At 54.1% G+C, this 55,565-nt stretch carries 60 protein-coding genes and 3 tRNA genes (2 of these 63 running past the window's edge); 24 read left to right on the top strand and 39 right to left on the bottom strand.

All coding sequences use genetic code 11. The annotated features are described in order from the left end of the window. The 4 genes from hydA to ygeW form a co-directional block, all read right to left on the bottom strand. Positions 1–186: the 5' portion of a dihydropyrimidinase gene (gene hydA / locus ABLV78_RS14075; RefSeq protein WP_047042757.1), read on the bottom strand. 1,221 nt of this gene lie to the left of the window's left edge; the window shows 186 of its 1,407 coding nt (coding positions 1–186); the start codon lies at positions 184–186; the stop codon falls past the left edge of the window. 51 nt (positions 187–237) lie between these two features. Further along, positions 238–1,449: a YgeY family selenium metabolism-linked hydrolase gene (locus ABLV78_RS14070; protein ID WP_015705213.1), complete on the bottom strand. Its 1,212-nt coding sequence runs from the start codon at positions 1,447–1,449 to the stop codon at positions 238–240. 63 nt (positions 1,450–1,512) lie between these two features. Further along, positions 1,513–2,712 (bottom strand): diaminopropionate ammonia-lyase, encoded by a 1,200-nt coding sequence (dpaL, locus tag ABLV78_RS14065; protein ID WP_045392528.1) that lies wholly within the window; start codon positions 2,710–2,712, stop codon positions 1,513–1,515. A gap of 59 nt (positions 2,713–2,771) precedes the next feature. Next, positions 2,772–3,959, bottom strand: coding sequence for a knotted carbamoyltransferase YgeW (ygeW, locus tag ABLV78_RS14060; RefSeq protein ID WP_015366901.1), 1,188 nt, complete (start codon positions 3,957–3,959; stop codon positions 2,772–2,774). A 485-nt stretch (positions 3,960–4,444) separates the two neighbouring features. Here ygeW and ABLV78_RS14055 point away from each other — a divergent pair, with 485 nt between their 5' ends. The 4 genes from ABLV78_RS14055 (at position 4,445) to ABLV78_RS14040 (ending at position 9,745) form a co-directional block, all read left to right on the top strand. Next, positions 4,445–6,223 carry a sigma-54 interaction domain-containing protein gene (locus tag ABLV78_RS14055; RefSeq protein ID WP_047042759.1) on the top strand — a complete coding sequence of 593 codons (1,779 nt, stop codon included), beginning with the start codon at positions 4,445–4,447 and terminating at the stop codon, positions 6,221–6,223. Positions 6,224–6,502: 279 nt separating this feature from the next. Continuing rightward, the gene (locus tag ABLV78_RS14050) at positions 6,503–8,152 is read left to right on the top strand and encodes an OFA family MFS transporter (RefSeq protein WP_047042761.1); all 1,650 of its coding nucleotides are present in this window, start codon (positions 6,503–6,505) and stop codon (positions 8,150–8,152) included. 148 nt (positions 8,153–8,300) lie between these two features. Next, positions 8,301–8,936 (top strand): carbonic anhydrase, encoded by a 636-nt coding sequence (locus tag ABLV78_RS14045; protein WP_015366898.1) that lies wholly within the window; start codon positions 8,301–8,303, stop codon positions 8,934–8,936. Between the two features lie 152 nt (positions 8,937–9,088). Continuing rightward, on the top strand, positions 9,089–9,745 hold the full coding sequence (locus tag ABLV78_RS14040) for a carboxymuconolactone decarboxylase family protein (protein ID WP_047042764.1): 657 nt from the start codon (positions 9,089–9,091) through the stop codon (positions 9,743–9,745). A 156-nt stretch (positions 9,746–9,901) separates the two neighbouring features. Here the strand turns inward: ABLV78_RS14040 and ABLV78_RS14035 are convergent, their stop codons facing one another. Next, the gene (locus ABLV78_RS14035; protein ID WP_015366896.1) at positions 9,902–10,111 is read right to left on the bottom strand and encodes a YdgH/BhsA/McbA-like domain containing protein; all 210 of its coding nucleotides are present in this window, start codon (positions 10,109–10,111) and stop codon (positions 9,902–9,904) included. A gap of 298 nt (positions 10,112–10,409) precedes the next feature. On the opposite strand from ABLV78_RS14035, the gene ABLV78_RS14030 reads away from it, so the two are divergent. Further along, positions 10,410–10,583 carry a hypothetical protein gene (locus tag ABLV78_RS14030; RefSeq protein ID WP_165430646.1) on the top strand — a complete coding sequence of 58 codons (174 nt, stop codon included), beginning with the start codon at positions 10,410–10,412 and terminating at the stop codon, positions 10,581–10,583. A 21-nt stretch (positions 10,584–10,604) separates the two neighbouring features. On the opposite strand, the gene ABLV78_RS14025 is transcribed toward ABLV78_RS14030, so the two are convergent. Together ABLV78_RS14025 and ABLV78_RS14020 are read right to left on the bottom strand one after the other, a co-directional pair. Next, entirely contained in the window at positions 10,605–10,958 is a 354-nt protein-coding gene (locus tag ABLV78_RS14025) for an antibiotic biosynthesis monooxygenase family protein (RefSeq protein ID WP_047042767.1), read from the bottom strand. Positions 10,959–10,979: 21 nt separating this feature from the next. Beyond that, positions 10,980–11,666 (bottom strand): B3/B4 domain-containing protein, encoded by a 687-nt coding sequence (locus tag ABLV78_RS14020; RefSeq protein ID WP_045392513.1) that lies wholly within the window; start codon positions 11,664–11,666, stop codon positions 10,980–10,982. 43 nt (positions 11,667–11,709) lie between these two features. Here ABLV78_RS14020 and ABLV78_RS14015 point away from each other — a divergent pair, with 43 nt between their 5' ends. Continuing rightward, positions 11,710–12,312 carry a cupin domain-containing protein gene (locus ABLV78_RS14015; RefSeq protein ID WP_047042770.1) on the top strand — a complete coding sequence of 201 codons (603 nt, stop codon included), beginning with the start codon at positions 11,710–11,712 and terminating at the stop codon, positions 12,310–12,312. Between the two features lie 101 nt (positions 12,313–12,413). Beyond that, complete coding sequence (locus ABLV78_RS14010; RefSeq protein ID WP_045392507.1) at positions 12,414–12,731, top strand: putative quinol monooxygenase; 318 nt, start codon at positions 12,414–12,416, stop codon at positions 12,729–12,731. 53 nt (positions 12,732–12,784) lie between these two features. Here ABLV78_RS14010 and ABLV78_RS14005 read toward each other — a convergent pair. From ABLV78_RS14005 to ABLV78_RS13995, 3 genes are all read right to left on the bottom strand, one after another. Further along, positions 12,785–12,861, bottom strand: a tRNA-Val gene (locus tag ABLV78_RS14005). Between the two features lie 3 nt (positions 12,862–12,864). Beyond that, positions 12,865–12,941 (bottom strand) — tRNA-Val (locus ABLV78_RS14000). 3 nt (positions 12,942–12,944) lie between these two features. Continuing rightward, positions 12,945–13,021: transfer RNA gene (locus ABLV78_RS13995), tRNA-Val, on the bottom strand. Between the two features lie 249 nt (positions 13,022–13,270). Here ABLV78_RS13995 and ABLV78_RS13990 point away from each other — a divergent pair. Beyond that, positions 13,271–13,840 carry an LOG family protein gene (locus ABLV78_RS13990; RefSeq protein ID WP_047042772.1) on the top strand — a complete coding sequence of 190 codons (570 nt, stop codon included), beginning with the start codon at positions 13,271–13,273 and terminating at the stop codon, positions 13,838–13,840. Positions 13,841–13,925: 85 nt separating this feature from the next. Here the strand turns inward: ABLV78_RS13990 and mdtK are convergent, their stop codons facing one another. Further along, a complete protein-coding gene (gene mdtK / locus ABLV78_RS13985; RefSeq protein WP_047042775.1) occupies positions 13,926–15,299 on the bottom strand; it encodes an MdtK family multidrug efflux MATE transporter in 1,374 nt (457 codons plus the stop codon). A gap of 230 nt (positions 15,300–15,529) precedes the next feature. Between mdtK and ABLV78_RS13980 the strand changes: the two genes are divergently transcribed. Beyond that, the gene (locus ABLV78_RS13980) at positions 15,530–16,165 is read left to right on the top strand and encodes a riboflavin synthase (RefSeq protein WP_015366888.1); all 636 of its coding nucleotides are present in this window, start codon (positions 15,530–15,532) and stop codon (positions 16,163–16,165) included. Between the two features lie 52 nt (positions 16,166–16,217). Here ABLV78_RS13980 and cfa read toward each other — a convergent pair whose 3' ends face one another. Both cfa and punC read right to left on the bottom strand, forming a co-directional pair. Continuing rightward, entirely contained in the window at positions 16,218–17,366 is a 1,149-nt protein-coding gene (gene cfa, locus ABLV78_RS13975; RefSeq protein WP_045392498.1) for a cyclopropane fatty acyl phospholipid synthase, read from the bottom strand. Positions 17,367–17,664: 298 nt separating this feature from the next. After that, the gene (gene punC, locus ABLV78_RS13970; protein WP_047042780.1) at positions 17,665–18,849 is read right to left on the bottom strand and encodes a purine nucleoside transporter PunC; all 1,185 of its coding nucleotides are present in this window, start codon (positions 18,847–18,849) and stop codon (positions 17,665–17,667) included. A 112-nt stretch (positions 18,850–18,961) separates the two neighbouring features. Between punC and punR the strand changes: the two genes are divergently transcribed. Further along, positions 18,962–19,873 carry a DNA-binding transcriptional activator PunR gene (punR, locus tag ABLV78_RS13965; RefSeq protein WP_047042783.1) on the top strand — a complete coding sequence of 304 codons (912 nt, stop codon included), beginning with the start codon at positions 18,962–18,964 and terminating at the stop codon, positions 19,871–19,873. A gap of 20 nt (positions 19,874–19,893) precedes the next feature. Here the strand turns inward: punR and purR are convergent, their stop codons facing one another. Next, on the bottom strand, positions 19,894–20,919 hold the full coding sequence (purR, locus tag ABLV78_RS13960) for an HTH-type transcriptional repressor PurR (protein ID WP_015366884.1): 1,026 nt from the start codon (positions 20,917–20,919) through the stop codon (positions 19,894–19,896). Between the two features lie 295 nt (positions 20,920–21,214). Between purR and cydH the strand changes: the two genes are divergently transcribed. Next, a complete protein-coding gene (gene cydH, locus ABLV78_RS13955; protein WP_032705726.1) occupies positions 21,215–21,304 on the top strand; it encodes a cytochrome bd-I oxidase subunit CydH in 90 nt (29 codons plus the stop codon). A gap of 159 nt (positions 21,305–21,463) precedes the next feature. Further along, positions 21,464–22,630, top strand: a complete 1,167-nt coding sequence (locus ABLV78_RS13950) for an MFS transporter (RefSeq protein WP_015366882.1) — start codon at positions 21,464–21,466, stop codon at positions 22,628–22,630. Positions 22,631–22,680: 50 nt separating this feature from the next. Here ABLV78_RS13950 and sodB read toward each other — a convergent pair whose 3' ends face one another. After that, positions 22,681–23,262, bottom strand: a complete 582-nt coding sequence (gene sodB / locus ABLV78_RS13945; protein WP_015366881.1) for a superoxide dismutase [Fe] — start codon at positions 23,260–23,262, stop codon at positions 22,681–22,683. Between the two features lie 477 nt (positions 23,263–23,739). Here sodB and ABLV78_RS13940 point away from each other — a divergent pair, with 477 nt between their 5' ends. After that, positions 23,740–24,195 (top strand): helix-turn-helix domain-containing protein, encoded by a 456-nt coding sequence (locus ABLV78_RS13940; protein WP_047042789.1) that lies wholly within the window; start codon positions 23,740–23,742, stop codon positions 24,193–24,195. On the opposite strand, the gene ABLV78_RS13935 is transcribed toward ABLV78_RS13940, so the two are convergent. Next, a complete protein-coding gene (locus tag ABLV78_RS13935; RefSeq protein ID WP_047042791.1) occupies positions 24,192–25,067 on the bottom strand; it encodes a C40 family peptidase in 876 nt (291 codons plus the stop codon). The genes ABLV78_RS13940 and ABLV78_RS13935 overlap by 4 nt on opposite strands. 339 nt (positions 25,068–25,406) lie before the next feature. On the opposite strand from ABLV78_RS13935, the gene ABLV78_RS13930 reads away from it, so the two are divergent. Continuing rightward, positions 25,407–25,754: a Grx4 family monothiol glutaredoxin gene (locus ABLV78_RS13930; RefSeq protein WP_045392486.1), complete on the top strand. Its 348-nt coding sequence runs from the start codon at positions 25,407–25,409 to the stop codon at positions 25,752–25,754. Between the two features lie 52 nt (positions 25,755–25,806). Here the strand turns inward: ABLV78_RS13930 and rnt are convergent, their stop codons facing one another. From rnt to ABLV78_RS13910, 4 genes are all read right to left on the bottom strand, one after another. After that, positions 25,807–26,451: a ribonuclease T gene (gene rnt, locus ABLV78_RS13925; protein ID WP_045392483.1), complete on the bottom strand. Its 645-nt coding sequence runs from the start codon at positions 26,449–26,451 to the stop codon at positions 25,807–25,809. Between the two features lie 266 nt (positions 26,452–26,717). Then, a complete protein-coding gene (gloA, locus tag ABLV78_RS13920) occupies positions 26,718–27,125 on the bottom strand; it encodes a lactoylglutathione lyase (protein ID WP_045373539.1) in 408 nt (135 codons plus the stop codon). Between the two features lie 79 nt (positions 27,126–27,204). Then, on the bottom strand, positions 27,205–28,302 hold the full coding sequence (locus tag ABLV78_RS13915) for an alkene reductase (protein WP_015366875.1): 1,098 nt from the start codon (positions 28,300–28,302) through the stop codon (positions 27,205–27,207). Positions 28,303–28,355: 53 nt separating this feature from the next. Further along, positions 28,356–28,955: a TetR/AcrR family transcriptional regulator gene (locus tag ABLV78_RS13910; RefSeq protein WP_045392477.1), complete on the bottom strand. Its 600-nt coding sequence runs from the start codon at positions 28,953–28,955 to the stop codon at positions 28,356–28,358. A 134-nt stretch (positions 28,956–29,089) separates the two neighbouring features. On the opposite strand from ABLV78_RS13910, the gene ABLV78_RS13905 reads away from it, so the two are divergent. From ABLV78_RS13905 to sodC, 3 genes are all read left to right on the top strand, one after another. Continuing rightward, on the top strand, positions 29,090–29,332 hold the full coding sequence (locus ABLV78_RS13905; RefSeq protein WP_161801910.1) for a DUF1289 domain-containing protein: 243 nt from the start codon (positions 29,090–29,092) through the stop codon (positions 29,330–29,332). Positions 29,333–29,380: 48 nt separating this feature from the next. Further along, positions 29,381–30,277, top strand: a complete 897-nt coding sequence (locus ABLV78_RS13900; protein WP_045392474.1) for an aldo/keto reductase — start codon at positions 29,381–29,383, stop codon at positions 30,275–30,277. Between the two features lie 70 nt (positions 30,278–30,347). Next, complete coding sequence (gene sodC / locus ABLV78_RS13895) at positions 30,348–30,869, top strand: superoxide dismutase [Cu-Zn] SodC (protein WP_015366871.1); 522 nt, start codon at positions 30,348–30,350, stop codon at positions 30,867–30,869. Here sodC and ABLV78_RS13890 read toward each other — a convergent pair. From ABLV78_RS13890 to ABLV78_RS13880, 3 genes are read right to left on the bottom strand one after another with little or no spacing between them, the layout of a single operon-like run. Beyond that, positions 30,862–32,886 (bottom strand): FUSC family protein, encoded by a 2,025-nt coding sequence (locus ABLV78_RS13890; RefSeq protein WP_015705224.1) that lies wholly within the window; start codon positions 32,884–32,886, stop codon positions 30,862–30,864. The genes sodC and ABLV78_RS13890 overlap by 8 nt on opposite strands. Further along, on the bottom strand, positions 32,886–33,782 hold the full coding sequence (locus ABLV78_RS13885; RefSeq protein ID WP_045392466.1) for an efflux RND transporter periplasmic adaptor subunit: 897 nt from the start codon (positions 33,780–33,782) through the stop codon (positions 32,886–32,888). The genes ABLV78_RS13890 and ABLV78_RS13885 overlap by 1 nt, the downstream gene beginning before the upstream one ends. 10 nt (positions 33,783–33,792) lie before the next feature. Further along, positions 33,793–34,029, bottom strand: coding sequence for a DUF1656 domain-containing protein (locus tag ABLV78_RS13880; protein ID WP_015366868.1), 237 nt, complete (start codon positions 34,027–34,029; stop codon positions 33,793–33,795). A 172-nt stretch (positions 34,030–34,201) separates the two neighbouring features. Here ABLV78_RS13880 and slyA point away from each other — a divergent pair, with 172 nt between their 5' ends. Continuing rightward, entirely contained in the window at positions 34,202–34,642 is a 441-nt protein-coding gene (gene slyA / locus ABLV78_RS13875; protein ID WP_020078997.1) for a transcriptional regulator SlyA, read from the top strand. Between the two features lie 37 nt (positions 34,643–34,679). On the opposite strand, the gene ABLV78_RS13870 is transcribed toward slyA, so the two are convergent. Together ABLV78_RS13870 and slyB are read right to left on the bottom strand one after the other, a co-directional pair. Then, positions 34,680–36,035, bottom strand: coding sequence for a sensor domain-containing diguanylate cyclase (locus tag ABLV78_RS13870; RefSeq protein WP_047042794.1), 1,356 nt, complete (start codon positions 36,033–36,035; stop codon positions 34,680–34,682). A gap of 222 nt (positions 36,036–36,257) precedes the next feature. Further along, on the bottom strand, positions 36,258–36,725 hold the full coding sequence (slyB, locus tag ABLV78_RS13865; RefSeq protein ID WP_045392464.1) for an outer membrane lipoprotein SlyB: 468 nt from the start codon (positions 36,723–36,725) through the stop codon (positions 36,258–36,260). A gap of 264 nt (positions 36,726–36,989) precedes the next feature. Between slyB and anmK the strand changes: the two genes are divergently transcribed. The 5 genes from anmK (at position 36,990) to pdxY (ending at position 41,565) form a co-directional block, all read left to right on the top strand. Further along, the gene (gene anmK, locus ABLV78_RS13860; protein WP_045392462.1) at positions 36,990–38,114 is read left to right on the top strand and encodes an anhydro-N-acetylmuramic acid kinase; all 1,125 of its coding nucleotides are present in this window, start codon (positions 36,990–36,992) and stop codon (positions 38,112–38,114) included. An 85-nt stretch (positions 38,115–38,199) separates the two neighbouring features. After that, complete coding sequence (mliC, locus tag ABLV78_RS13855; protein ID WP_161801899.1) at positions 38,200–38,529, top strand: C-type lysozyme inhibitor; 330 nt, start codon at positions 38,200–38,202, stop codon at positions 38,527–38,529. Between the two features lie 57 nt (positions 38,530–38,586). Beyond that, positions 38,587–39,243 (top strand): pyridoxamine 5'-phosphate oxidase, encoded by a 657-nt coding sequence (gene pdxH, locus ABLV78_RS13850; protein WP_045392565.1) that lies wholly within the window; start codon positions 38,587–38,589, stop codon positions 39,241–39,243. Between the two features lie 125 nt (positions 39,244–39,368). Further along, complete coding sequence (tyrS, locus tag ABLV78_RS13845) at positions 39,369–40,643, top strand: tyrosine--tRNA ligase (protein WP_045392458.1); 1,275 nt, start codon at positions 39,369–39,371, stop codon at positions 40,641–40,643. A gap of 61 nt (positions 40,644–40,704) precedes the next feature. Next, the gene (gene pdxY, locus ABLV78_RS13840; protein ID WP_015366860.1) at positions 40,705–41,565 is read left to right on the top strand and encodes a pyridoxal kinase PdxY; all 861 of its coding nucleotides are present in this window, start codon (positions 40,705–40,707) and stop codon (positions 41,563–41,565) included. Positions 41,566–41,602: 37 nt separating this feature from the next. Here the strand turns inward: pdxY and gstA are convergent, their stop codons facing one another. From gstA to blr, 13 genes are all read right to left on the bottom strand, one after another. Then, positions 41,603–42,208 (bottom strand): glutathione transferase GstA, encoded by a 606-nt coding sequence (gstA, locus tag ABLV78_RS13835; RefSeq protein ID WP_045392456.1) that lies wholly within the window; start codon positions 42,206–42,208, stop codon positions 41,603–41,605. Positions 42,209–42,316: 108 nt separating this feature from the next. Continuing rightward, positions 42,317–43,822: a dipeptide/tripeptide permease DtpA gene (dtpA, locus tag ABLV78_RS13830; RefSeq protein ID WP_015366858.1), complete on the bottom strand. Its 1,506-nt coding sequence runs from the start codon at positions 43,820–43,822 to the stop codon at positions 42,317–42,319. A 656-nt stretch (positions 43,823–44,478) separates the two neighbouring features. After that, positions 44,479–45,114, bottom strand: a complete 636-nt coding sequence (gene nth, locus ABLV78_RS13825; RefSeq protein WP_047042799.1) for an endonuclease III — start codon at positions 45,112–45,114, stop codon at positions 44,479–44,481. Position 45,115: 1 nt separating this feature from the next. Further along, the gene (locus ABLV78_RS13820) at positions 45,116–45,814 is read right to left on the bottom strand and encodes an electron transport complex subunit E (protein WP_015366856.1); all 699 of its coding nucleotides are present in this window, start codon (positions 45,812–45,814) and stop codon (positions 45,116–45,118) included. A gap of 3 nt (positions 45,815–45,817) precedes the next feature. Further along, positions 45,818–46,438: an electron transport complex subunit RsxG gene (gene rsxG / locus ABLV78_RS13815; protein ID WP_045392452.1), complete on the bottom strand. Its 621-nt coding sequence runs from the start codon at positions 46,436–46,438 to the stop codon at positions 45,818–45,820. Positions 46,439–46,447: 9 nt separating this feature from the next. After that, complete coding sequence (gene rsxD / locus ABLV78_RS13810; protein ID WP_047042802.1) at positions 46,448–47,500, bottom strand: electron transport complex subunit RsxD; 1,053 nt, start codon at positions 47,498–47,500, stop codon at positions 46,448–46,450. Beyond that, on the bottom strand, positions 47,501–49,723 hold the full coding sequence (rsxC, locus tag ABLV78_RS13805; RefSeq protein WP_059342074.1) for an electron transport complex subunit RsxC: 2,223 nt from the start codon (positions 49,721–49,723) through the stop codon (positions 47,501–47,503). Continuing rightward, on the bottom strand, positions 49,716–50,294 hold the full coding sequence (gene rsxB, locus ABLV78_RS13800; RefSeq protein WP_045392444.1) for an electron transport complex subunit RsxB: 579 nt from the start codon (positions 50,292–50,294) through the stop codon (positions 49,716–49,718). The genes rsxC and rsxB overlap by 8 nt, the downstream gene beginning before the upstream one ends. Beyond that, positions 50,294–50,875: an electron transport complex subunit RsxA gene (gene rsxA / locus ABLV78_RS13795; RefSeq protein WP_015366851.1), complete on the bottom strand. Its 582-nt coding sequence runs from the start codon at positions 50,873–50,875 to the stop codon at positions 50,294–50,296. The genes rsxB and rsxA overlap by 1 nt, the downstream gene beginning before the upstream one ends. Positions 50,876–50,953: 78 nt before the next feature. Next, entirely contained in the window at positions 50,954–51,394 is a 441-nt protein-coding gene (locus ABLV78_RS13790) for a DUF2569 domain-containing protein (protein ID WP_047042807.1), read from the bottom strand. Positions 51,395–51,472: 78 nt separating this feature from the next. Continuing rightward, positions 51,473–51,688 (bottom strand): transcription modulator YdgT, encoded by a 216-nt coding sequence (ydgT, locus tag ABLV78_RS13785; RefSeq protein WP_015366849.1) that lies wholly within the window; start codon positions 51,686–51,688, stop codon positions 51,473–51,475. 213 nt (positions 51,689–51,901) lie between these two features. Next, positions 51,902–53,272 (bottom strand): GH1 family beta-glucosidase, encoded by a 1,371-nt coding sequence (locus ABLV78_RS13780; RefSeq protein WP_047042808.1) that lies wholly within the window; start codon positions 53,270–53,272, stop codon positions 51,902–51,904. Positions 53,273–53,382: 110 nt separating this feature from the next. Next, positions 53,383–53,520: a division septum protein Blr gene (blr, locus tag ABLV78_RS13775; RefSeq protein ID WP_015366847.1), complete on the bottom strand. Its 138-nt coding sequence runs from the start codon at positions 53,518–53,520 to the stop codon at positions 53,383–53,385. A gap of 169 nt (positions 53,521–53,689) precedes the next feature. On the opposite strand from blr, the gene ABLV78_RS13770 reads away from it, so the two are divergent. Then, positions 53,690–54,730 (top strand): oxidoreductase, encoded by a 1,041-nt coding sequence (locus tag ABLV78_RS13770; protein ID WP_045392435.1) that lies wholly within the window; start codon positions 53,690–53,692, stop codon positions 54,728–54,730. A 33-nt stretch (positions 54,731–54,763) separates the two neighbouring features. Here the strand turns inward: ABLV78_RS13770 and add are convergent, their stop codons facing one another. Continuing rightward, positions 54,764–55,565 carry the 3' portion of an adenosine deaminase gene (gene add / locus ABLV78_RS13765; RefSeq protein WP_045392433.1) on the bottom strand. Its footprint extends 203 nt past the window's final position, so 802 of the gene's 1,005 nt are visible here — the last part of the coding sequence; its start codon lies off the right edge, out of view; the stop codon is at positions 54,764–54,766.

Raw genomic sequence — 55,565 nt, 5'->3', positions numbered from 1 at the left:
AAAGTGAGTATGAACGTCAATGCCGCCGGGCATGACGTAGCAACCCGCGGCATCGATAGTCTGGCAAGGTTCGGTCGGGGTTATCCGTTCGGCGAGCTGGCTGACCAGGCCGTTTTCAATCAGCAGATCCTGTTTTGCCTGGCCGTCGGCGTTGACCACGATGCCGTTTTTAATCAGTACGCGCATAAAAACTCCAGACTCCCGCCGACGCGCGGCGGGAGGAATAACCGTACGAACTTACTCCGTTGCCAGCCAGCTCAGCGGGATTGCGGCGTACATCGCGGCGCAGGTCACCAGATGCTGTTTCCAGGTTTTTTCATTTGGCGCATGGGCTTCCGGCTCTTTACCCGGACCGAAACCGATAACCGGGATGCCGTGACGGCCCATGATGGAAACGCCGTTGGTGGAGAAAGTCCACTTGTCGACCACCGGCGCTTTACCGAACAGCCCTTCATAGGCGTTGCTGAGCGCGCGTACGGTGAAATGATCCTCTTCAACTTTCCAGGTCGGGAAGTAGCATTCCGTTGGATAAACCAGTCCGGTCCATGACGGGCGTTCATAGTTGTACATTGAGACCACGGCGCCAGCCTTCTGCACGGCAGGCAGAGCGCGGATCTCATCCAACGCGCCTTCCCAGGTTTCGCCCCAGGTCAGACGGCGGTCGATAGAAACCGCGCAGCTGTCGGCAACCGCGCAGCGGCTTGGTGAGGTGAAGAAAATTTCTGAAACGGTGAGGGTGCCTTTACCCAGGAATTCATCGTTGCCCAGGTTATGGGACAGCTCTTGCAGCTCGTTAAGAATCGGCCCCATTTTGAAGATGGCATTATCGCCGCGCTCCGGCGCCGAGCCGTGGCAGCTTACCCCCTGAACATCGACGCGAATCTCCATACGCCCGCGCTGGCCGCGATAGATTTGGCAATCCGTCGGCTCGGTACTGACCACGAATTCCGGGCGAATGCCGGACTGTTCGATGATGTACTGCCAGCACAGACCGTCACAATCTTCCTCCTGAACGGTACCGGTCACCAGCAGGGTATATTCATCTTCCAGACCGAGGTCCTTGATGATTTTTCCAGCGTAGACCATCGACGCCATCCCGCCTTCCTGGTCGGACGCGCCGCGCCCGCCGATCAGCTCATCGGTTTCCATCCCCTGGTAGGGGTCGAAGGTCCAGTTCTTGATGTTACCGATGCCGACGGTATCGATATGCGCGTCCATGGCGACCAGTCGTGGGCCGTGGCCGATATAGCCCAGCACGTTGCCCATCGGGTCGATCTCGACTTTATCGAAGCCGACTTTTTCCATCTCTTCTTTAATACGATGCACGACGCGTTTTTCGTCACAGCTTTCGCTGGGGATGGCGATCATATCGCGCAGGAAGCGGGTCATATCCTGCTGGTAGTGGTTTGCTTTTTCGACAATCAGTTTGAATGGAATGTGCTTAGCCATGAATTAACTCTCCGGTCCTGATTTCCCGCTTCGCGGGATGAATATGTTGAATAAATTGAACGTTTATTGTGCTGCCGGCAGCTTGCCTTCCCAGACGACCTCGCGGTAATGCTGCACGTCGGTGTCGCCTTCGGTGCTGATGACCAGCACCACGGAGTGGTTATCAAGCCCCAGTTTGTTCATCAGCGCCTGGCGCTGCGGATGGAAGTGGACGGCGGCCAGCGTCCCGAGCCCGACGGCGCCGGATTCCCCGGAGATAACCCGGTGATCATTGCCGACGGGATTACCGAGTACGCGCATACCGAGGGCGGCAACGGCATCCTGGCAGGAGATAAATTGGGTGGCGCAATTGCGCAGGATTTCCCAGCCCAGCGGGTTAGGTTCGCCGCAGGCCAGTCCGGCCATGATGGTGGCCATGTCGCCGCCGACGTTGACGATGTCGCCTTTTACCCCGGAGCGATAGATGCAGTCCGCCAGTTCAGGTTCGACGATCACCGAGTGCAAATCGCGGGCGCCGAAGACGTCGACCAGATAGCCGAGCACGCCGCCTGCCATCGCGCCGACACCGGCCTGCAGGAAGACGTGGGTAGGGCGAGCAATGCCCATCGCCGCCATCTGTTCTACCGCTTCATCGGCGAGGGTGGCGTAACCTTGCATAATCCAGGTTGGGATTTTGGTGTAACCTTCCCATGCGGTGTCCTGTACCACTTCCCAGCCGTTTTTCTGCGCGGTTTGCATGGTAAAGCGCACGGTATCGTCGTAGTTCATATCGGTAACGATACATTCCGCGCCGAGGCGCAAAATGGCATCCACGCGTTCCTGCGCTGAACCTTTCGGCATGTATACCACCGCGTTTTGCCCTAGCTGCTGGGCGGCCCAGGCGACGCCGCGCCCGTGGTTGCCGTCGGTGGTAGTGGCGAAAGTCATCTTCTCTTTGATGGTGGATTTCAGGGTATCAAACGAGAAGGCGTTAATATCGAGACGGTATTTTTCACACAACAGCTGGGCGATGGCGTAGGCGCCGCCGAGCATTTTGAAGGCGTTGAGGCCAAAGCGCTGGGATTCATCTTTTACCAGGATGTTCTTTACGCCGAACAGCGCCGCCAGTTCCTTCAGGGCATACAGCGGCGTCGGTTGGTAACCGGCGATTTTTTGATGAAAATGACGCGCCTGTTGCGCCTGCTGACGGGAAAACAGCGGCGAGGTTTCACCGGTAAAGAAGCGGTTGTCGGCAATATCCATTTTCAGCGAAAAAGCAGACATATTCTGTCCTTATCCTTCTTTGGAGTCGGGGAAGCCGGCCCGCAGACCGGCTTGCGAGGTTATTTGATGCGTTTTTGCGCGTCCTGCAGCAGTTGCTCCAGCAACTGACCGGGTTTGGCATATTTGCGACAGAGGATCATGGCGGCGATGATGTACGGCTTCCAGCTGGCCTCTTTATAGGTGGCGATACGGTATTTTTCGAACACCGCTTCGGTGACTTCGCCTTCCTCGCAGGAGACGCCGGTAATATCCGCCGGCAGGCAGTGCATATACAGCGCGTCACCGTCTTTGGTGTGCTTCATCATCTCTTCGGTACAGTGCCAGTCTTTGTGATTGGCGTTCTGGGCGAGACAGGCTTTTTCCAGTGCTTTCAGCCCGTCATGGTCGTTGGCGCGCAGTAGCTCGGTGCGCTGTTCCATCACTTTGTATGGCGCCCAGGATTTCGGGTAAACGATATCGGCGTCTTTAAAGGCTTCCGCCATATCGGTGACCTGACGGAAGCTGCCGCCGGATGCCGCGGCGTTTTTCTTCGCCACTTCGATAACATCCGGGATCAGATCGTAGCCTTCCGGATGGGCGAGGGTGACGTCCATACCGAAGCGGGTCATCAGACCGATGATCCCCTGCGGAACGGAAAGCGGTTTGCCGTAGCTGGGCGAGTAGGCCCAGGTCATGGCAATTTTTTTACCTTTCAGATTTTCCAGCGAGCCGAAGTGTTCACGCAGCCAGGCCAGATCGGCCATCGCCTGCGTCGGATGGTCGATGTCGCACTGCAGGTTTATTAATGCCGGGCGCTGCGGCAGTACGCCCTGTTTGTGGCCGTCATCCAGCGCTTCGCCGACTTCACGCATATAAGCGTTGCCGGCGCCGAGATACATATCGTCGCGAATACCGATGGCGTCAGCGCAGAAGGAGATCATATTGGCGGTTTCACGTACCGTTTCACCGTGGGCGATCTGCGACTTGCCTTCGTCGAGGTCCTGCTGCGCCAGGCCGAGCAGGTTTAACGCCGAGGCATAAGAGAAGCGGGTGCGGGTCGAGTTATCGCGAAAGACCGAAATACCCAGCCCGCTGTTAAAAACTTTGGTAGCGATGTTTTCCGCCCGCAGCGTTTTCAACGCCGCGGCGACATCCAGCACCTGCTTCAGCTCGTCCGGCGATTGCTCCCACGTCAGCAGGAAGTCTTTTTCATGCAGGTTGGAGTTGAGCTTATTGATATCCTTGATCAGTTCGTTAACAGTTTTCATATTTCGATCCTGGTAGTGAATGACGGCTTATTGATTGCTGTGCAGTCGAAATGACATTGATGTAAGTGGCGACGGCCAGCGCTGTATTACCACTAACAATAAGCGTGCCAGTTGTAATTCAGTCGCGGTGCGCGAGCGAAAAAGTCGGGAATTATGCGAGGCAGGTCACGAAAAATGGCTTATAACGGTCAATTGATAGAAATGAAATTCATTCGCCAGTTGTCACGATAAATTTAATTTGATCCATCAGACGAGCGTGGATATCGTTCTGCGACGGTGATTTCGACACCAAAATGATAATTTTGGCCTGTGGATTATCATATTGAGAGGAAAATGTGATACCTCTTCCATATTTTCTTTAAGCCGTAAAAAAGCGCAGGGTTGGTACCTTTTTTCAAGTTGCGCAGCGGTAGTATGATAAACGCAGAATAAAAAGAGTCGATCTTCAGCATTCTCTTTCGGCTACTGATATTAAAAGGTCAATTATGATTCCCTCCAATTCTCTATCCGTTTTAATGCAGATTCAGCCAACGATTCAACGTTTTGCCCGCATGCTCTCCAGCGTGTTACAACTCGAGGTCGAGATTGTCGATAATACGCTGTGCCGCGTCGCCGGTACCGGCGCCTACGGTAAATTCCTGGGGCGAAAATTAAATACAGATTCGCGACTTTTACGTTACATAATAGAAACAAAAAAAGAAAAGGTCGTGACTCATTCGCGTTTTGACCCCTTGTGTAAGGGGTGTACCAATAAAGAGAACTGTAAAGAGAAGGCATTTCTGGGCACCCCGGTCATTTATCAGGAACAGTGTGTCGGGGTTATTAGCCTGGTCGCCCTAACTCGCGAGCAGCAGGAGCGAATTAATGACAACCTCCACGAGTTCTCAGATTATGTACGACACGTTTCTTCAATATTTGTCTCCCGCCTGTTAGAAGACCAGGGTGGGGGAGACAATATGCTAAAAATGTTTTCCACCATGATTGAAAACATGGATCAGGGCGTGCTGGTGGTTAGCCAGGATCAAAAAGTTAAATTTGCCAATCAGGCGGCAATGAAAATCCTTGGCGCGAATCACGGTAGTATGATTGGTAAAACTATTCATTTTCGTCCGCTGACTTTTGCGCAAAATTTTATTCGCGGCCACGTTCAGCACGTCATTTCTTTTGATGATAAGAAAGAGCTGATTATCGGCCAGCTGCACGCTATTCAGGATCAATGGCTGTTCTTAATGGCCTTCCATCAGTCGCATTCGTCGGCCGATCTGGCGCCGCCGCAGGATGGCCCGCAGATTGAACAGATGGTTGGCGAATGTCGGCCAATGCGTCAGCTGAAAAAACTGATTACCCGTGTGGCGCCAAGCCCGTCGAGCGTAATGATCGTCGGCGAAAGTGGAACCGGCAAAGAGGTGGTCGCTCGCGCGGTGCATAAGCTCAGCGACAGACAGGCAAAGCCTTTCATCGCCATCAACTGCGCGGCCATCCCCGAGCAGCTACTGGAGAGCGAGCTCTTTGGTTACGTCAAAGGCGCATTTACCGGGGCGTCGGCAAACGGCAAGACCGGGTTGATTCAGGCAGCTAATCACGGCACGCTGTTTCTCGATGAAATCGGCGACATGCCGTTAACCCTGCAGGCTAAGCTGCTGCGGGCGATTGAATCGCGCGAAATTCAGCCGGTGGGGGCGAGTCATCCGGTGCCGGTCGATATCCGCATTATTTCGGCCACTAACCAGAATCTTGAGCAGTTCATTGCCGAAGGCAAATTCCGCGAGGATTTGTTCTATCGGCTTAATGTCATCCCACTGCGCCTGCCGCCGTTGCGCGAGCGTCAGGATGATATCGAATTGCTGATTCACTATTTCCTGCACCTGCACACCCGGCGGCTGGAGCTGGTTTATCCCGGCGTGTCCCCGGAAGTTATCGCCTTACTGAAGAACTACCGTTGGCCGGGCAATATTCGCGAGCTGAGTAACCTGATGGAGTACCTGGTTAACGTGGTTCCCTCCGGTGAGGTGATCGATCTGTCGCTGTTGCCGCCAAATCTTATCAGCAGCGGCAAAGTCAACGAGCGTGAAAGCACCGGGGCGGCGCCAGCCAGCGTTGCGAAAGAAGAAGAGGGGGGAACGGCGCTGGAGGAGATGGAAAAGCAGATGATCCGCGATGCTTTGACGCGTTATAGCAATAAAAAGCAGGCCGCCGATGAACTCGGGATCGGCATTGCGACGCTATATCGTAAAATCAAAAAATATGAACTGGTCGGGGTTTGATAACCCGTATCACTCTGAGAGCAATGTTTATCAAAATCGCCGATCGTTATTGATCTGGCATGCATCACGCGCCGAATGCCCGGAAAAGAGAAAATCACTACCGATGATTTTCTCTTTTTTTACAGCTTTCAACTCCTCCCTCATGGCTTAACTGTTCTGCTTGCTCGCTTCAGTCACCATTTTCTGTTCGTTTTTTCAGCAGGTGGCATTGTTCTTGCCTTTACCGTTTGCCATCGGCTGCTGCGATAGCCGGCAAACAAACATGATAAGGACAGGAACATGGTGCAGATAAATGAGAATCTCGCGACTCCGCCCGTTTCATCGTTGAGTCGTTTTTTTGCTAAGCCCCGCATTATTGCTAAACCTGGATTTAACCGCTGGTTGGTCCCACCGGCGGCGCTGGCGGTGCATTTGTGCATTGGTATGGCCTACGGCTTTTCAGTCTACTGGCTGCCAATGTCGCAGCTGATCGGCGGCAGCGCGCCGCTGCAGTGTCCGGTCGATATGTCATTCTGGCAGCAACTGGTTACCCGCCAGTGCGACTGGAAAATTTCCCTGCTTGGCTGGACCTATACGCTGTTCTTCGTTTTTCTCGGCTGCTCCGCGGCGCTCTGGGGGAGCTGGCTGGAGAAGGTTGGCCCGCGTCTGGTGAGTTTCGTTGCAACCCTTTGCTGGTGTGGCGGCCTGCTGCTGGCGAGCGCGGCAATCTATTTTCATCAGCTGTGGCTACTGTGGTTGGGCGCCGGTGTGATTGGCGGCATTGGCCTGGGGCTTGGCTATATTTCGCCGGTCTCAACGCTGTTGCGCTGGTTTCCCGATAAGCGGGGGATGGCCGCGGGAATGGCGATCATGGGCTTCGGCGGCGGGGCGCTGGTGGGGGCGCCGCTGGCGAATTGGCTGATTAATTTTTTCGCCGATGGTCAGGAAACTGGGGTATGGCAAAGCATTCTGGCGCTGGCGGTGATTTATGCGCTGTTTATGCTCTGTGGGACATTCGGCTATCGCCTGCCACCGATGGGCTGGCATCCGCGCGGCGCGAAAGCGCAGCAAGTCATCGGCAAACAGCCAACCATTCAGGTTCACGTCAGCGTCGCGTGGCGCACTCCGCAGTTCTGGCTGCTGTGGCTGGTGCTGTGGCTTAACGTTACCGCCGGGATCGGCATTCTCGGCATGGCCTCGCCGATGCTGCAGGAGATTTTTGCCGGTAAGTTACTATCGCTGGATCTGGGCTGGCAGGAACTTAATACAGAACAGCTGAAGCGCATCGCGACGATGGCGGCGGGATTTACCGGCCTGCTCAGCCTGTTTAATATTCTGGGGCGCTTTTTCTGGGCTTCTGTTTCCGATATGTGCGGCAGGAAGGTCACCTTCGCGCTGATCTTCTTTCTGGGAACCCTACTTTACGGCACGCTGCCGCTCATTAACCACGGCGGCTACGTGGCGTTTTTTGTCTGTGCGCTCTGCGTGATTATCTCTATGTACGGCGGCGGGTTCGCGACCATCCCGGCGTATCTCGCCGATGTATTTGGCTCACAAATGGTTGGCGCGATCCATGGCCGTCTGCTGACTGCCTGGTCGGCGGCCGGGATCAGCGGCCCGGTGCTGGTCAACTATTTGCGTGAATACCAGCTGGCGCAAGGCGTGGAACCCGCGAGAATATATGACATCACGCTGCTGGCGTTGACCGGGTTGCTTATCATCGGCTTTATTTGTAATCAGCTGGTTCGGCCGATTTCGCAGAAATATGCCATGACCGCGGAGCAACAGCAGCAGGCGAGGGGCCTGTATACTATCAATAAAGACGCGCAGCTGAGCTGGGAACCGACGCCCGCGCCGCTGCTGCTGACGCTAAGCTGGCTGGCGGTCGGCATACCCTTGCTGTGGGGGATGGGGACCACCTTGCAACAAGCGGTGAAGTTCTTTATGTAGACCCACAGAGGTAAGCACCCAAAGGAGAGGTTGGGTGCTTATTGTGCAGCTATTACCAATAACGATTCCCATTCTGCGCTTCGGTGATACACTAACTAAATGTGATCTTTGTCATATCGTAATTACTACAGAGAAAAGAGACACTGCTATGCAACATATCATTGAGGGCTTCCTCAACTTCCAGAAAGAGATTTTCCCGCAACGCAAAGAGCTCTTCCGCAGCCTGGCGTCGAGCCAGAATCCTAAAGCGTTGTTCATCTCTTGTTCCGATAGCCGCCTGGTTCCGGAACTGGTTACCCAGCAGGAACCTGGGCAGCTGTTCGTTATTCGTAATGCCGGTAATATTGTGCCCTCATTTGGACCGGAGCCGGGCGGCGTGTCTGCCACCATTGAATATGCCGTTGTCGCCCTTGGCGTGACGGATATTGTTATCTGCGGTCACTCCAACTGCGGCGCGATGAAAGCCATCGCCACCTGCCAATGTCTGGAACCAATGCCTGCCGTTTCCCACTGGTTGCGCTACTCCGACGCGGCGAAAGCGGTGGTTGAGAAGAAAACCTGGGCCAGTGAAACCGATAAAGTGAACGGTATGGTGCAGGAAAACGTCATTGCCCAGTTGAACAACATTAAAACGCATCCATCGGTCGCGGTTGGCCTGCGTGACAAAACCCTGCGTCTGCACGGCTGGTTCTATGATATCGAAAGCGGCGATATTCGCGCGCTGGATAAAGACACCAAAACCTTCGTTTCATTGTCGGAAAACCCGGAAGTCTACTTCGAATAATATCCCCCAGGGCAAGGAAGCCCTGAGCATCGTAATAGATAATTCATGAGCCCATCTCATAGGTCTGTTCGTTAACACCTGGCTAATCAACGCCCTGCCAAGTTTCTATAATCCTCTTCTCCTGTCGATACTTTCCGTTTGGAGAACAAACGATGCAAAACCCATTGAACGCGCGCCAACAGGCGCTGATCCCGGTTGCCGCCCTGGCCGCTGAAGGCAATATCGCGGCATTGGCCCCGGCGCTGGATAACGCGCTGGATACCGGCCTGACGATAAATGAATTAAAAGAGACGCTGGTCCAGCTGTACGCCTACTGCGGCTTTCCGCGGAGCCTGAATGCGCTCTCCTGCCTGATGAGGGTGATAACCGAGCGCCAGGCGCGAGGCGTTATTGATAACGAGGGGGCGACAGCGACCCCGTTACCGGAGAACTGGGATAGCCTGCAGGCCGGTAGCCGTAATCAGACACAACTGGTAGGGCAAACGGTCAGCGGACCGCTATTTGATTTTGCGCCGGCCATTGACTGCTATCTGAAGGCACATCTGTTTGGCGATATTTTCCAGCGTGACGTTCTGGATTGGTCGACGCGCGAGCTGGCGACGATCTCAATGCTGGCAGCGCTATCCGGCGTGGAAAGCCAGCTGAAGAGCCATTACGCGATTAGCCTGCACAACGGCCTGACGGCGCAGCAGCTGCGCGGATTTATTAACGTGTTGGCGACAAAAGTCAGCGCCGGGATAGCGGATAAGGCCTCGGTGGTGCTGGAACAAGTGGTTATTGAGCAGCAGCAGGATGGAAAAGGCGTTTAATGGCTGCGGTCTCTTCCAGCCGGTTGAATCATTGGCGGAGAGTACATCTCATTAATGGTTGGAAGAGGTGAACGACGGAGGGGACAACAACATTGTCTTCGCTAAAAAGCAGCGCGGCGCGCCAGAGAGAATGTCTGACGCGCCATGCTCGCACTATTATTTGCTCAGTTCGGCAGTCATATAGACGCGGTTATTGAACTGGGCGCTGGTGATTTTATAAGACGCGCCTTGCTCTGCAGCCTGCGCGGCAATTTTCGCTTCCGCACGGTCGAGGGTCGAAGCGGTTGCCGTCACGCTCTGCGCGAAAGCACCGAATGACATCAGGGACAGAACGGTAACAGCAGCAAAAGTTTTGATGGATTTCATGGTCATATTCCTTAAATTTTTTGTTTGGGGAGGAGCACTGTTGCTCCGATGTGATAAGAATAGAACCAATGCCGGTTGTTTAAAATCGAAACAATTTGCGTATCTCATTCAAAATTTATGATCAATATTGGCGGCGAATGTTTATCTGAAACGGAGGCGGGGATGATAGGGCGGGCTGATAGGGTGGCGGCTTTACAAAGCCACACAAATGTTGAAGGAACTTGCCGTAAAGCGTGCTACTCTCTATCTGAAGTTGTTGAATTTACTACGGAATGGTTAACGCCTGAAGGAGAACGCTATGGTAATGACCACGCTATCCCCCTTAGTAGTGACGCGTTGGAGTGAAAGCCCGGCGGTGCAGGAACTACAAGATACCCAATTGCTGCGGCCTTGGGCAAAAGCCACCGCCTGCTGTCGTAGCAAGAAAGCCTGGAAGAGGCGTTATGTCACTCGCCAGAAACAGGCCGAATAAACCGAAACGGTATTTGCCGGTCTATTCCTGGTGTTGCGGTTGATAGCGTAGTGGATACTCCGCAAGTGGATGGGGCAGGTTCATATTATGGCTGCCCTCAATCTCGGCAACGATGGTTTGATAACCGGCAATCCAGCGTTGCCCCTGCGCTTTAGCCTGCTGGTGTTGCAGATGGTTCATCATCATTTCCATAGACTGTCGGTCACGCCAGTAGTAATTATTGATGATTCTGCCGCTGGCGGCATCATGATAGCTCTCCATCCCGATAAACCCTTCTAGCGACCGGGTGTAGCGTTCGATTACGCCGTCCAGTTGATAAAAGTCGTCGTCGTACTCTTTCTTCTCGAAGATAAAACTGGTTAAAAATAGTGACATCGCCTGCTCCTGCGCCTGCCTTTACAGACTGATTAACGTGGACTGGTGACTCAGGCCGGGCATCATCTGCTCCAGTCCCTCGGTAAGCATCCGCCCGGCCTCATGCAGCGCTTCGAGCGGCATTTCCGGCAGGCTTTCCAGAATAAACCACATCTGCGGGTCGCGAGCGCTCAGACGGGTGCGAACTCCCTGTCGCCAGTTCCAGCGGCGGCAGGTAACGCCGCGATCGTCACGCCAAATGACTTCTCCCGGTTCCGCTGATTCAACGGCGGCTAAGCCTTCCTTCATCGTATCAAAAAGCTCAGAACCGTCGGCGATAACCAGACGCGGCGCGCCGCAATAGGCGGCGATGTTCTCACCCCCGACCGGAACGGCATACCGCAGGCTAACGGCATTGTAGAGGTCAACGACCGGGTCAATTGCCGGCATGGCGCCCTCGCGCAGTACGCGTTTACGCAACGCCTCCGCGGAGCAGGGCGTGCGTTTTGGCTTAGCGCCAAACGCTTTGAATACCGTAGACCAGGCCGCGAGATGATCTTCCGCCCAGGCGGGCTGTCCGGCTAATACCGCCTGACAGGCTGTGGCCAGCGCGGCTTCACCGATAGAAGCATCACGTAGCGGCGCAGCGTTGACGGTAATACTCAGCGCCCGAAACCCCGGGGCGATTGCGGCTAACTGTGGGCTAATTGACGGTAATGGGTGAGACATTGCATAATCCTGTAACGACTGATTTAGAGCATAATATCGACCGATGAACGACAAAGTCAATATAACGACCGATAATAACAACGATCTAAGCCGCATTAATGAGGCGGTATCGCGGCGTATTAAGCAGTTTCGACGCGAAAAGAAGATCTCTCTCGACGAGCTTTCCCGTCGCGCAGGCGTCAGTAAAGGGATGCTGGTGGATATCGAAGGGTGTCGGGCGAATCCCAGTATCGCGATGTTGTGCAAAATCGCTGCGGCGATGGGGGTGTCGGTGGCGGAGTTTGTCAACGTCGCCAGTGAACCGATGGTCCATCTTATCGACCGGGACGCAATTCCGATATTATGGCGCGGCGAGCAGGGCGGCAGCGCCAGACTGCTGGCCGGCACCAGCGGACCGGATATGCTTGAGCTCTGGCAGTGGCGGATGCTGCCTGGCGAATCGTTCCGTTCGCCGGGGCACCCGGCCGACACCTACGAACTGCTATACGTGACCGAGGGGCAGCTCACCCTGACGGTGAATAATGACCAATATCAGGTGGCAGAGGGATGTTCTGCGGTAGCGCGTACTGATGCGCCGCATGAATATTGTAATGTTAGCCAGTTGCCCGTCGTCTTTACCATGACGGTGTATGAGAAAGGGCGCTGACGCGGACTCTGGCGTAATTCTGGCTTCACCACTACGCTCAATAATTCACTCCCTGGATAGAGATAGTATCCAGGGGAACGCGGTGAGCCAGAGGAAGCCTTATGAGTGAAGTCAAAATTGTTGCCACGCTGACCCCTTATCCTGAATATATCGATACCATCAGAAATGCGGCATTAGCCATGGTGCCGCCGACGCACAGAGAAGCAGGGTGCCTGCAATACGACCTGCACGAAAGCCGGGAGATCCCTGATGTCAGGCAGCTTTCCCAACAAGGAAAGATCTCATTTGTGTTTATTGAGCGTTGGCGTTCGGAAGACGATCTGAAACAGCACGTTGCGATGCCCTATCATGATGATTTTCTGGCGATACTGGACGGTAAACTGGAGAGTATTCAGGTACAGCGATTGATGGCGTTGTAGATAAAAGCAAGAGGAAAAAAGAGAAGTGCGCACCAAATCAATAATGATTGAAATGGTGCGTCCGAGTGGACTCGAACCACCGACCCCCACCATGTCAAGGTGGTGCTCTAACCAACTGAGCTACGGACGCAAATGGTGCGTTTAATTGGACTCGAACCAACGACCCCCACCATGTCAAGGTGGTGCTCTAACCAACTGAGCTATAAACGCAAATGGTGCGTTCAATTGGACTCGAACCAACGACCCCCACCATGTCAAGGTGGTGCTCTAACCAACTGAGCTATGAACGCAATGTTGTGGTGACAACGGGGACGCATATTAACGGCAGGGAGGCCATGTGGCAAGAGGCAAACGTCACTTTTCTTGCAGAATAGACGCGTTTGCAGAACTTTTATCCATGTCGCACATATTTTACTGATGATAAAGGATATTTCTTCAGCAATATCCCGCTTCGTTGCGTTTTTCTGCCCGGATTGGCAGGGGAGACGCTCACCGACTTTATGCTAGAGTGTGCGGCAAATAAACGACGGAGCGCAGTAATGAAAGCAATTGGCATTTTTTGTGGTTCTTCTACCGGGGACAACCCGATTTATCAGATTTACGCGCAACAGGTTGGCAAGGCGCTGGCGCAAGCCGGGGTGGAGCTCGTGTATGGTGGCGGTAAAGTAGGACTCATGGGCGCCGTGGCAGACGCGGCGTTAGAACACGGCGGGCGGGTCATTGGCGTGATGCCGCGCGGGCTGGTGGAGCGTGAGATTGCGCATAGCGGACTAAGCGAGCTGCATGTCGTTGAGAATATGCATGAGCGTAAAAACAAAATGTCGCTGCTGGCGGACGGCTTCATTGCCATGCCGGGCGGAGCCGGAACGCTGGAAGAAATTTTTGAACAGTGGACCTGGGCGCAGCTCGGTATTCATGAAAAACCCTGTGCTTTTCTGAATGTGAACGGCTATTACAATCCGCTGCAGGCGATGGCGGAAAAAATGGCCGCCGAAGGGTTTATGCACCGCCGCTATGCTGAGATGCTGACTTTTAGCGATGATGTGCAGGAGATTTTGACCGCATTCCACCGCTATGAGCCGCCACAGCGCAAATGGCTTGCGAAGTAGCGCTATTTTTAAGTCGATTTATTATTTAACGCCAAAAAAAGGGCAAACCGCGTCAACGGCTTGCCCTTTTATTTAGCATTTTTGGTTAGCGCGCTGCGCGCTGCAGGATAATGCTGGACGGCTGACGCTGCAGGAAGCGCATGCGCAGCATCATCATGATGGCAGCGGAGGTCAGGCCGATGATAAAGCCGCACCAGAAGCCCGCAGGCCCCATCCGCGGCACCACAATATCGGTCAGCGCCAGCAGATAACCGCTTGGCAGCCCCAGTACCCAGTAAGCGGTGAAGGTAATAAAGAAGATCGACCGCGTATCTTTATAACCGCGCAGAATACCGCTGCCGATCACCTGAATGGAGTCGGAAATCTGATAAATCGCCGCCAGCAGCATCAGCTGTGAGGCCAGTAGCACCACCTCAGGGCTATCGTTGTACAGCAGGGCAATCTGCTTACGCATCAGGATCGTGAAAATCGCGGTGATCATTGCCATGCAGACGCCCACGCCGACGCCGGTACGCGCGGAGGTCTGGGCATCCAGCGTCGAGCCCTGGCCGAGACGAAAGCCAACGCGAATGGTCACCGCCGCCGCCAGCGAGAGCGGAAGAACGAACATCAGCGAACTGAAGTTGAGCGCGATTTGATGCCCTGCGACATCGATAATTCCCAATGGCGAAACCAGCAGCGCCACAACTGCGAACAGCGTGACTTCAAAAAACAGCGCCAGCGCGATTGGCAACCCCAGCTGTACCAGCCGTTTTAATACCGAAAAATCAGGTTTACTGAAACGCTCAGCGCAGCGGATATCGCGCATTGAGCGCGCGCGGCGTACCCAGGTCAGCATGCTGGCAAACATCACCCAGTAGACCGAGGCGGTCGCGACCCCGCAGCCGATACCGCCAAGCTCCGGCATGCCGAAATGACCATAGATAAAAATGTAGTTCACAGGAATGTTGACCAGCAGGCCGATAAAACCCATCACCATTCCGGGTTTGGTTTTTGCCAGCCCTTCGCACTGGTTACGCGCGACCTGGAAAAACAGATATCCCGGCGCTCCCCACAGCAGCGCACGCAGATACCCCACCGCTTTGTCGGCAAGCTGTGGGTCGATGTTGTGCATCGAGCTAATGATATAGCCTGCGTTCCACAGCACCACCATCACCAGTACGGAGACAAAGCCCGCCAGCCAAAAGCCCTGGCGTACCTGCTGGGCGATACGATCGCGGCGGCCGGAGCCATTGAGTTGGGCGATAACCGGCGTTAGCGCCAGCAGCAGACCGTGGCCAAACAGGATGGCAGGTAGCCAGATCGAGGTGCCGATAGCCACGGCGGCCATATCGGTTGCGCTATAGCCGCCGGCCATCACCGTATCGACAAAACCCATCGCCGTCTGGGCGACCTGCGCCAGAATGACCGGGATAGCCAATGCTAATAACTGACGCGCTTCTATAAAGTACTTCTGCACGTGAACACCTTTATATTGTTGTTATTTTGAGACTAAAAAAGCCGCCTTAAATGGCAGCAAGAAGAAAAAACAGGAGGAATTTCCAGTCTATTGTAGCGAGGATTAGCCATTAAGCCAGTGAAAAAATGGTGGGGGCACGATGCGCGCTGGCAACCTGTTTGGTCAACTGTTATTGTTCCGCGTATATATAACGGTAATGATACCGTCACGATTCTCAACAGGAGCAAAGTATGTTTACTGGTATTGTACAGGGGACTGCGAAAGTGGTGTCCATCGATGAGAAACCGAATTTCCGCACCCACGTGGTGGAGCTGCCGGCGCATATGCTCGACGGCCTGGAGACCGGTGCTTCGGTGGCGCACAATGGCTGTTGCCTGACCGTTACCGAAATTGACGGCCCGCGAATCAGCTTTGATTTGATGAAAGAGACGCTGCGGATCACCAACCTTGGCGCTATCCATGAAGGCGATATGGTCAACGTTGAGCGAGCGGCGAAATTCAGTGATGAAATCGGCGGCCATTTGATGTCCGGCCATATTATGACCACCGCCGAAGTCGTTAAAATCCTCACCTCGGAAAACAATCGCCAGATTTGGTTTAAGGTACAGGACCCGGCGCTGATGAAATATATCCTGTATAAAGGGTTCATTGGCGTGGACGGTATTAGCCTGACGGTTGGCGAGGTGACCCCGACTCGTTTCTGCGTGCATCTGATCCCCGAAACGCTGCAGCGTACGACGCTTGGGGTGAAAAAACTCGGCGATAAAGTGAATATCGAAATCGATCCGCAGACTCAGGCGGTGGTGGATACCGTGGAACGCGTGCTGGCGGCAAAAGAAGCGGCGCAAAAAAGCGCGGAAGAATAATTAAAAAAGCCCCCGTAGAAGCGTATTTCTGCGGGGGCTTTTTTTAGCGAGTCTAGCGGGCTACGCGCAGGCCGTGTTCAACACCACGCGAGAAGACGACCTGCCAGAGCTGAATATCGCGGGCGCGGAAGGCACCGGCGCAGGCATTCAGATAATAGGTAAACATGCGTTTGAAACGGTCCGAATAGTTATCGGCAATATCCGGCCAACTGGCAAGGAAACGCTCGTACCAGGCCATCAAGGTGGTGTCATAATCGGCGCCAAAGTTATGCCAATCTTCCATCACAAAATGCTTCTCGCTGGCATCGGCGATATGGCGTACCGACGGCAGGCAACCGTTAGGGAATATATATTTATTAATCCACGGATCGACGTTGTGATCGGTAATTTTTGAGCCAATGGTGTGCAGCAGAAAACGACCGTTTGGTTTTAAATTACGATCGACAACTTCAAAATAAGTGGCGTAATTTTTAGGCCCTACGTGCTCGAACATCCCGACGGAGACGATGCGGTCAAAACTTTCGTGGAGATCGCGATAGTCCTGCAGCAGAATATTGACATCTAATCCCGCGCAACGCTCTTGCGCCATTTTTTGTTGTTCAGCCGAAATGGTCACGCCCGTCACGCTGACGTTATAGTTTTTGGCCATGTAATAGGCCAACCCACCCCAACCGCAACCGATATCCAGCACTTTCATTCCCGGCTCAAGCTGCAGTTTGCGACAAATAAGATCTAATTTATCCTGCTGCGCCTGCTCCAGATTTTCGGCCTCTTTCCAGTATCCGCAGGAATATTGCATATAGGGATCGAGCATGCGGTGGAAAAGGTCGTTGCCTAAATCGTAGTGTTCTTTACCAACAATCCAGGCGCGTTTTTTGCTTTGCAGATTGAACAGACGAGCGCCAGCGATACGTAGCGTATCTTTGAAGTGGCGGGGGAGTTGCTTATCCAGCCCGGCGCGCAATACCTTGTGAAAGAATATATCCAGGCGTTCGCATTCCCACCAGCCGTCCATATAGCTTTCGCCTAATCCGAGAGACCCTTCCTGTAACACGCGTTTAAAAAAGAGCGGGTTTTTTACCCGGATATCGGAGGGTGCGGAACCATTGATTTCAATTCCGGCACGGCCCAATAATTCAGCTGCAATCCGGTACCAATCATCGTTTGGTACACTTACTTCTTCTATACACGATGAACTCATAGCTTCTCCATCACGCCCAAGTGATCAGAACCTTAAAACAGCGTAGACGCTTTTTTGGCTTTGTGAGAAATCTCACGAAAAAATCGTGAGGGTGCTATCCGACGTAGAACAGAGGAAGGGAGATAACCCTTGCCGAAAGGCCTTCCATGGTTAAACGGGCTGCGTCCTGCCCCCGTTAATATCTAAAAAACTTTCTATTTATGTGATGCCGGATCCAGTATAGGCCGCTAAAAACCGCCTTTCAATAAAAATATATTAGCAGGCTAATGACTGGTCCGGGATATCCTTTAAAAATTCATCAAGCGTGAGATGATTCACTCACTAACTGTACGCGTCGTTGCTGCATCCAGAAACCGATGCCTGCCAGGACGATGGAAATCAGCATCACGCTGGTGGTGGTCAGAAGCGGAGTGGCGATAAGGCTTGAGACCAGCAGGCTTGCCAGGAAGCACAGGCCAAGCTGCAGCGTATTCTGCAGGGCGGCGGCGCGGCCGGTCGCCTGTGGAAAAGGTTTCAGCGCCTGGGCGACAACGATAGGGTAAATGCCGCCATTCACAATCGCCATGATGCAAAACGGAACCATTAACGCAACCAGCGACGGATGATCCTGTATTCCGGCAAGCCAGGTCGCGGCTACGCTCAGCGAAAAAACAACCAGCAGCCAGGGCAGCATCTGATGACCCTGCCATTTTTGCAGCGCCGCGCGGCAGCCGTAACCGCCGATCAGGAAGGCGATAGTTTGCGGCACGTAGCTAAGACCAATCACCGTCGGACCATAGCCCATTTCATGGAGGATAAATGGCGAACCGGTGAGCCAGGCGAAGAAGCTGGCGGAACACGCCGCATAAATGAGCACGTTACCGCTATATTCACGTGAACGCAGCAGGGACATAAAGGTAAGTTTCTGCTGGGTTTCGCCAGCAGGTTTGACGACCGCCTTCAGACGAAAAGCCGGCAGCATCAACAGTATGGTGATAGCGAACAGGGTGGCGAAGATAGCCTGCCATTCCAGATGGACTAACAGCCAGCTGCCGAGTAACGGCGCCAGCGCCGGAGAGAGACCGACCAGCGGCATGATCGTCGCGAAAATGCGGTTGGTGCGCTGGGCCGGATAGTAGTCGGTCACCATCGCCTGCCAGGTCACCGCGGCGGCGCATACGCCAATCGCCTGGACAAAACGCAGTACCAGCATCAGTGTCGCATCGCGTACCCACAGCATCCCAAGGCAGCCAAGAGCGAAGATAGCCAGCCCGGCGAGCAGAATCGGTTTCCGACCATAGCGGTCCGATAGCGGCCCCCAGAACAGCTGGCCGATCGCGAAGCCCGCGAGGAATAAGCTCAGGCTGGCGCTAACCGATGCGGCAGAGGTGTTGAGGTCTTGCTGAATGGCGGCAAAGGCCGGTAGATACATGTCGGTGGCCAGAAAGCCAAGCACGCTCAGGCCGCCCAGCCACACTAAAAATCCTTTCCCAGGTTGTTGCATAACGTTCTCTTTCTACTGATGCAGGTACGATGCCGCAGAGTGTAGGGAGTGTAATCCGCCTTGTGAAACGCTATTATTTGTCACATGCATTCAAAAATTTTGCAGGCAGAATATGTGGTCTGAATATTCCTTAGAAGTGGTTGATGCTGTGGCGCGTAACGGGAGTTTCAGCGCCGCGGCGCAGGAGTTGCACCGCGTACCTTCGGCGGTGAGCTACACGGTGCGACAACTGGAGGAGTGGCTTGCGGTTCCGCTTTTTGAACGTCGCCATCGTGATGTTGAATTGACCCCCGCCGGGCACTGGTTTTTGCAGGAAGGACGTTCTGTTATCAAAAAAATGCAGATCACCCGCCAGCAGTGCCAGCAGATTGCTAACGGCTGGCGTGGCCAGCTGTCGATTGCGGTGGACGATATCGTTAAACCGGCGCGGATGCGCCAGATGATCGTTGATTTTTATCGCCATTTTAGCGATGTCGAACTGATCGTTTTTCAGGAAGTTTTCAACGGCGTCTGGGATGCGTTAGCCGATGGGCGGGTAGAATTAGCTATTGGCGCGACGCGTTCGATTCCGGTGGGCGGGCGCTACGCTTTCCGCGATATGGGGATGCTGAACTGGCACTGTGTCGTCGCCAGCAGCCATCCGCTGGCGCAGATGGAAGGGCCGCTCAGCGATGACGTGTTGCGCGACTGGCCGTCCCTGGTGCGCGAAGATACCTCACGTTCGCTGCCGAAGCGCACAACCTGGCTGCTGGATAACCAGAAGCGGGTGGTGGTGCCGGATTGGGAATCTTCAGCCACCTGTCTTTCGGCAGGATTGTGCGTCGGGATGGTGCCTGGCCACTTTGCCCGCCCGCATATCGATAGCGGGGAGTGGACGGCATTGACGCTGGAAAACCCATTCCCGGATGCCGCCTGCTGCCTGACCTGGCAACAAAGCGATGCCTCACCCGCTTTGAGCTGGCTACTTGACTATCTTGGCGACAGCGAAACGTTGAATCGGGAGTGGTTGCGGGCGCCGGAATAACCGGCGCCGGGGGGAGGGCGTTAGCGGCGATAATCGACGAACGGGCCGTCGGCAACCGAGCGGCGCTCGATAAGACGCGGATGTACCTCAATGGACTGCGACTCTTCACGTTTATTAACAATGCGATCGAGCAGCATATTGAATGCCGCTTCCCCGAGCGAGTCCTTTGGCTGATGTATAGTGGTCAGCGCCGGGCTGAAGTAGCGGGCGTTACGCACGTTATCATAGCCGATCAGCGAAATATCCTGCGGTACGCGCAGGCCCATTTCGTCGGCGGCGCAGATAGCGCCCATCGCCATGATGTCGCCGCCGCAGAACACGGCGGTTGGGCGGTGCTGCTGATTGAGGATCTGCTGCATGGCGCGGTAGCCGGATTCCGGTTCAAAGTCGCCCTGAACAATCCAGTTTTCCGGCACATTGATATGCGCTTCTTTCATTGCCTGCATGAAGCCTGCCAGGCGTCCGGCACCGGTGTTACGCTCAAGCGGGCCCGGAATAACGCCAATTTCGCGGTGGCCGCGTTCAATCAGGTAACGGCCGGCGATATAGCCGCCTTCAAAGGCATTATCGATAACCGAGTCGGTAAAGTCCGCTTTGGCTTCGCCCCAGTCCATCACCACCATCGGGATATGACGATACTCTTCAAGCATACTGAGTACGGACTCCGGGTACTCGGAACACATCACCAGCAGGCCGTCAACGCGCTTTTGCGCCATCATAGACAAGTAGGCGCGCTGTTTTTCCGGATCGTTCCAGGCGTTGCCCAGAATCAGGGTATAGCCTTTCTGGAAGCAGCTTTTTTCTACGGATTCGATAATTTCAGCGAAATAGGCCGCTTCGCTACTGGTGGCCAGCAGACCGATCGATTTAGTGTGATTGACTTTCAGGCTGCGAGCCACGGCGCTTGGCGAATAGTGGAGTTCTTTAATTGCCGCCCACACCGCATTGCGCGTCTCTTCCGCAACGAAACGGGTTTTGTTAATCACATGTGACACAGTTGTAGTGGAAACGTTTGCGCGTTTCGCTACATCTTTAATAGTTGCCATTACTTCTCACTCCAGACCTTGACCTGATCGTCTGATTATCGATACGTAAACGTTTGCCTATACACACCCTGTATACAATGATCAACATTGCAACACCTGGGAAAACGACACAGAACGACAGGAAGGGGTCAATGGCCGATACGCTTTCAAATTAGCGTGGGATTTTGTCCTATCTCGCGGCAAAGGGGAAGAGCAAAAATGTGCATCACTCTAAATCCGGGAAGATTTTTGCATATTTTTGTGCAAAAATGAGCAAGCTCACTTTCTATGTGGGGATAATCAGGGGAGAAAATTGATGGACACAAATTTAAAGTTTTCGCTGACAACGACGGTTATTGTTCTGGGTCTGATCGTCGCCGCCGCGTTGACCGCGGTACTGCACTGATTCCAGCAGGGAGGGGGCTTCCCCTCCCATCCCGCCATTATTAGCAGATCTGCAAAAATCTTTTGTCATTTCGTTTACTTCTGTTTTTCTGTGATTGATGTCATGCTTTTGGCTTCTGATGTAATGCCGTGTCCTGAATCGGCCTGATGGAGTCTCTGAATGAAAATCAACTTTCCCTTACTCGCGTTGGCGATCGGTGCCTTTGGTATCGGTACCACCGAGTTTTCCCCGATGGGATTACTGCCGGTTATCGCCAAAGGCGTAGATGTTTCTATTCCGGCCGCGGGGATGCTGATTAGCGCCTATGCCATTGGCGTGATGGTCGGCGCGCCGTTAATGACGTTACTGCTGTCGCATCGCGCTCGCCGCAATGCATTGATCTTCCTGATGGGGATCTTCACCCTCGGCAACGTGCTCTCTTCTATTGCGCCGGATTACACGACGCTACTGCTGTCGCGCATTATCACCAGCCTCAATCATGGCGCGTTCTTTGGCCTTGGCTCGGTCGTTGCCGCAAGCGTGGTGCCAAAACACAAACAGGCCAGCGCGGTCGCGACCATGTTTATGGGGCTGACCATTGCCAATATCGGCGGCGTACCGGCTGCCACCTGGCTTGGTGAAACCATCGGCTGGCGAATGTCGTTCCTGGCCACGGCGGGTCTGGGGTTAATTGCGATGGTAAGCCTGTGGTTCTCCCTGCCGAAAGGTAGCGCCGGCGAGCGTCCGAACGTGAAGCGCGAGCTGTCGGTATTAATGCGGCCTCAGGTACTCTCTGCGCTGTTGACCACCGTGCTGGGCGCCGGGGCAATGTTCACGCTGTATACCTACATTTCTCCGGTACTGCATACCATCACCAACGCTTCACCGCTGTTTGTTACCGCCATGTTGGTATTAATCGGCGTCGGTTTCTCGCTTGGCAACTATCTGGGCGGTAAGTTTGCCGACCGTTCAGTCTCCGGCACTTTGAAAGGATTCCTGTTGTTGTTGATTGCCATCATGTTGGCTATTCCGCTGCTGGCGCAATCGCAACTGGGTGCTGCCGTCAGCATGGTCGTGTGGGGCGCGGCAACCTTCGCGGTGGTTCCGCCGCTGCAGATGCGGGTAATGCGCGTGGCGCACGAAGCGCCGGGTCTGTCATCATCGGTGAATATTGGCGCTTTCAACCTCGGTAACGCGTTGGGCGCGGCGGCGGGCGGCGCGGTGATATCCGGCGGTCTCGGGTATGCTTTTGTGCCGGTGATGGGGGCGATTATTGCCGGGCTGGCGTTGGCGGTGGTGCTGTTTGGCGGGCGTTCTCAACCAGAAGAAGCATTAGCGAATAACTAAGTCGCACTAAGAAAAAACCGCAGCGGGGTAACCCTGCTGCGGTTTTGTTTTTATGCTGCCAGGTTAGCGGCAACAAATTTCCAGTTTACCAGCGCCCAGAAGTGTTCCAGATAATTAGGACGGGCATTGCGGTAGTCGATGTAGTAGGCGTGTTCCCAGACATCAACGGTCAGCAGCGGCGTCGCATCGGTAGTCAGCGGAGTGCCGGCGTTGCTGGTGGAGACGATAGCCAGGCTGCCGTCTGCGTTTTTAACAAGCCAAGTCCAGCCTGCGCCGAAGTTTTTTGCCGCGGCATCGGTGAATTTCGCTTTAAAATCAGCGAAGCTACCGAAAGATTTGTTAATCGCTGCGGCCAGTTCGCCTTCCGGCTCACCGCCGGCGTTCGGCGCCAGGCAGTTCCAGTAGAAAGTGTGGTTCCAGACCTGCGCTGCGTTATTGAAGACGCCGCCTTCAGAAGAGCGAACGATCTCTTCCAGAGATTTGCCTTCAAAAGCGGTGCCTTTGATCAGGTTGTTGAGGTTGGTCACGTAGGCCTGGTGATGCTTACCGTAATGGTATTCCAGGGTTTCAGCGGAAATGTGCGGCGCCAGGGCGTCTTTTGCATATGGTAATGCAGGTAATTCGAACGACATTGCTACTCTCCTTATAACTTTTTGTTTTTTCTCACATTAATTAGGTGAAGATTCACCTGAATACAGTATTTACTGTGTAACGCTGTCGCGAGTGTTACATGTTATTGTGTTGAGAATGTTAACATTTGCTGAAGTCAGTTAAAAGACTTACAACAACAAAGGTTATTCATTGCTAACGCGACTGATTAAGCCTTCGCCAGTCTGGCGCATGGCGAGCGATGTGATTCGCAAATTCCCCATCGACGCGCCTGCCTACGACTAAAACGCTTCGTATCTTCACCGCCTGTTATCTTTTAGAACGCTATAAAACATTAGCTTGCGAGCATTATGCGTAATGGGAATGACTTTCATGCCCAATAATCATTAGGATTAATTTTAATTGTATGACAAATATAATTATCTCTGCAGGCAACGGACCTCGGAGTAAGAAATCGTTATTGAACAAGCATAAAGCTCATAATTGATGGATGAAAAGAGATGGCGCACAAACATGAAATGGTCAGTGGACATATCATTCCGATCGTCATAGATATTATCGAATGGATCGAAGACAACATTTTTACCGCGCTCCCCGTTACCGCGATCTCGCGAAAATCGGGTTATTCGCACTGGTACTTTCAGCGTCAGTTCGCGCTGATTACCGGTTATACGCTGGGAACGTATGTGAGCCGACGCAAAATGACCATTGCCGCCGGCATTCTCAAACAGACGAAGGATTCGGCACTGAGTATCTCATTGCTGCTCGGGTTTGAAGGCCAGGCGACATTCTGCCGTACTTTCCGTCGTCATTTTGGTATGTCGCCGACCAGTTATCGCCGTCACCCCGCGCAACTGGAGGAGCGTATGCAGTATCCGCTGAATCTGCAAGAGGAGGGGAATATACAGAAGAACGGTATGCCGCCGCAGCGGCAAACCGGGATCGGCGTTTCTTAACGAATGGTTTTTGGCGTCATCACGCGGCGCGCGCCGACGTAGTGGCGAACCCAATAATCTTCGCTTAAAGAGGTTATCTGGATGTCACGGCCGGTACGCGGCGACTGGATAAACTTTCCGTTTCCAACGTAAACGCCAACGTGGTCGGCGGTGCCGCGTCCGCGGGTGCGGAAGAAGACCAGGTCGCCGCTTTGCAGTTCATCGCGGTCAACCGGGCGGGCATCGCGCAGGTGATACATTTCGTTAGCGGTGCGCGGAATATGAATTTTAACCAGATCTTTATAGGCGTAATAAACTAGCCCGCTACAGTCAAAACCGGTGCGCGGAGAGGAGCCTCCCCAGCGGTAAGGCTTGCCTAGCTGATCCATGAGTTTATTCATCGCGGTGCTTTGCGCTTTTTGCACCCGGGCTTTGTGCGCATCGGCAATCGTCAGATTCGGTTCATCGGCAACAGGTTTACAGCGCTTTTTGTAGCCTTTACGCACTACGCATTTGCTTTTTACGCTGTTCAACGCCAGCGTCGTTGCTTCGCTGGATGTTACCGTTTTCGCACACTGCTTTTTATAACCTTTGCGCAACACGCATTTTTTGGTGGCGCCGGCGGCTTGACGATTAAGTGCGGTTTGGCTTGCTGCGGTAGTACGGGTAGGGTGCTTTGCGCTTGAGGTTTTTTTACGGGTAGTTTTAGCGGTGGATTTGGATTTATTCTGTGCCGCTTTCTTCTTACGCTCGGCGGTGGAGCCTTTCGCCGGATGCGCCTTCGGCGTAGCCGAAGCGTGCGTATGCCCTGAAGCATGCGCCAATGGCGTAAGCGAGATAGATGTAAACAGTAATGCACAGAGCGATATCGCGATTTTATTGAGCCGCGCCACTGAGCAATCCCCTGATTAAATTACAGACATATACCAATGCCTGACGGTGAATGACAAACCGGAATGATTCTAAAGCATAAAAAGCCAGAAAGTTAATACTCTTTTGTATCTAAAATGTCGTTTGGTTAACGATTGCAAAAAAATAAGTCAGAGAATCGCCGACCCGTACAGAAAGTGCGCAATTCGCCTCGCGGCGGCGTTACAAAGTGATATTTTTAAGGCAACTTCAGACGACAGAAGATAAAATGTGGCGAGTGAAAAAAATGTTATTATCGGTCCTGCGTCCAGGACGCTACAATGACAAATTACTGCCGTAAAGATGTTTAAGGAAGCACGACAATGAGCACCACTTTAGAAACGATCCAACGTCAAATCGCTGAAAACCCAATTCTGCTGTACATGAAAGGCTCTCCGAAGCTGCCGAGCTGCGGTTTCTCCGCTCAGGCAGTGCAGGCGCTTTCCGCTTGCGGCGAACGTTTTGCCTACGTAGACATCCTGCAGAACCCGGATATTCGCGCTGAACTGCCGAAATACGCTAACTGGCCGACCTTCCCGCAGCTGTGGGTTGACGGCGAACTGGTTGGCGGTTGCGACATCATCATCGAAATGTATCAGCGCGGCGAACTGCAGCAGCTGATTAAAGAAACGGCTGCCAAGCACAGCGCTGACGAGCCGAAAGCAGAGTAATTCTTCGCTGCAAAGAAAAAGCGACTTCCCCGGAAGTCGCTTTTTTTATGGCTTATGCTTCGATCGGCGCTAGCGGCCAGCCGCCAAGGCGCTTCCAGCGGTTGACGATTTCGCAGAATAGCTGGGCGGTTTGCTCGGTATCGTACAACGCGGAATGGGCCTTACTGCCGTCAAACTCCATTCCTGCGGCGATGCAGGCTTTAGATAATACGGTTTGCCCTAAGGCCAGCCCGCTCAGCGCGGCGGTATCGAAGGTCACGAAAGGGTGGAACGGATTGCGTTTCAACCCGGCGCGCTCGGCGGCGGCCATCGTGAAGCTGTGATCGAAAGTCGCGTTATGCGCCACCATTATCGCCCGGCTGCAATCGCTCTCTTTCATCCCTTTGCGGACCATCTTAAAAATAGCGTGCAGCGCATCGTATTCGCTTATCGCGCCGCGTTCAGGATCGTTTGGGTTAATTCCATTGAAAGCCAGCGCTTCTGGCTGCAGGTTGGCCCCTTCGAAGGGAGCCACGTGAAAATGCAGCGTTTCGTCCGGCATTAGCCAGCCCTGCTCATCCATCTTCAACGTAATAGCGGCGATCTCCAGCAGGGCGTCGGTTTTGGCATTAAACCCGGCGGTCTCAACATCAATCACCACTGGGTAAAAACCGCGAAAACGGCCGCACAGACCATTAAGTTGAGCGTTCTCGGACATCAGATTCTCTTAGCTGGAAAAAAGTAGCGCGCATTATGGCAAATTTTGCCGCGGCTTGCAGCAGGAAGGGAGAAAACATCGGGCGCGAACGCGCCCGATGAAATTGATGATAAACGTCATGCAATCAGTGGGATTTCAGATTGCATTAGACAAATAACAAGGAAAATCAATTTATTGATTTTCGGCTGATAACCACAAAGAAGGAAAAACCACGCTGTTTCCTTCTTTGTCAGCAGCCTGACGGGCGCGAATGCGCCCGAATTAACTTAGTTGCCGAGACCTTTTCCGGCATCTTTCTCTTCGATCAGCTCAATTTTGTAGCCGTCCGGATCTTCAACAAAAGCGATAACCGTGCTGCCGCCTTTCACCGGACCTGCCTCGCGAGTGACATTGCCGCCGTTCTGACGAATACGTTCGCAGGCTTCCGCCGCGTTATCGACGCTCAGCGCAATGTGGCCATAGGCGGTACCGAGCTCGTAGCTATCAACGCCCCAGTTATAGGTCAGTTCGATAACCGCGGTATCGCTCTCTTCGCCGTAGCCGACGAAAGCCAGCGAGTATTTGTACTCAGGGTTTTCGCTGGTACGCAGCAGCTTCATGCCCAGCACGTTGGTATAAAACTCAATAGAACGTTGCAGGTCGCCAACGCGCAGCATGGTGTGAAGTAAGCGCATAATTTCCCCTATGCAGTTTGTTTTGATACATCAGAGTCTTGAGTATAGCGGCGATGGTACGCCGCTATCAATGGAGGGATTACAGGGTTGGATAATCGGTATAACCTTCCGCGCCGCCGCCGTAGAAGCTTTCCGGGCGCTGCGGGTTCAGCGCCGCTTTCTTCTGCAGACGCGCCACCAGATCCGGGTTGGCGATGTAATCGCGGCCAAAGGCCACGGCATCGATCAGTCCTTTATTGATAAGGTCGTTGGCTTTCTCCACCGTGTAGGCGCCAGCACCGATAATCGCGCCCGGGAAACGATCGCGAACTTTCTGGCGGAATTCGTCGCTATACGGTTGACCGCCGGCCCAGTCTGGTTCGGACATATGCAGATAAGCGATACCGCGTTTCGCCAGTTGCTCAATAAGATAGAGCGCATCGGCTTCCTCGTTCGGGCCGTTATCGACGTTCTGGAAACTACCGATTGGCGACACGCGAATGCCGATACGGTCGGCGCTCCACTCTTTGCTGACGGCATCGACCACTTCCAGCACCAGACGGGCGCGGTTTTCAACGCTACCGCCGTACTGGTCGGTACGCTGGTTAGAAGAAGGCGACAGGAACTGGTGCAGCAGATAACCGTGCGCGGAGTGCAGCTCTACCAGATCGAAACCCACATCGCGGGCATTGCCTACCGCCTGACGGAAGTCATCAACGATGCCTGGGATTTCGTCCGTTTCCAGCGCGCGCGGCATCGATGTATCGACGCGAATGGCATGACCGTTTTCATCACGCAGCGAAGTACGCGTGCCTGCGCTCAGCGCCGATGGCGCAACCGGCGCGGCGCCGCCTGGCTGCAGACTGTTATGAGAAATACGCCCGGTGTGCCACAGTTGCACGGCGATATGACCGTTTTCAGCATGTACGCCAGCGGTGATTTTTTGCCATGCGGCCATTTGCTCTGCGCTATGCAGGCCCGGCGCGCCGGCATAGCCTTTCGCCTGGGCGGAAATTTGCGTCGCTTCGGTGATAATCAGGCCGGAGCTGGCGCGCTGACGATAGTACTCAGCCATCAGCGGAGTAGGGATGTCGCCAGGCTCGATGCTGCGCAGACGGGTCAGCGGAGCCATAAATACGCGGTTAGGTACGGTCACCGCACCGACTTTTAACGGGCTGAACAATTTAGATTCTGACATAATGACTCCTGAGTAGACCGGTCGTCTTGTAACTGGTTAAATAAAAACGCCTGTTAAACCGCAGGCGCTGCAATGATCTGTTTGGCGTGAGCAAGGGCGCTTTCCAGCGGCGTTGCGCTACGCGTAATTTTGGCCTGTAAATTGGCCCCCAACCACAACGAGTACAGCACCTGTGAAAGGGTAATTGCTTCCCCCTCAAACAGCAGGCTACCCTCCAGGCGGCCTTTTTCCAGCGCTTCGCCCAACAGGGCGATAATCTGGCTGGCGCCTTTATCCATGGCGGTACGCATATCTTCCGACAAGTCACACACCTCTGCCGACAGCTTCACGGTTAAGCAACCGCTGATAATACCCTGTTGGCAAAACTGATTCAGCGTGTGCTGATAGTAGGCCAGCAGTCGGTCGCGGTAGTTGCCTTCGCCATGGTCAAAGTGGTCAACCAGGCGCTGCAGATAGCCGGTGTAGTGATGTTCAAGCAACGCGACGCCGAAGGCTTCTTTTGAGCGAAAGTAGTGATAGAAAGAGCCTTTCGGCACTTCCGCGGTTTTCAGAAGTTCACTTAAGCCCATTCCGGTAAAACCACGATGCATGCATAGTTGTTCGCCGGTGACGAGGATGTGTTCTCGGGTATCGCATTCGCTGTGTCTGTTCATGGGGCACACTGTAGTAGACCGATTGGTCTAATGCAAGCAAAATGATCATTCTGCGAGGATAACAAACCAACAAAAGTTGCGCGCGAGCGGCAGAGCGTCTTCAATGAGAGACAGAGAGAATAAACGGGAGAGCGGTGGTGGCAGAGCAGCTTGAGTTTTTCCCGGTACAGAGTCCGTGCCGGGGAATATGTCAGTCCGATGAACGCGGTTATTGTCGCGGCTGTTTTCGTAGCCGTGATGAGCGCTTCAATTGGCAAAAGCTGAGCGATGCGCAAAAACAAGAGGTCCTGCGTCTGTGCCGCCAGCGTTTACTGCGTAAAATTCGCGCGGCTAAGCAGGCGCCCGCGGAAGAACCGCAGCAACCCTCACTGTTTTGAAGACAAATATGCGTATACTCAGAACACTTTTTTGTCGAGGAAGCGTTTATGGTTCAGCGTATTGCTATGGCTCCGCAGGGGCCGGAATTTTCACGTTTTGTTATGGGTTACTGGCGGCTAATGGACTGGAAAATGTCCACAGACGCGTTGGTTGGTTTCATTGAGCAGCACCTGGATCTAGGAATTACTACCGTCGACCACGCCGATATCTACGGCGATTACCAGTGTGAAGCCGCTTTTGGCGAAGCGATGAAGCGAGCGCCGCACCTGCGTAGCCGTATGGAAATCGTTAGCAAGTGTGGGATTGCGACTAAAGCGCGTGCGGAAAATACCATTGGTCACTATATCACCGATCGCGACCACATCATTCTTAGCGCCGAACAATCGCTGCGCAATCTGGCGACCGATCATCTCGATTTACTGCTGATTCATCGCCCGGATCCGCTGATGGATGCCGACGAAGTCGCAGAGGCTTTCCTCGCGCTACATCATAGTGGGAAAGTGCGCCACTTTGGCGTATCTAACTTTACGCCGGCGCAGTTTACGCTATTACAATCGCGTCTGCCTTTCACCCTGGCTACTAACCAGGTCGAGATCTCACCGGTACATCAGCCTCTATTGCTTGACGGTACCCTCGATCAGCTCCAGCAGTTGCGCATTCGACCGATGGCCTGGTCGTGTCTCGGCGGCGGACGCCTGTTCAATGACGAGAGCTTCCAACCGCTGCGCGACGAGCTGGCGCAAATTGCCCAGGAGCTCAATGCAGATAGCATTGAGCAAGTCGTCTATGCGTGGGTGCTGCGCCTGCCGTCGAAACCGCTGCCGATTATCGGCTCGGGCAAAATCGAGCGCGTGCGCTCGGCGATTGTGGCGGAAAAACTGCCTATGACGCGCCAGCAGTGGTTCCGCATTCGTAAAGCGGCGCTGGGTTACGACGTTCCTTAAACCATCTTACGCCTCCGGATGCCGCTACCTGGTTTACACTTATCAGGGATACAGCCAATCCGGAGGTGTTATGCAACGATGTTTACTCGCTATTTTCACTCTCGCATTTTGCGCTGGCGCGCAGGCCGCCAGTGAAGATGTCTCCCTTAATCTTGTCACCAGCCAGAGCGTTGGCCAGGCCGTCGGTAGCGTTAAAATTACTGAAACCGACAGAGGCCTTGAATTTACTCCTGATTTACGCGCGCTTCCGCCGGGCAAACACGGTTTTCATATCCACGCTGAGGGAAGCTGCCAGCCGGCGATAAAAGACGGTAAAGCGGTCGCCGCCGGCGCGGCGGGCGGTCATTTCGATCCGCAACATACCGGTAAGCATGAAGGGCCGCTGGGCGCAGGGCATCTTGGCGATCTTCCACTGCTGGTGGTCAACGACGATGGGGTGGCTAACCAACCGGTTATTGCCCCGCGCCTGAAAACGCTCGCGGAAGTGAAGGGCAAAGCGCTGATGGTTCATGTCGGCGGCGATAATATGGCCGATAGCCCGCAGCCGCTGGGCGGCGGCGGCGAGCGTTTTGCCTGCGGGGTGATTAAGTAGTCCGTTCGGTAATGGTGCCGGCAATTGGCGCCTGTTCCAGCTGCGATAGCGAGCAGTATAACCGCCAGATTATCGCCGCCAGCTCTTTAGCCGCCGGCTGATGATGATGGTTAAGGGTATCGCAGATCCGCTGCAACTCCAGCAACGTCGAGGCAAGTGGACGTTGCTGGACGCCGCGTTCGCTCATGACGTCGCGAAGCAGGCTGATACACAAGTCGCGTACTTGTGAGAGGGGGTCTGAACGTGTCTCCCAATCACGTAGTTGCCACACGACATGCGAGCAGTTGAGCAGCACTACGCCCCAGCGCAGCAGCCAACGTCGCGCCAGCGCGTCCTGGCTGCTGCTCAACTGGCTAATGTGGTGATACACCAGAGACTCAAATTCGTGCTCGCTATGCTGCGGGCGGCGGCTCAACTGATCGACAAAGTGACGCCGTAACGCACGGATATGGCGGCGACTTTTCCGCGCATCTGAGCCGGGACTGATAACCGCAAAGGCAAGCCACGCCAGACCAACACCGATAATTTTGCCGAGATTATCATTAAGAAACGAGGCAAAGTCATAAACCGGAGGGTTGGTGACCGAAATAAACGATCCCATAAAGACGATTAACTGCCCCCATAGCCCAGCGAACTTCGGCATCTGGAGTTTCAATAACTGCATGGTGGTGAGCAGCGGGAACAGAAACAGTAAAAACTGCCACAGGTCGGTTATCTGCACCATTAAGCCAAACTTCACCACAAAACTGAACAGCGACAACAGCACCAGGGTACGCATCAATAAGGTGAGCGATTTAAATGGCGACGGCGATATTGAGTAGAGTACGCAGCTAATGGCGGCGAGGGTGAGCGCGGCGGCGCAGGCCTGCCATTGGGTGCTGATACCCCAGGCGCCCACGGCCACCAGCGCGCAGAAGGTACGTAAGCCGTTCCATAACGCTTCAGCCTGATCGGTATGACGCGACAGCGCCGGCGCCGAAGGGACGTTAAACTCGGTGATAGCGCTGGCGTTCTCGATGCGGCGGATCCAGCGGCTGCTTTCGAGATAGATACGACAGAAATAACGCAGCCGTTTCCAGAACGCCAGATGGCGATAGTCGGCGTTAGGGCCGGGGGCCAGCGGTACCAGAATCCGCGCCACGCTATAAACATTTGCGTGCGGATTGGCGAGCTCGCTGAGTAGCGTTTCGAGCACCGCTCGCGTATTGCCAGGCGCATCCGGCCAGTTCAATAACATTCTTCGCAGGCTGGAGATGACGCTGGTCATTCGCAACTGCTGATGAAGCAGATAATTCAGCAAGGGATTCTGCCGTCTGAAACGGTAGTGGCTCCAGAAGGCCTGGATACGCAGCAAATTCATGGTCAGGATCTGGCCGATGACGCTTTCATGGGCGCTACGAATCGCATCGGTGGTTTCCGGCACCCACAGCAGGCTGGCATGCTCTAATAGCCGGGAATGCATATTCTTCAGTGCCGTCAGCAGCGTGACGCCATCTGAGGTACTGGGCAGGATCATCATCATGAACCCGCCGGACAATATCCCCACAATCACTTCACAAACTCGCGACTGAGCGATAGTCCACAGTTCATTCGCGTCGGCAACATTAATAACCGGGAAGGCGATAATTGCGCAGGTATAGCCTGCCAGTTGAAAAGCGTAGGCGACGTTATTGGTGAACATCGCGCAGGCCCAGGTACAGAGCGCAATCCAGGCTGAAATACTGAACAAGAATAGCCACGGGTCGTTAAGGGTATGGCCGGCCAACAGCAGGGCGGCGCAGGCGCCGAGCAGGCTGCCGGCGATACGGCCAAAGCTCTTGCTGATAACGCCGCCAACGGTCGGGAAGCTGACGACCGCGGCGGAGGTCATTGCCCAGTAGGGCTCATCAAGATCCAGCGCATAGGCGATGCTAAGCGCCAGACACATCGCAATGCCGTTGCGTAACGCGTAGCGCCATTGCGGACGGCTGGCTTTAAACCACGGCAGTGATTGCCAGCGCAGAGCCTGCAGCTTCATTACTGTCCGCCAATCGATACGGTGCAAGTGGTACCTGAAACCAGCGTGACGTCCGCAGGCAGCTTATCGAACTCAATACGTACCGGTACGCGTTGCGCGAGGCGTACCCATGGAATGTTGGGTTTAATATTAGCGACCAGCGCCGAACCGCCTTCGACGCTCTGATCAACGATGGCGCGGCCGATGCTGGAAACGTGACCCTGTAACGTTTGTTTGCTGCTATAGAGAACGACCTGAGCGCTAGCGCCTTCGCGGATGTGACGCAGTTTGGTCTCTTCAAAATAACCCAGGACATAAAAAGAATGACTATCAACCAACGCAAATACCGGGTGGCCGACGGAGGCGTAATCTCCGACCCGCGTTGACAAATTAGTGATCCAGCCATCAACCGGCGCTTTGACCTCGGTTTGCGTCAGCTGCCACTGCGCATGTTCCAGCGCGGCTTGCGCCACGCCAACCACCGCTTTAGCCGCCTCATAAGTGGTATTGGCGGTATTCAAAGCGGTATTAACGGTTTCCATATCTTCAGCGGAGATGAAGTTTTGCGAAAGACTGCGGCGGCGAGTAACGTCGCTGGCGGCCTTGGTTTGCTCGGCTTTGGCTTTTGCCAGTTCCGCTTTGGCTTTTGCCAACTGCGCCTGAGCGTTTAAAACCGCAATGCGATAGGGGGTATCGTCAATGCGGAACAAAACGTCGCCGGCTTTGACCAACTGGTTGTCTTTAACATTCAACTGCAAAATACTGCCGGAAACCTGAGGCGTAATGCCGACCTGTTCGGCGCGAATTTTGCCATCCCGCGTCCATGGTGACTGAGTGTAGTAATTCCATACCAGCCAGGCGGCGATAATCGCAATAGCGGCAATAATTAAGGTTGAGAGATATTTTAGTTTCTTCATGAAATGAGCATCACAAGAGAGTCAGGAGAACCAGCGCCAGGCAAACGGCCAGCGCAAACAGGGAAAGGTCCATCAGCAGGGGATGCCAGATTTCGCCGGCGTACATCCAGTCGCGTAGCTGACGATGAACGATTAACCAGATAAAGAAACCAAGCACGACGGCTTTAAATAACGGGGGAAAATAGATAGAAGCGCCGAACACCAGGTCCTGTAGCGACAATCCGGGAGTGTTAAGACTCAGTTTCACAAGCAAAAATCCTTTGCCGTTGCAGGGATAATGTTCTTGGTGATGAATTAGTTCACATTGTAAATCATTGTCTTGAATTTAGTGAATCAAGTAATTCATTTGTTTTGGTAATTTAAATGCTGCACACTATTCTAAAAGCAGTATAATAACTTAGCAAGCTAATTATAAGGAGATGAAATTGGAATCGCCACTTGGTTCTGATCTGGCACGTTTGGTACGCGTTTGGCGCGCGCTGATCGACCATCGCCTAAAACCTCTGGAGTTAACGCAGACGCACTGGGTCACGCTGCATAACATTCATCAGCTACCTCCTGAGCAGTCGCAAATCCAGCTGGCCAAGGCTATTGGTATTGAACAGCCCTCTTTGGTGCGCACGCTGGATCAACTGGAGGAGAAAGGGCTTATTTCTCGCCAGACTTGTGCAAACGATCGCCGGGCGAAACGTATCAAGCTCACGGAAAAGGCGGAACCGCTGATCAACCAAATGGAAGACGTGATCGGCAAAACGCGTGATGAAATCCTTGCGGGTGTATCTAAGCAGGAAGTCGAAACGCTGCTCAACTTAATCCGTAAACTTGAAAACAATATCCTCGATCTTCAGGCAAAAGACTAGCCGGGAAAAGGGCTTTGCGTTCGCAAAGCCCTTTCTCTTATTCCTGCCAGACCACCACGCGATTGCGGCCACCGTTTTTCGCCGCGTACATAGCCGCATCCGCGCGTTTGACGCACTCTTCAGCCCCAATGTTGGAGCTCGAAACGGTGTAGACCCCCATACTAATCGTCATCCGTTCCGGCAGTGATGCCTGCCCGGCGCTGACCATCTGGCGAATTCGCTCGGCTATCGCCAGCGCATCATCAGCATCAGTATTTACCAGCAACAGGGCAAACTCCTCGCCGCCGATACGGGCGGCAATATCCTCACGGCGCACATGAGTTTGTAGTACGCTGGCGGCAAACTGAATTACCTTGTCGCCCTGAACATGGCCGTAGTTGTCATTGATGCGCTTAAAATGATCGAGATCGCTGACGATGACCGATAGCGGTCGTGTTGCTGAAGTCTGCGGTAGCAAACCGCTGAGCGTGTCGTAAAAGTAGCTGCGGTTGTACAGTCTGGTCAGCGGATCGCGGATAGAGTTCTGATACGAATTGATGTATTTGTTGTTAGAGTCGCGATAGAGAATAAAAACGTCACTTAACAGTACGAACAGCATAAATAACGTACTCAAAGTTTCGAACAGGCGCGCCTGATTCCAGGCGATAATATGCTGACTACCTGTCGCTGTGAGTAATACGTTTAGCGTAAATATATAGGCAGCACAGAAAAATGCGCCGCTATACCAGAAGATATTACGTAGCTTGGTTAGTATAACCAATAATATCAACGTAAATACCCAGGCGAAAAATAGCAGCCAGCCCATCCAGTTATGCCATAACGGAGTAAAAGTGCTGGTGATGTCGTCGATAAAATCGATGCTTAATAATGGGCTGTTACTGGAGTGTAACCACGATAAAATAAGAATAGTAGCGCTAAAAATAAAACATCCCGTCAATATTAAAGTATGCGCGCCGGCCGCTTGATTAAGATACTGACGATAGCGGTATATAATAATGGCAGTGATGAACAACACGACCATCAAAATATTACGGAATGAGTAAAAAATCAGCGCGTCATTTTGTTTAACAATATATTCGCTGTTGCACAGTAGCCAGCCGGGATAGCTGCTCAGGGTGCCCAGCATCAGTAAGGCGGAGCTGGCAAAGGCGAAGGCGATAGGCATCAGATAGAGACGGCTTTTATCACACCAATACTTCATGCTCATGAAGCAGGAAATAGTAATGTGAAAAATCATTAATATAATTGTCAGCAAAGGAAAAAGTGGTGATGAAGTCGTAGGGATACGATTAACGACTGAATCAGATAGTATATCAATCGTAATAATTGCCAGGCTGCAGGCGATGATATAAGCGAATAAGCGGTGCGATAATCGATTTAAATTCAGAGGCACAGGTAAACTCCCGCGATAAAAATGGGGGGTAAAAACGACGCGCAGGTCGCTAAATGAGAAAATCCACTTCAGGCTAACGAATTAATTAACGGGGAATATTGCGCAAACGCAAGTTGCCGTGCAGAAATATCAATAATATTGATATATGTATGATGAATGTTTTGGTGGTAAATAATGAATCTGGAGAATTAATGCGGCCAATTAAGGCCGCATTAGAGAGGCTTAACGCGGGGAAACCGTCACTTGACTGCCGCTGCCGGCAATGGCTACGCGCTGACCAACGGAGAACGGGGTGCTGCCCTGTTTCTGAACCACCATGATGGTATTGCCGTCATCTTTGCGGATTTCCAGCTCAACGCCTTGCGTTTTGTTCATCGCGCCCTGTACGCCCTGACCGGCTACGCCGCCGGCAACCGCGCCTGCAGCGGTTGCAAGAGAACGACCGGTGCCGCCGCCAATGGTATTACCAAGGAAGCCACCGAGTACCGCGCCGCCAATCGCGCCGATAGCATTGCTGTCATCGCCGCTTTGGATTTGGACCGCACGGGTATGTACGATGGTACCGTAGGTCACGCTTTGCACCTGCTTGGCTTCTGATGCTGTGTAAACATCGCCAGATAGACCGCTGCTGCTGACGCAACCCGCCAGGGTTAAGCCAATCATCGAGACAGCCAAAACACGTAAAATCATTTATGAATCTCCTGTGTACCAAAAATGTTCCAGTGAACTTCCATGTGGTCAATTATATGGCATTTAAGCGTTCGCTGGCATAGCTTCCTTATGGACTGTTTAAAAATAATAAGGTTCGCTTTAACGACGAATAAACGTAAGTACTTTACCTAACAAATTGTCGCGGCAGAACTATTGTTAAAAAGTATTAGTGCGCCATAGCATTGAACCCTGCTTTATGATGCACTGATGGTTCTGCAAAAGTCATGGAATGAGGGTAGGCGTATGAAATCAGGTCGTTTTATTGGCGTAATGTCTGGCACCAGCCTTGATGGCGTAGATGTCGTTCTGGCGGCGATAAATGAAAACATGGTGGCGCAGCAGGCGAGCCTCTCGTACCCCATCCCGGTCAAACTGAAAGAAGAAATATTAGCGATTTGCCAGGGGCAGCAGCTGACCTTGTCGCAACTGGGGCGTCTGGATACCCGTTTGGGGCGGCTTTTTTCGGATGCAGTATTAGCGCTGATGCGCCAGCAGAACCTTCAGCCTGAAGATGTTGTCGCCATCGGTTGCCATGGTCAGACGGTGTGGCATGAACCGACCGGAGATGCCCCGCACACCATGCAAATAGGCGATAACAACCAGATCGCTGCGCATACCGGCGTGACCGTCGTGGGGGATTTCCGCCGCCGCGATATGGCGCTTGGCGGTCAGGGCGCACCGCTAGTCCCGGCCTTCCATGAGGCTCTGTTGGCGCACCCGGTTGAAAGGCGCATGGTGCTTAACATCGGCGGCATTGCCAACCTCTCGTTGCTGGTTCCGGGGCAGCCGGTACGCGGTTATGACACCGGGCCGGGGAATATGCTGATGGACGCCTGGATCTGGCGTCAGTGCGGTAAACCCTACGATAAAGACGCGCAATGGGCCAGTGAAGGCAAAGTCTTACTACCACTTCTGCAGGATATGTTAAGCGACCCCTGGTTCGCGTTACCCGCGCCGAAGAGCACCGGTCGTGAGTATTTCAACTATGGTTGGCTGGAAAAGCATCTGGCGCGCTATACCCATCTGCGGGGGCAGGATGTTCAGGCCACGCTTACAGAACTGACCGCGGTGTCCATCAGTGAGCAGGTTTTGTTAAGCGGCGGCTGTGAGCGTTTGTTAGTTTGCGGCGGCGGGGCGCGGAATCCGCTGCTGATGGCGCGTCTGGCGGCATTGCTGCCAGGGACTGAAGTCACGACCACCGATGACGCCGGTATCAGCGGCGACGATATGGAAGCGTTGGCTTTTGCGTGGCTGGCGTGGCGTACGCTTGCCGGTCTGCCGGGGAATCTTCCCTCCGTCACCGGCGCCAGCGAAGCGACAATTCTTGGCGCCATCTATCCCGCGAATCGAGCGCAGAATCAGAGTTAACTGAAGTCGCTATTTTTTATTTACCGGTAAACTGGACGAAATTCCGGGAGGGCGGTTTGCTCTCCTGACCGGGAAAGTCGAAGGCATACACATGAAAAAAATTCTTATTGCGGTAGTTCCTTTTATGCTCGCTGGGTGTAGCTATTACAACCAATTCGTTGAACGGATGCAGACCGACACCCTTGAATATCAGTGCGATCAAAAACCGTTGACCGTCCATTTGAACAACGCTCGTCAGCAGGTGAGCTTTATCTATGATAATCAGCAATTAAACCTGACCCAGGGGCTCTCGGCTTCCGGGGCTCGTTATACTGATGGCGTTTATGTGTTCTGGTCGAAAGGCGACAGCGCCACCGTTTATAAACGCGACCGCGCGGTGTTGGATAACTGCCAGTTACAGACCGCGAAACGTTGAGATTTCCGTAGCGGGGGCGCACAATAACGCCACCCTATGACAACGATCTCAATGGTTATGTCTGATAACGACGAATTGCAGCAAATCGCGCATCTGCGCCGTGAATATACCCGTGGCGGCCTTCGTCGCCACGATCTTCCCGCTGAACCCCTGACGTTATTTGAACGTTGGCTGCGTCAGGCCTGCGACGCTAAGCTCGCAGACCCGACGGCGATGGTAGTCGCGACCGTTGATGAAAACGGCCAGCCCTATCAACGCATCGTATTGTTAAAGCACTATGACGAAAAAGGGCTGGTGTTTTATACCAACCTGGGTAGTCGCAAAGCACATCAAATCGAAAAAAATCCCCGTATCAGCCTGCTGTTTCCCTGGCATATGCTGGAACGCCAGGTCATGGTAATAGGTCAGGCAGAACGTCTGTCAACGCTGGAAGTGGTGAAGTATTTCCACAGCCGACCGCGCGATAGCCAGATTGGCGCGTGGGTCTCCCAACAGTCCAGCCGTATCTCCGCTCGTGGGATCCTGGAAAGTAAATTCCTCGAGTTGAAACAGAAATTCCAGCAAGGCGAAGTGCCGTTGCCAAGTTTCTGGGGCGGTTTCCGCGTTAGCATCGAACAAATGGAGTTCTGGCAGGGCGGTGAACATCGTCTGCACGACCGCTTTTTATACCAGCGACAAAATGATGGCTGGCAAATCGACCGTCTGGCGCCATAAAGGACGCAAAATGTTGTTTTAAGCGCTGGTGCTACGTGCTCCGGCGCTTTATTCTATGTACCTTTCGCGTCTGGCGAAAAGTCGTGTACCGGCAAAGGTGCAGTCGTTTATACATGGAGAATTTGATGGCAAGCAGTAACTTGATTAAACAATTGCAAGAGCGGGGGCTGGTAGCCCAGGTGACGGACGAAGAAGCGTTAGCAGAGCGACTGGCGCAAGGCCCGATCGCGCTCTATTGCGGCTTCGATCCTACCGCTGACAGCTTGCACTTGGGGCATCTTGTTCCATTGTTATGCCTGAAACGCTTCCAGCAGGCAGGCCATAAGCCTGTGGCGCTGGTCGGCGGCGCGACCGGTCTGATTGGCGACCCGAGCTTTAAAGCCGCTGAGCGTAAACTCAATACCGAAGATACCGTGCAGCAGTGGGTGGATAAAATCCGTAAACAGGTTGCGCCATTCCTCGATTTCAACTGCGGCGACAACTCGGCGATTGCCGCGAATAACTACGACTGGTTCGGCGGCATGAACGTGCTGACCTTCCTGCGTGATATCGGCAAGCACTTCTCTGTGAACCAGATGATCAACAAAGAAGCGGTGAAGCAGCGTCTGAACCGTGACGATCAGGGGATCTCTTTCACCGAGTTTTCCTATAACCTGCTGCAGGGTTATGACTTTGCTTGCCTGAATAAACTGCACGGCGTGGCGCTGCAAATCGGTGGTTCCGATCAGTGGGGCAACATCACTTCAGGTATCGACCTGACTCGTCGTTTGCACCAGAATCAGGTCTTCGGTTTGACCGTTCCGCTGATCACCAAGGCCGACGGCACCAAGTTCGGTAAAACCGAGGGCGGCGCGGTATGGTTGGATCCGAAGAAAACCAGTCCGTACAAATTCTACCAGTTCTGGATCAACACCGCGGACGCAGACGTTTATCGCTTCCTGAAGTTCTTCACCTTCATGGACATTGCCGAGATCAATGCGCTGGAAGAAGAAGATAAGAACAGCGGTAAAGCTCCGCGCGCGCAGTACGTACTGGCAGAGCAGGTGACGCGTCTGGTCCACGGCGAAGAAGGCCTGGAAGCGGCTAAGCGCATTACCGAAAGCCTGTTCAACGGCAATCTGAGCGACCTGAGCGAAGCGGATTTCGAACAGCTGGCGCAAGACGGCGTGCCAATGATCGAAATGGAAAAGGGCGCCGATCTTCTGCAGGCGCTGGTGGATTCCGAGCTGCAGCCGTCCCGCGGTCAGGCGCGTAAAACCGTAGCCTCCAACGCGGTGACCATTAACGGTGAAAAACAGTCCGATCCGGAATATGTATTCAGCGATAGCGACCGCCTGTTCGGCCGCTACACCTTACTGCGTCGCGGTAAGAAGAATTACTGCCTGGTCTGCTGGAAATAAAAAATAAAACCAGGGCGTGGGAAACCACGCCCTTTTTTCTTTTTAGGGTTGTGGTAAGAAAATGAAGAACATCCTCGCCATTCAGTCTCACGTCGTGTTTGGCCATGCGGGCAACAGCGCCGCTGAATTTCCGATGCGCCGTCTCGGCGCCAACGTCTGGCCCCTCAATACCGTACAGTTCTCCAACCATACGCAATACGGCAAATGGACCGGCTGCGTCATGCCGCCTTCGCATTTGACCGAAATCGTGCAGGGGATTGCCGATATCGATAAGCTGCAGAGCTGCGATGCGGTACTGAGCGGCTATCTTGGTTCCGCCGAGCAGGGCGAACATATTCTCGGCATCGTGCGTCAGGTGAAAGCGGCGAATCCGGCGGCAAAATACTTTTGCGATCCGGTTATGGGGCATCCGGAAAAAGGCTGCATCGTCGCTCCTGGAGTGGCTGAATTCCACGTACGCTATGCGCTGCCGGCCAGTGATATCATCGCGCCGAATCTTGTCGAGCTGGAGATCCTGTGCGGCCATCCGGTGGCCAACGTTGATGAAGCCGTTAGCGCGGCCCGTGAGCTTATAGCGCAAGGGCCTCAGGTAGTGCTGGTGAAGCATCTGGCGCGGGCGGGTATGAGTATGGATCGCTTTGAGATGTTGCTGGTGACGGCGGATGAAGCCTGGCATATCAGCCGCCCGCTGGTCGATTTTGGCAGCCGTCAGCCGGTCGGCGTGGGCGATGTGACCAGCGGCCTGCTGCTGGTTAAGCTACTGCAGGGCGCCAGCCTGCGCGACGCCCTTGAGCACGTCACTGCAGCAGTGTATGAAATCATGCTGGCAACCAAAAATATGCAGGAGTATGAACTGCAGGTGGTGGCGGCGCAGGACCGCATCGCCAAACCGGAACATTACTTCAGCGCAACGCAACTGTAAGCGCGATGGCATGCCCGCTTGCGGGCATGCCGATGATTTACTTCAGACCTTCCGCCGACAGCGCCGCCGCAACGGACGGACGCGCCGCGACATGCGCCATCCAGGCGCCAATATTAGCATAAGCTTCCATATTCAGTTTCACCGCATAGCCCCAGCGCAGGACCGTAAACAGGTAGCCATCGGCGATGGTGAAGCGATGCCCATTCAACCACTGTTTATCCTGTAGCGCCTCATCGACATACTGCAGCTTTTTCTCCAGCAGGGCGCGCACCGTTGGCTTGTAGTCTTCCGGGGTGTCCGGACGGAACAGCGGAGTAAAGCCTTTATGTAGTTCGGTGGCGACGTAATTCAGCCATTCCAGCGTCTGATAGCGGGCAATGGTGCCCACTGGCGCCAGCAGCTGGCGGTCGGGCACGCGGTCGGCAATATACTGCATGATGGCCACACCCTCGGTCAGCAGCACTTCATCGTCAAGCAGCAGCGCGGGAACCTGACCCTTAGGATTAATCAGCAGGTAGTCATCGCCGTTTTCGAGGCGTTTCTTCGCCAGGTCGACGCTATCGATGGTAAAGTCGAGGCCGCTTTCGCGCAGGGCGATATGAGAGGCAAGGGAACAGGCGCCGGGCTTGTAGAACAGTTTCATCAGTAACTCCTCGTGGCTGCAGTTTCCTGTATGTTAGTCCCCCGTGGGGCAAAAAAAAAGCCGCTAACAAACGTTAGCGGCCTAAATTTATTGGTTTTCCCGGAGCATTTAAGCGGTTGCGGTTTCGCGCGCTTTGGCGACAGCGTCGTCATCCAGCGTCATACGGTTTAGCTTCGGCGCGGTCAGCAGCATCAGGAAGGCGATGACTGCGGTCGCGATACCAATTTGCAGGAACACGTGGCCGTAAACATCCAGAGAAACCAGCGGGTCGGTCACGTTTTCCGGTACTGCCATCAGGTTAGCGATTTTACCTGCAATGATGGCGGCGCCTGCGGTGGTCAGGAACCAGCTACCCATGATGAAGCCCATCAGACGTTGCGGTACCAGTTGAGCAACCATCGCCAGTCCGAGGCCGGAAATCATCAGTTCACCGATACTCTGCAGCGCGTAGCTGAGGATCAACCAGTTGACGGAGACGATACCGGCATCGCTGGCGAATTTGGTACCCAGCGGCAGCACCAGGAAAGCGCCGGAGCACAGCACCATACCGATGGCGAACTTATGCGGCATCGGCAGGCGGTCACCCATCTTGTTATAAATCGCGGCCAGAATCGGGCTACCAATCATAATCCAGAACGGGTTCAGCGCCTGATACTGCTCAGGTTCGAACGCGATACCCAGAATCGAGTGCTCAACGTTACGGATCGCGAAGAAGTTCAGCGAGGTTGGCATCTGGCTGTACAGTACGAAGAATACAATCGCTTCAACCATCAGCAGGAAAGCAACGATCATTTTACGACGCGCCGCGCCCTGCAGCGCCATGGCTTCTTTAGCGAAGATGATAACGATGCCCAGTGCAATGACGCCCAGCGCCATACGTGCGATGCCCTGATTGTGCAGCAGCCAGGTGGCAATAGCGACCAGCACTACCACGCCGACGATGGTCGCCAGCAGTTTGCCGACATGTACCGGAGCGAAGTCAGGTTTGGAACCGTACTGTTTAACCCACTTCTGGCAGAAGGCGAAGTTAACCACGGTGATCAACATGCCCACGACGCTCAGCGCGAACGCCACGCTCCAGCCGAACTTCGCTGCCAGCCACGGCGTGGCCAGCATAGAGAAGAAGGAGCCGATATTGACGGACATATAGTACATGGTAAATGCACCGTCCAGACGCGGGTCGTTCTTGTCATAGCAGGTGGAGAGCAGGGAAGACGGGTTAGCTTTGAACAAGCCGTTACCGACGGCGATAGTCGCCATACCCATATAGACGATGGCGGCATCGTGACCGGACCAGGCAACCAGCGCATAGCCGATAGCCAGAACAATCGCGCCAAGCATGATGACGCGTTTGGTGCCAAGCACCTTGTCGCCGAGCCATCCGCCGATAGCGACCAGGCCATAAACCAGTGCACTAAAGGAAGAGAACAGGGTGATAGAATCCGCTTCCGACATACCCAGCTGTTTTACCAGGTAAACGGCCATGATCCCTTGCAGGCCGTAATAACCAAAACGCTCCCATAACTCAATGGAGAAGATGAGATAAAACGCTCTTGGTTGTTTGAAAGCGTTCAAACTCACGCTTTCTGCTGGTTTATTGTTTGCAGTTGACACATATACCTCTTTTTTTACATCCCATATTAACGGGGGCTGTTTGGGGCGCAATCCCGGAGGACCGCCGCCTTTATAGTTATTCTTGGAGGGAAAACGGCAAGTAATGTTCACTATCCTGCCCCATCAGGCAATAGCTTTGTAATACTCTGTTACACATAACTAAGCCACTATAATTAGCCAGTCATACAAATGTTATACAGAGTTAAATTTCACCTTTTCGTTAAACCTGATATTTTAATCTGCGCCGGGCGGCCATCGTGGGGATAAAGGCGATATATTCTGCTTTTTGACCTTGAAGGCAGTGGGATGGCCTATATTCCTAAAAATAAGCAGGCTATTCTCCTGGTGGCTGAGGCTCTGATATTGAAATTGCTGGCTTTTTGCAGCATTTTTGCAACAGTAATTTAACGACGAGTTGCGTGGATGATCTTGATCACAAATACATAGAAAATTTTCAGCGGTAAAAAACGATTGCGCTGATTGCTGGTTATATAACCGCATAATTATCCATCTAAATGGCAAAAGTATGGAGTCATTGTCGGTGTGATTGATGAAAAATAGAACCATAACCACAGGTTAGGTTATGGCTCCGGGCGATCGTTGGTGAAAATAGCGGTGACTGACGAGGACGGTAATATTCAGCAGATATGCAAAAATCAGGGCTCAACCTTCTCTTTATACTCGCACAAATCTTCTATCAGGCAGGAACCGCAGCGCGGTTTTCGCGCGACGCAAGTGTAACGGCCGTGAAGAATAAGCCAGTGGTGACAGTCAACTTTAAACTCCGCCGGAACCACCTTTAACAACTTTTCTTCGACTTGTTCAACGTTCTTACCGGGAGCAAATTGTGTCCGATTGCAAACGCGGAAGATATGGGTGTCGACGGCAATAGTCGGCCAGCCAAAAGCGGTATTCAGCACGACATTGGCGGTCTTACGACCGACTCCTGGTAGCGCTTCCAGCGCCGCCCGGTCTTCCGGCACCTCACCGTTATGTTTCTCCAGTAAGATGCGGCAGGTCTTAATGACGTTTTCGGCTTTACTATTAAACAAACCAATGGTTTTGATATAGGACTTCACGCCGTCAACGCCAAGCTCCAGCATCGCCGCCGGCGTATTGGCGACCGGATAGAGCTTCGCCGTCGCTTTGTTGACGCTAACATCAGTGGCCTGCGCTGACAGCAGCACCGCAATAAGTAGCTCGAACGGTGAGGTGAAATTGAGTTCAGTGGTTGGGTGCGGGTCGTTATCCCGCAGCCTGGTCAGGATCTCCAGGCGTTTGGCTTTATTCATCTTACGCTTTCCCTGTCACATCAGTTGGGGCGACGGAGACGGCCTGCGCCGCTTTCGCCTTACGCTGCTTAGTACGCTCATCGATGAGGTATTTTACCGCCAGCATCATACCGAGGCCAATGAAAGCGCCTGGCGGTAGCATCGCCAGCAGGAACGGCGTATCGGTATGGAAAACTTCAATGCGCAGGACTTTCGCCCAACTGCCTAATAAGCTATCGGCACCATCAAACAGCGTGCCATTACCGATTATTTCGCGCAGCGACCCCAGCACAAACATGGCACAGGTCGCGCCCATACCAATGGAAAAACCATCGAGCGCTGACAGCGCCGGTCCTTTTTTGGCGGCGAACGCTTCGGCGCGCCCAACCACGATACAGTTGGTCACGATAAGCGGAATGAAGATACCCAGCGATTGATACAGGCCGAAAGCGTAGGCATTGATAAGCATTTGTACCACGCTGACTACCGAGGCGATAATCATCACGTAGATCGGAATACGGATCTCCGCCGGTGTCCAGCGGCGCAGGCTGGAAATGGTGAGGTTGGTGAGCGTCAGCACCAGCGTGGTCGCCAGACCGAGGCCCAGGGCATTGGTAGCCGTCGAGGTAACCGCAAGCAGGGGACACATCCCCAGCAGCTGGACCAGCGCCGAGTTATTCTTCCACAACCCTTGAACAATGACGTCTTTTACTTCGCTCATGGCTTAGTCTCCGCAGGCGGTGAATTCAGGGATCTGCGCGGGCAGCGTTTGCGCATACAGTCCCGCGCGTTTAACGGCGTTTACCACCGCGCGTGGGGTAATGGTCGCGCCGGTGAATTGGTCGAAATCACCACCGTCTTTTTTCACCGCCCAGTGGCTATCATTTTGGCCATGGATAACCTTGCCGCTGAAGTGGGTGATCCAGTCGGAAATACGCAGTTCAATCTTATCACCGAGCCCGGGGGTCTCATGATGCTCGGTAACGCGTGAGCCGAGAACGGTGCCTTTAAAGTCAGCTGCGACCAGCAGTTGAATCGCCCCGGAATAACCATCCGGCGCCGTGGCTTCCATCACCGCGCCGACCGGCGCATCGTTATGCTTTGCAATCCATACTTTATGCTGACCTTTGCCTAACTGCGGTGCGGTCACCAGATAACAGCTTTTCAGCAGATCGTTATTATAACTCTCCGCTGGCAGGACCTGATCGAACAGGGCCTTTTGCTGTAGCGCGGCCTGCTGCTCAATGGTGTTCTTGGTTAATTCATTGATGGCGGCCGTCAGTCCGGTAGAGCCAGCGGCAAAGAGCGCCAGCGTGATGCCGTGTTTACGCATGCTATTTAACATCGCGACTCCTCAACGGTGGCCATACACGCGCGGACGCGTGTAGTAGTCAATCAATGGGACGGTAATATTCGCCAGCAGCACGGCGAAGGCGACGCCGTCCGGATAACCGCCGAAGCTGCGGATTAGCCACACCAGTAAACCTGCCAGCGCGCCGAAAATCAGGCGTCCGCGGTTGGTAGTGGATGCCGTCACCGGATCGGTAAGGATAAAGAACGCTCCAAGCATGGTGGCGCCGGAAAGCAGATGCATCTGCGGCGATGCCAGGCTTTCCGGTGAGAAAATCCAGCCGAGAGTGGCGCAAACGGCAAGGCTTAACAGGAAGCTTACCGGAATATGCCAGCGAATGGTTTTTTGCCAAAGCAGGAACAGACCGCCAGCCAGCCAGGCGAGGTTAACCCACTGCCAGCCGAGACCAGCTAGTTGGCCGCCGTAAATTGGATACTGCAGGATCTCTTTTGCGCTGTGTCCGGCATGCAGGGACGTTTTAAACGTATCCAGCGGCGTGGCCTGGCTGATACCGTCGATTCCCATACGCAGGCTGTTCATATCGCCGCCGCTGGCGGTATGGCCGCTGAAAATAACCTGCAGCGCATCCATAAAACCAGGCACCTGAGCGGAAATCTCATGCGGTGGTAACCAGGAGGTCATCTGCACCGGGAAAGAGATCAGCAGAACAACATAGCCGATCATCGCCGGGTTAAAGGGGTTATGCCCTAATCCGCCGTACAGTTGCTTGGCAATCACCACCGCAAAGGCGGTGCCTAACACCACCATCCACCACGGCGCCAGCGGCGGAATACTGACGGCCAGCAACAGCCCGGTCAGCAGGGCGGAGTTATCCGCAAGGGTTGCCGCTATATTTTGTTTGCGCAACTTGAGAATAGCCGCTTCGGTTCCCCATGCGGTGAAGGCCGCGAGGATAATCTGCAACAGGGTACCCCAGCCGAAAAACCAGCTCTGGACGATAATACCAGGGATCGCCGCCAGCAGCACCAGTAGCATAATTCGCGAGGTCTGGCGCTGGTTGTGGGTATAAGGGGAGCTTGCAATTCTGAAAACCATTTATTCCTCGTTAACTGCCTGCTGTGTTGCTTTACGCGCCTGAACGCGAGCGATAGCTGCCGCGACGGCCGCCTTACGCGGATCGTCATTGGCGGCATCCGGCGTGGATTGTTGTTCTGCTTGTTGTGCTGCCTTTCGCGCTTTGGCACGGGCGATAGCGGCCTCAACGGCGGCTTTACGCGGGTCGACCACGGGGGCTGCCTCAACCAGTGTTTCACTTTCGGCAGAAGGTGCTGCGCTTTCAACTTGCTGTGCGGCCTTACGCGCTTTTGCACGGGCGATAGCGGCTTCAACGGCGGCTTTACGCGGGTCGACCGCGGGGGCAGCCTCAACCGGTGTTTCACTTTCGGCAGAAGTTGCGACGTTCTCAACCTGCTGTGCGGCCTTACGCGCTTTGGCACGGGCGATAGCGGCTTCAACGGCGGCTTTACGCGGGTCGACCGCGGGGACAGCCTCAACCGGTGTTTCACTTTCGGCAGAAGGTGCGACGTTCTCAGCCTGCTGCGCGGCTTTGCGCGCTTTGGCACGGGCGATAGCGGCCTCAACGGCCGCTTTGCGCGGATCGCTTGCTTCGGCTGTTGATTCAACAGCGGCTTGCTGTTCGGCTTTGCGCGCCCGAGCCTCGGCTTTACGCGCTTCGCGGGCGGCAATCGCTTCGCTGTTGTCCGGTTTGCTGCCGGACTGAATGACAATCGGCTGCGCCGCGTCACGCTGCTTATCGCGTACGCGGGCCAGCGCGGCGTTAATGGCATCCTGATCTTTCGCCGCCGGTTGTACGGCCGCTTTTTTGTGCCGCTCCTGACGCGCGGCTTTTTCACGTTCAAGACGTGCCTGTCGCGCTTCAAAACGAGCTTTCGCTTCGGCGGCGCGCTGTTCTTCCAGGCGAATGGCGGCTATTTCCGCTTTTTCCTGGCGGAAATATTGCACCAGTGGAATATTGCTGGGACAAACCCAGGCGCAGGCGCCGCATTCGATGCAGTCCGCTAAGTTATGGGTAGTGGCTTTGTCGTGCTGCTGGCCTTTACTGAACCAATACAGCTGCTGGGGGAGTAGATCTGCCGGGCAGGCATCCGCACAGGCGCTGCAGCGGATACAGCCTTGTTCTTCCTGCGTTTCGCCCATCTCAGTTATCGACGGCGCCAGCAGGCAGTTAGTGATTTTCACGACAGGAACGTCAAGCCAGGGCAAAGTGAAGCCCATCAGCGGCCCGCCCATGATGACCATCGGCTCCGCGCTGGCGCAGAAACCGGCATCGCTCAGCAGATGACGCACCGGCGTACCAAGGCGCGCCCAAACGTTGCCCGGACGGCTAATCGCTTCGCCGGTTAAAGTGACGACGCGCTCGGTTAACGGCTCGCCGTCAATAACCGCGCGTTTAACAGCATAAGCGGTACCAACGTTCTGCATCAGGACGCCAATATCGGAGGAGCGGCCTCCGTGCGGCACCTGCTTACCGGTAAGAATTTGCGTGAGCTGCTTCGCGCCGCCGGAGGGATATTTCGTTGGGATCACCCGCAGCGCTATGCCATGGGCGTCGGATAATACCGCGCGCAGCATGGAAATGGCCTGCGGTTTATTATCTTCTATACCAATCAGCACCTGTTTGGGCTGCAAAATATGCGCAAGGATGCGGATCCCTTCAACGACCTGCGCCGCGCAGTCCTGCATCAGGCGATCGTCGGCGGTGATATAGGGTTCGCATTCCGCGGCATTGATAATCAGGGTGTCGATTTTATCACCGCCGCCGCGCAGTTTTGTTCCCGTGGGGAAGCCGGCGCCGCCTAGCCCGGCAACGCCAAACTGGTGGATACGCTCGATCAGTTCTTCACGCGATTTGTTGTGGTAGTCGCTCCAGCCGTCGCGCTCGATCCAGCAGTCATCGCCATCGGCGTCGATAATAACGCTCAGTTCCGCCAGCGCGGAAGGATGGGCGGTCGAGTGAGGCTCGATGGCCGTCACCGTCCCGGAAGTTGGGGCATGGACCGGCAGCATTCTGCCAAAACCGCGGGTCAACGGTTGGCCGCGCAGAACCTTATCGCCCGGTTGTACGCACAGTTCGCCTTCAGCACCGATATGTTGCTTCAGCGGAATGACGAAACGCTGCGGCAGAGGAACCTGACGCAGCGGCGTGCCGTTGGACTGAGTTTTCATTTCCGGCGGATGAATACCGCCGTTGAAATCCCAGATCTTGTCTTTTCGGAAAGCGGAAAATAACTTAAACATGTTGTTCCACAGGAATATTGCGTACTGGGATGGTTTGCAGGTCCCATTTCCAGGTTTCGGTGGTCTGGGCGACTGGACGCAGGTCAATACACTGAGTCGGGCAGGGGGCCACACAGAGATTACAGCCGGTACACAGGTCGCTCATTACCGTATGCATGGCGCGGGTCGCGCCAACGATGGCATCGACCGGACAGGCCTGAATACATTTGGTGCAGCCAATGCAGTTGGCTTCATCAATCACCGCCAACATGCGAACCGGCTCTTGCTGCTGCTCGTCGCCGTCAATAGGCTGCGGATCGACATTCAATAACGCGGCGATTTTTAACATGACTGCTTCGCCGCCGGGTGCGCAGCGGTTGATTTTTTCACCCTGGGTGCCTACGGCTTCCGCGTAGGGACGGCAGCCCGGAAAACCGCACTGACCGCATTGGCTTTGCGGCAGCAGTTCATCAATTTTTTCTACCACCGGGTCGTCTTCCACCGCAAAACGGCGCGACGCGTATCCCAGTATTAAGCCGAAGATCAGCCCGAGCAGGCTGATGGCGATCACGGCTATCCAGACAGCGCTCATTACAACTTCACCAAACCACTAAAGCCCATGAATGCCAGTGACATTAATCCAGCGGTCACCAGCGCAATCGCGTTACCGCGAAACGGCGCGGGAACATCGGCAACCACCAGGCGTTCGCGAATGGCGGCGAATAACACCATCACCAGCGAGAAACCGACGGCAGCGGCGAAACCGTACAGCGCGGACTGCAGGAAATTATGCCCGAGGTTAATATTCAGCAATGCCACGCCCAGCACCGCGCAGTTGGTGGTGATTAACGGCAGGAAGATCCCCAGCAGACGATACAGCGCCGGACTGGTTTTACGGACCACCATCTCGGTAAATTGCACCACCACTGCGATGACCAGGATAAAGGCCAGGGTGCGCAGATAAACAAGGTTCAGCGGGATAAGGATCCAGGTATCAATCAACCAGGCGCAAATCGAGGCCAGCGTCATCACGAAGGTGGTGGCCAGTCCCATCCCCATAGCGGTTTCCAGCTTTTTGGAAACCCCCATAAACGGGCACAATCCAAGAAACTTCACCAGCACGAAGTTATTAACAAGGACAGTACCGACAAAGAGCAGTAAATAATCAGCCATTATTGGACCTGAAACGAAAAAAAGCCGCCTATTATCGAATAAATCGATACCGGCGACAACAGGTGAACTGTGTGGTTATTACGGATTGACGAAGGTCCGCTTAACCCGCGCAGAGCGTCGAAAATAGGGCGCAAACAACGCTGCGGCAAGCAACGGAAACAACAGCTGGCGCATGGCCAGAAGATCCGAAATCGGCGAAAAAGCGAACGCCTTAATCGCCAGCAGCAGAGAAATAAGCAGCCAGATAATGTAGTGCTTAGGTACCACCGCGCGGCGTTTGAAAAAAGCGATTGTCAGCCACAGGGTATAATACCACATCGCGACGGCGAACAGCAGGGAAGCCAGCCATAGCGCCAGGTGGCCGAAGCTCATTGCTTTCAGCAATGCCCAGGTCTGCGGCGCCATCAGCGCATTCGCGTACAGTATTAATGATAGAGAGGTGCTGAACAGCGCGAGCAGTAACCACGCCAGCGGCGCCAGTAGCCAGCCGCCGATACGTTCTGCAGATTGAGAGGACATCGTAACCCCCGGATTCAACGCCAGTTAGTTAATTTCAGGGCGGGAAGTATAAGCAACTGGCGTGAATGATAACAGCCTTTATTGCACGTAACGCCATACCGACTTCGGCACCTGGCCTACATCGAACAGTTTTCCGCCAGAGACTAACTCGGCGCGGCGGTGATCGGCGGCGCGATACATGTTGACGATTTCATTGGTGTCAGAGAGAGAATAGTTAAGATGATCAAATAGTTTTTCCAGGCTTTCCAGCGAACTAATTTTGCGGAATTTTAATAAATAATCCTGTACGGTCATTTGTGTATCCATTTAATAATCGGAATTAAGTCGAATATTACCAATTTTCTGTAAACCGTGTTTCAACTAACAGCGCCTTCTTGATGGGCCGGCGGAATTATTTCGGTTGCCAATACTAAAAACAAGAACTGATTAGGGTCCTGGCATCGTAAAAAGAAATTTAAGAATATTCTACAACCAGATCAGGCGCCGGACGGCGCCTGGGAGGGAAGATTAACGCTGTTCGCCTCGGCTGGCAATAACGTTTTGATACCAGAAATAACTCTTTTTTCGTTTGCGAGCGCGGTTCTGCTGGTGATCGACGTAGACAAAACCGTACTGCTTCTGATAACCGTTGAGCCAGCTTAGCAGGTCAATAAAGGACCACGGGTAAAAACCACGGACATCCGCACCTAATGCTATTGCTTTTTCCAGCGCATTAATGTGGCTACTCAGATAGTCAATTCGCGGATCGTCGACAATTTCACCGTCAATTATCGGATCTTTTGCCCCCAAACCATTTTCGGTGATATAGATTGGGATATCGCCATAGCGCTCTTTTATCATCATGATGCCGTCGGTTAATCCCTGCGGCCAAATTTCCCAACCCCATTCAGTATAAGTACTTTGCGGATTGCGGACGAAATAAAATAATCCATCTACGCCGGACTCGCCGACGCCTGGACCCTCCTGCGGCGTGGCGGAGACCGTCTCCCGACGGTAATAATTCAGGCCAATAAAATCACAGCGGTTTTCCTTAAGCAGCGCATCATCGCCCGGGGCGAAGCGCGGTACATTCCACAGCGCCTGAGCCTGACGAAGCAAATCGTCTGGATAGACGCCTTTCAGTACCGGATCGTAGAACCAGTGAGTATGAATAGCATCGGCCAACGCAGTGGCCTTAATATCCTCCGCGCTTTGCGTCAACGGCGTATGGGGCTGCAGGACATTAACGAAACCAATCTGACCGTCAATGTTCATTTCACGAAAGCTCTTAACGGCCAACGCGTGGGCGATAAAGACATGGTGACAGGCCTGGATGGCGCGCGCCGGGTCGCGTACCGCCGGTGGGTGGCAGCCATTTATATAACCGTGGCCAATAAATACGATAGTTTCGTTAAAGGTGGCCCACAGTTTGACCCTGGAACCGAAGCGCTGATAGCACAGACGTGCGTATTCAGCGAAGGCTTCCGAGGTGCTGCGGGCCTCCCAACCGCCTTCGTCCTGCAATGCCTGCGGCAAATCCCAGTGATAAAGGGTGATCATCGGTTCGATATTGTGCGCCAGCAGTTCGTCGATCAGATCGCTGTAAAACTGTACGCCGGGTTCATTGACTTCGCCGCGGCCACGAGGCAATAACCGTGGCCAGGAGATAGAAAAGCGGTAGCTTTGGAGCCCCATTTCCGCCATCAGGGCGACATCTTCACGAAAACGATGGTAGTGATCGACTGCGATATCGCCATTGGTGCCCTGAAAGGTGGTTCCTGGCTGGTGCGAGTAGATATCCCAAATAGAAGGGCCTTTGCCATCGGCATCGTGCCCGCCTTCAACCTGGTAGGCGGCCGTTGCGGCCCCCCAGAGAAAATCTTGCGGAAATGCGCCCATCAAAAAAACTCCTTATCAAGTGATAAAGAGAGTGTATTGAATGGCGCGACAAATCTGCAACCGGTTTCTGAAACCGGTTGCAGATTTGCGGCGAGCATCACTTTTTGCCGTTACTTCGCCTGAACGGTGCTGGCCGGAGGCGGGGACTGATAATCATCGATTTGATGCGCAACCACCAACAGCACAGCCGAAACGCCAAAAACAACCCAACCAATAAGTTCTACAATGCGGGTAAAAACAGTCGTCATAATTCTAAAGCGGAAAGTTAAAATGGACTGAAATGTTACTAAACCGCGGAAACAACGCAAGTACTACCGCCCATGCATTGCGCAAATGGCGCAAAGATGAACACCGTACACTGATAAGTGGAAGATTGCGGTTTATAGTTAGAGCCATGTTGCCTGTGAGGATGACGCCATGAGTGATGCTATACGGGTAGGGCTGATAGGCTACGGTTATGCAAGCAAGACATTTCATGCGCCTTTGATTTCCGGTACGCCGGGTATGGCGCTGTCGGCTGTGGTCAGTAGCGACGCGCAGAAAGTGCTGGCAGACTGGCCGGCGACCCAGGTGGTGGCTTCCGCGAATTCGCTCTTTGCTGACCCCGATATCGATCTCATTGTCATTCCGACCCCCAACGATACTCATTTTCCGCTGGCGCGAGCGGCGCTGGAGGCGGGCAAACACGTCATTGTTGATAAGCCTTTTACCGTGACACTGTCACAAGCGCGTGAGTTGGATGCTATCGCCAGAAGCCGCGGGCGTCTGTTATCAGTATTTCACAACCGGCGTTGGGATAGCGATTTTCTCACGCTGAAGGCCTTGATTGCCGCTGGGGAATTGGGAGAGGTCAGTTACTTTGAATCACATTTCGATCGCTATCGTCCGCAAATTCGCGATCGCTGGCGTGAGCTAGGCGGCCCTGGCAGCGGTATCTGGTATGACTTAGGCCCTCATCTGCTGGATCAGGCGGTCAATCTGTTTGGCCTGCCGGTGAGTATTGCCGTCGATCTGGCGCAGCAGCGCCCCGGCGCTCAGGCGACGGATTATTTCCACGCGGTGTTAATTTATCCGCAACGACGCGTGATTTTGCACAGTACGCTGCTGGCGGCGGCGGAAACGGCGCGTTATATCGTCCATGGTTCACGAGGAAGCTATGTGAAATATGGTCTCGATCCGCAGGAAGAGCGTTTGAAAAGCGGCGAGCGGCTGCCGCAAGAGGATTGGGGCTACGATATGCGCGACGGCATATTGACCCGCGTTGAAGGTGAAGAGCGCGTCGAGGAAACCTGGCTGACGCTGCCGGGAAATTATCCCGCTTATTATGCGGCGATCCGCGATGCGCTCAACGGCAGCGGTGAAAACCCGGTACCCGCAAGCCAGGCGATTCAGATTATGGAACTGATTGAGCTGGGGATTGAATCGGCACGGCACCGGACGGCGCTGTGCCTGATTTAACCGCTTACTCCGCCTGTGCGGCGGAGCTTTGACTTAATGAGCCTGCAGGACGCGTTGCATTAGCGCCTCTTTTTCCTGACGACTCAGGAACGCCAGCTCCAGACCGTTAATTTGCGCCTGGCGGATCTGCGCACGGCTGAGGCCCGCCGCCGGTGCGGCGACATTGTACTCATGAATGATATCCACACCCTGTACCGCCGGATCATCGGTGTTAATGCAGGCCAGAACGCCGTGATCGAGGAAGGTCTTCAGCGGGTGCTGCGCCAGTGAGGCGACGGTACTGGTCTGGATGTTTGATGTCAGGCAGGATTCAATGCCAATACGTTCAGCGGCGAGGAAGTCCATCAGCTTCGGATCCTGCACTGCTTTCACCCCGTGACCGATACGTTCGGCGCCCAGTTCACGAATAGCCTGCCAGATACTTTCCGGCCCGGCGGCTTCACCTGCGTGGACGGTAATACGCCAACCCGCGTCACGTGCGCGGCGGAAATGATCCATAAACAGCGCGCCAGGGAATCCCAGCTCATCGCCAGCCAGATCCAGCGCGGTGATACCATCGCGATGGGCCAGCAGGGCGTCGAGTTCTTCTTCACAGGCCGCTTCGCCGAAGGTGCGGCTCATGATGCCAATCAGACGCGCTTCGACGCCAAAATCACGGCAGCCTTCACGTACTCCGGCAATCACCGCTTCGACGACGCCGGCGACCGGCAGCTGATGGGTCATCGCCATATAACGCGGAGAAAAGCGCAGCTCAACGTAGTGCAGGCCGTTGCGCGCGGCGTCTTCAACGTTTTCCCAGGCAACACGCCGGCAGGCTTCCAGAGAAGCCAGCACC

This window comes from Klebsiella sp. CN_Kp075 (assembly GCF_040065055.2).
Lineage (GTDB): Bacteria > Pseudomonadota > Gammaproteobacteria > Enterobacterales > Enterobacteriaceae > Klebsiella > Klebsiella aerogenes.
This window is presented reverse-complemented; position numbering and strand designations above follow the sequence as displayed.

Excerpts from the sequence above, each read along its gene's own strand:
- ABLV78_RS14030 (WP_165430646.1), top strand. The coding sequence starts at position 10,410 with ATGGTAATGACCACGCTATCCCCCTTAGTAGTGACGCGTTGGAGTGAA.
- rsxB (WP_045392444.1), bottom strand. The coding sequence starts at position 50,294 with ATGAGCGCTGTCTGGATAGCCGTGATCGCCATCAGCCTGCTCGGGCTG.
- ABLV78_RS13900 (WP_045392474.1), top strand. The coding sequence starts at position 29,381 with ATGGTTCAGCGTATTGCTATGGCTCCGCAGGGGCCGGAATTTTCACGT.
- punC (WP_047042780.1), bottom strand. The coding sequence starts at position 18,849 with ATGCAACAACCTGGGAAAGGATTTTTAGTGTGGCTGGGCGGCCTGAGC.
- sodC (WP_015366871.1), top strand. The coding sequence starts at position 30,348 with ATGCAACGATGTTTACTCGCTATTTTCACTCTCGCATTTTGCGCTGGC.
- ABLV78_RS13770 (WP_045392435.1), top strand. The coding sequence starts at position 53,690 with ATGAGTGATGCTATACGGGTAGGGCTGATAGGCTACGGTTATGCAAGC.
- ydgT (WP_015366849.1), bottom strand. The coding sequence starts at position 51,688 with ATGACCGTACAGGATTATTTATTAAAATTCCGCAAAATTAGTTCGCTG.
- ABLV78_RS13890 (WP_015705224.1), bottom strand. The coding sequence starts at position 32,886 with ATGAAGCTGCAGGCTCTGCGCTGGCAATCACTGCCGTGGTTTAAAGCC.
- ABLV78_RS13930 (WP_045392486.1), top strand. The coding sequence starts at position 25,407 with ATGAGCACCACTTTAGAAACGATCCAACGTCAAATCGCTGAAAACCCA.
- nth (WP_047042799.1), bottom strand. The coding sequence starts at position 45,114 with ATGAATAAAGCCAAACGCCTGGAGATCCTGACCAGGCTGCGGGATAAC.
- ABLV78_RS13780 (WP_047042808.1), bottom strand. The coding sequence starts at position 53,272 with ATGGGCGCATTTCCGCAAGATTTTCTCTGGGGGGCCGCAACGGCCGCC.
- ABLV78_RS13990 (WP_047042772.1), top strand. The coding sequence starts at position 13,271 with ATGAAAGCAATTGGCATTTTTTGTGGTTCTTCTACCGGGGACAACCCG.
- gstA (WP_045392456.1), bottom strand. The coding sequence starts at position 42,208 with ATGAAACTGTTCTACAAGCCCGGCGCCTGTTCCCTTGCCTCTCATATC.
- ABLV78_RS14035 (WP_015366896.1), bottom strand. The coding sequence starts at position 10,111 with ATGAAATCCATCAAAACTTTTGCTGCTGTTACCGTTCTGTCCCTGATG.
- slyB (WP_045392464.1), bottom strand. The coding sequence starts at position 36,725 with ATGATTTTACGTGTTTTGGCTGTCTCGATGATTGGCTTAACCCTGGCG.
- ABLV78_RS13940 (WP_047042789.1), top strand. The coding sequence starts at position 23,740 with ATGGCGCACAAACATGAAATGGTCAGTGGACATATCATTCCGATCGTC.
- tyrS (WP_045392458.1), top strand. The coding sequence starts at position 39,369 with ATGGCAAGCAGTAACTTGATTAAACAATTGCAAGAGCGGGGGCTGGTA.
- ABLV78_RS13790 (WP_047042807.1), bottom strand. The coding sequence starts at position 51,394 with ATGTCCTCTCAATCTGCAGAACGTATCGGCGGCTGGCTACTGGCGCCG.
- ABLV78_RS14050 (WP_047042761.1), top strand. The coding sequence starts at position 6,503 with ATGGTGCAGATAAATGAGAATCTCGCGACTCCGCCCGTTTCATCGTTG.
- ABLV78_RS14070 (WP_015705213.1), bottom strand. The coding sequence starts at position 1,449 with ATGGCTAAGCACATTCCATTCAAACTGATTGTCGAAAAAGCAAACCAC.
- pdxH (WP_045392565.1), top strand. The coding sequence starts at position 38,587 with ATGTCTGATAACGACGAATTGCAGCAAATCGCGCATCTGCGCCGTGAA.
- cydH (WP_032705726.1), top strand. The coding sequence starts at position 21,215 with ATGGACACAAATTTAAAGTTTTCGCTGACAACGACGGTTATTGTTCTG.
- ABLV78_RS14020 (WP_045392513.1), bottom strand. The coding sequence starts at position 11,666 with ATGTCTCACCCATTACCGTCAATTAGCCCACAGTTAGCCGCAATCGCC.
- ABLV78_RS13910 (WP_045392477.1), bottom strand. The coding sequence starts at position 28,955 with ATGAACAGACACAGCGAATGCGATACCCGAGAACACATCCTCGTCACC.
- ABLV78_RS13950 (WP_015366882.1), top strand. The coding sequence starts at position 21,464 with ATGAAAATCAACTTTCCCTTACTCGCGTTGGCGATCGGTGCCTTTGGT.
- gloA (WP_045373539.1), bottom strand. The coding sequence starts at position 27,125 with ATGCGCTTACTTCACACCATGCTGCGCGTTGGCGACCTGCAACGTTCT.
- ABLV78_RS14015 (WP_047042770.1), top strand. The coding sequence starts at position 11,710 with ATGAACGACAAAGTCAATATAACGACCGATAATAACAACGATCTAAGC.
- rsxC (WP_059342074.1), bottom strand. The coding sequence starts at position 49,723 with ATGTTTAAGTTATTTTCCGCTTTCCGAAAAGACAAGATCTGGGATTTC.
- rsxD (WP_047042802.1), bottom strand. The coding sequence starts at position 47,500 with ATGGTTTTCAGAATTGCAAGCTCCCCTTATACCCACAACCAGCGCCAG.
- ABLV78_RS13915 (WP_015366875.1), bottom strand. The coding sequence starts at position 28,302 with ATGTCAGAATCTAAATTGTTCAGCCCGTTAAAAGTCGGTGCGGTGACC.
- ABLV78_RS14010 (WP_045392507.1), top strand. The coding sequence starts at position 12,414 with ATGAGTGAAGTCAAAATTGTTGCCACGCTGACCCCTTATCCTGAATAT.
- cfa (WP_045392498.1), bottom strand. The coding sequence starts at position 17,366 with ATGAGTTCATCGTGTATAGAAGAAGTAAGTGTACCAAACGATGATTGG.
- blr (WP_015366847.1), bottom strand. The coding sequence starts at position 53,520 with ATGACGACTGTTTTTACCCGCATTGTAGAACTTATTGGTTGGGTTGTT.
- slyA (WP_020078997.1), top strand. The coding sequence starts at position 34,202 with ATGAAATTGGAATCGCCACTTGGTTCTGATCTGGCACGTTTGGTACGC.
- ABLV78_RS13820 (WP_015366856.1), bottom strand. The coding sequence starts at position 45,814 with ATGAGCGAAGTAAAAGACGTCATTGTTCAAGGGTTGTGGAAGAATAAC.
- ygeW (WP_015366901.1), bottom strand. The coding sequence starts at position 3,959 with ATGAAAACTGTTAACGAACTGATCAAGGATATCAATAAGCTCAACTCC.
- ABLV78_RS14025 (WP_047042767.1), bottom strand. The coding sequence starts at position 10,958 with ATGTCACTATTTTTAACCAGTTTTATCTTCGAGAAGAAAGAGTACGAC.
- pdxY (WP_015366860.1), top strand. The coding sequence starts at position 40,705 with ATGAAGAACATCCTCGCCATTCAGTCTCACGTCGTGTTTGGCCATGCG.
- ABLV78_RS13885 (WP_045392466.1), bottom strand. The coding sequence starts at position 33,782 with ATGAAGAAACTAAAATATCTCTCAACCTTAATTATTGCCGCTATTGCG.
- rnt (WP_045392483.1), bottom strand. The coding sequence starts at position 26,451 with ATGTCCGAGAACGCTCAACTTAATGGTCTGTGCGGCCGTTTTCGCGGT.
- ABLV78_RS14055 (WP_047042759.1), top strand. The coding sequence starts at position 4,445 with ATGATTCCCTCCAATTCTCTATCCGTTTTAATGCAGATTCAGCCAACG.
- purR (WP_015366884.1), bottom strand. The coding sequence starts at position 20,919 with ATGGCAACTATTAAAGATGTAGCGAAACGCGCAAACGTTTCCACTACA.
- rsxA (WP_015366851.1), bottom strand. The coding sequence starts at position 50,875 with ATGGCTGATTATTTACTGCTCTTTGTCGGTACTGTCCTTGTTAATAAC.
- ABLV78_RS13980 (WP_015366888.1), top strand. The coding sequence starts at position 15,530 with ATGTTTACTGGTATTGTACAGGGGACTGCGAAAGTGGTGTCCATCGAT.
- rsxG (WP_045392452.1), bottom strand. The coding sequence starts at position 46,438 with ATGTTAAATAGCATGCGTAAACACGGCATCACGCTGGCGCTCTTTGCC.
- dpaL (WP_045392528.1), bottom strand. The coding sequence starts at position 2,712 with ATGTCTGCTTTTTCGCTGAAAATGGATATTGCCGACAACCGCTTCTTT.
- anmK (WP_045392462.1), top strand. The coding sequence starts at position 36,990 with ATGAAATCAGGTCGTTTTATTGGCGTAATGTCTGGCACCAGCCTTGAT.
- punR (WP_047042783.1), top strand. The coding sequence starts at position 18,962 with ATGTGGTCTGAATATTCCTTAGAAGTGGTTGATGCTGTGGCGCGTAAC.
- sodB (WP_015366881.1), bottom strand. The coding sequence starts at position 23,262 with ATGTCGTTCGAATTACCTGCATTACCATATGCAAAAGACGCCCTGGCG.
- ABLV78_RS14040 (WP_047042764.1), top strand. The coding sequence starts at position 9,089 with ATGCAAAACCCATTGAACGCGCGCCAACAGGCGCTGATCCCGGTTGCC.
- ABLV78_RS14045 (WP_015366898.1), top strand. The coding sequence starts at position 8,301 with ATGCAACATATCATTGAGGGCTTCCTCAACTTCCAGAAAGAGATTTTC.